Source organism: Nocardia sp. CNS-044, assembly GCF_059570515.1.
The window spans coordinates 1210077-1266067 of record NZ_JCANSX010000006.1 but is presented as its reverse complement, the minus strand read 5'-3'; the positions used below and the strand labels follow the sequence as shown (position 1 = coordinate 1266067).

Genomic DNA, 55991 nt, shown 5'->3' with positions numbered 1-55991 from the left:
GAGCAGCTGGAGCTGGTCACCGACGTGCTCGGCGCGGTCGGCAAGGTCGTGACCGTCGCCGAGTCGCAGATGGACGCGGTCACCGCCGTGTCCGGTTCCGGCCCCGCCTACTTCCTGCTGGTCGTCGAGGCCATGGTCGACGCAGGCGTCGGGCTCGGCCTGACCAGGGACGTCGCCACCCAGCTCGTGGTGCAGACGATGGTCGGTTCGGCCGCGCTGCTCGACGAGTCCGGCCAGAGCGCGGTGGACCTGCGCGCGGCCGTCACCTCGCCCGCTGGCACCACCGCGGCGGCGTTGCGCGAACTCGAGCGCGGCGGCGTTCGCTCGGCGTTTCTCGAGGCTTTGCACGCGGCCAAAGAGCGTTCCGCCGAGCAAGGCGCGTCGGCGGAATAACACACAACGCGTACATCTAGCGTTCGCATTGGGGCAAACCGGGCGTCAGAAGCTGATTTCTCACACACGTCGCAGTAATCCCACTAGCCCCGCTAAGCTTCAAGGAGCACGTGCGTGTCTGTTCCGCCGGTGGGGAAGCCGGCGGCGCGGACGTGCCGGAGGTCAATGGTGCAATGATGTCTTCCAACAAGATGTCTGCAAATAGCTCGGGGACGTCGCCAGGTTCGTCCGGCCCATCAGGTGGCCGTAGCGGTGGCCGAGCGCAAGGCAGTTCGGGATCGTCGGGCCAATCGATACTCGGCGGTGGTACTCAATTCCTCACCGTCGCCGAAGTGGCGAATCTGATGCGAGTGTCCAAGATGACGGTCTACCGGTTGGTGCATTCGGGCGAGCTGCCCGCGGTGCGAGTCGGCCGGTCGTTCCGGGTGCACGCGAAGGCCGTGCACGACTACCTGGAGACGTCTTACTTCGACGCCGGTTGAGGCGGTTTCGACCACCGACGGGCCCCGCGCGGCATGCGGGAGCCCGCGAATGACGGCGTGCGTGCCCGCGAGGGCCGTTGCTCGTGCCGCCATCGGATACCGGTAGGATGAACCCTCGGTTCGTGTTCGCCTGCCTGCGGCGCCAGTTCGTGGTGTCCGGTGGCCGCTGGCGGCGCGGATGCCGAAATCAGCTAGGCGTACGCGACGGCGTGCGCGCCGAGTAGAGAGAACGCGAGGACACCCTATGGGTTCTGTGATCAAGAAGCGCCGCAAGCGCATGTCGAAGAAGAAGCACCGCAAGCTGCTTCGCCGCACGCGTGTTCAGCGGCGCAAACTCGGCAAGTGAGCATGCGCGCCCTTGGCGCGAGATGAGGCCCGTCACCAGACCGGTGGCGGGCCTCTGTTTTTGAAACGGTTCAGTTTGAAATATTTTCATGTAACCGGTGACTGAAGTCATCGTTAGAACCTGATTAATACCCTCGGCGACCCAGACGGCAGCGGCTACTCTGGAACCGCCGAAAAAACGTAAATGGGGGCCTGGTAGGTGGGATCGGGTGCTGCGGTGGGATCTGACATAAGAGACGGGCACACGCCCAAAGTCGTGATGGTGACCGGCGCCAGCCGCTTCTTCGGCAGCGCCGTGGTAGCCAAGCTCGCCCAGGATCCGGCCGTCGAGCGTATCCTCGCCGTCGACACCATGACCCCGAGCCGGGAGCTACGGCGCCGCATGGGCCGCGCCGAGTTCGTCCGCGGCGACATTCGAAATCCCCTGATCCGCAAGGTGATCGGCGGCCACGAGGTCGACACCGTCGTACACACCGCGATATTGGCCAAGCCGCCCGCCGGCGGTGGCCGCGCGGTGATGAAAGACCTCAACGTGCTCGGCGCCATGCAGTTGTTCGCCGTCTGTCAGAAGTCGCCTTCGGTGCGGCGCGTCGTGGTCCGCTCGACCTCGGCGATCTACGGGTGCAGCGCCAAGGATCCGGCGAAATTCACCGAGGAAATGAGTGCCCGCACGCCGCCGCGCGGATGGTTCGCGCGCGACATGATCGAAATCGAGGGTTTCGTGCGCGGCCTCGCTCGCCGCCGTCCCGATATCGCGGCATCGATTCTGCGTTTCGCGCCCATTGTCGGCCCGCGACTGGCCGGCCGCGGCGTACAGTATCTCCGTTCACCGGTAACCCCGACCGTCTTCGGCCGGGACCCTCGAATGCAGCTGTTGCACGAAGAAGATGCGGTGGCCGCGCTCGCACACGGGGCGCAAGCGGCCCCCGGTGGTACCTACAACGTCGCGGGTGATGGTGCGTTGGCGCTGTCGCAGGCGGTGCGTCGAGCGGGGCGCATCGAACTGCCGGTGCCGTTCACGGTGTTCCGCACCGCGGGTCGCGCGTTGATGGGGCCGGTGATGCGGGAATTCACCGGCGAACAACTCGATTACTTCCATTTCGGCTGTGGCCTGGACACCACGCGGATGCGAAACGAACTCGGTTTCGAGCCGCGCTGGACAACGGTTCAGGCGTTCGACGACTTCATCGGGGGCGCAGCGTTGCGGCCCGTCTTCGATCCGGCGTGGATCGATGCCGCAGAAAAGAAACTGCTCGGCCTCATCGGGGCCGGTACGGGAGCACACCAATGAACGACGTGGCGAAAGTCATCCAACTTCATGATCTGAATATCGAAACCAGGCAGCGCACCAGCACTCGTCGCTGGCCCGAAGCGCCGAAGGGCGAGACGAAGCCGAGCCGCGTCACGTCACTGACCGATCGGCTCGCCTCGGCCGTGCCGCAGACGCCGCAGTCGCTGTCCGACCTGATCCGCAAGGAGGTCGGCAAGCAGATCGGCCGCACCGCCGACTTCGCGCGCCGCCGCGTCACCGGCGACTACCAGGTCGACGAGTTCGGCTTCGACGAGCACCTGCTCGAGTCGGTCATCCTGCCCGCGCTGCGCCCCCTGTCGGACCTGTGGTTCCGCGTCGAGGTCAGCGGCATGGAGAACATCCCCGAGGTGGGCGGCGCGCTGGTGGTGGCCAACCACGCGGGCACCGTTCCGCTCGACGGCCTGATGCTCCAGCTGGCCATTCACGACCACCACGCCAAGCAGCGCGCGCTGCGCCTGCTCGCCGCCGACCTCATCTTCGAGCTGCCGTTCCTCGGCGTGCTGGCCCGCAAGGCCGGGCACACGCTGGCCTGCCGCGAGGACGCCGAACGCCTGCTGCGCTCCGGCGAGCTGACGGGCGTCTTCCCCGAGGGGTTCAAGGGCGTCGGCAAGCAGTACTCCGACCGCTACAAGCTGCAGCGCTTCGGGCGCGGTGGTTTCGTCGCGGCCGCGGTGCGCACCGGCGTGCCGATCATCCCGTGCTCGATCGTCGGCTCCGAGGAGATCTACCCGAAGCTGGCCGACATCAAGCCGCTCGCCCGCCTGCTCGGACTCCCGTACTTCCCGGTGACGCCGATGTTCCCGCACCTCGGCCCGCTCGGCGCGCTGCCGCTGCCCTCGAAGTGGTACATCGAATTCGGCAAGCCCATCGCCACCACGTCCTACGAGCCGGAGGCCGCCGACGACCCGATGACCATGTTCGAGGTCACCGACCAGGTCCGCGAGACCATCCAGCAGACGCTCTACAAGCTGCTCACCAAGCGCCGCAACCCGTTCACGGGATAGTTGGCTGTGTTTTTGGCGCGCTGGCGCGCGCGTGTTCGCGGCCTTTATGTCTCGCTTCCCAGCGGTCGAGACTCGCGACTTCGTCGCATGCGCTTCGACCGCTGGGAAGCGAGACGGCCGCGAACGGTCGCTCGTCGGGCTCGCTCCGTGCGGGGTGATCGGGTGCCGACGTTGTGTGTGGTGGTCTGCTAAGCCGCGGTCAGTGTTCGCGTCGCCTGGTGACCGCTGCTGCGACCGCTCCGCCCGCCGCGCCCAGGGCGAGCGCCGTCGGCACGCCGATCTTGGCCGCCTTGCGTCCGGTGCGGAAGTCGCGAATCTCCCAGCCGCGGTTCTTGGCGACCTCGCGTAGGTCCGAGTCGGGATTGATCGCGACCGCCGTGCCGACCAGCGAGAGCATGGGCACGTCGTTGTGGCTGTCGGAGTACGCGGTACAGCGCTTGAGGTTCAGGCCCTCGCGGACGGCCAGCGTGCGCACCGCGTGCGCCTTCCCGAGCCCGTGCAGGATGTCGCCGACCAGGCGTCCGGTGAACTTGCCGTCGACGCTTTCCGCCACGGTGCCCAGTGCGCCGGTCAGGCCGAGCCGCTTGGCGATCACCTGGGCCAGCTCCACCGGCGTCGCGGTGACCAGCCAGACCTGCTGGCCCGCGTCCAGGTGCATCTGCGCGAGCGCCCTGGTGCCCGGCCAGATCTTGTCGGCGATGATCTCGTCGTAGATCTCCTCGCCGAGCGCCGCCAGCTCGGAGGTCGGGCGGCCCGCGATGAACGAGAGCGCCTTCTCCTTACCGGAGGCCATGTCGGTGCTGCTCTCCTTGCCGGTGACGCGGAACTTCACCTGCTTCCACGCCACGTCGACCAGGTCGGAGGTCTTGAAGTACTTGCGCGCCGCCAGACCGCGCGCGAAGTGCACGATCGAGGCGCCCTGCACCATCGTGTTGTCCACGTCGAAGAACGCCGCGGCGGTCAGGTCGCGCGGCACCTCCGGTCCTATCGGCTCGGCCGCCGCGAGCTCCGATTCGTGCAGCGAGAGCGCCGCGTCGGCACTGGCCTCACCGGCCAGATTCGCCCGGACCTCCTCCTCGGTAGGTCCGAACGGGCTGCGGGAGATGCGGGCGAGCTGATCCTGCAGGCCCTGGCCGAGCGGGCCCAGGTGCCACCGCACCGGGAACTCGCCGAACCGGCCCGCGATGAACCCGGCCCTCTCCACCTTCGATCGTTCCGGCACCAGTACCTCCGCCCGTTCGCGCGAACCACGTCCACAGTAACTGGCTTCGGCGACAGTCACCCGGAGACCACGCGCACCGCGGGTGCGGTGGCGAGAGGATTTAATATCCGCCATGACCAATCCCACAGATGGCGCCGCCGCGCCGTCCGAACACGAAGTGATTTTGCTGACCAGAGCCGGCTGCGGGTTGTGTGCCAAGGCACTGGAGCAGTTGCGCGCGATATGCGCGGATTTCGGCATCGAACCGGGCGCCCTCGACGTCGATATCGCCGCGGAAACCGACCCTGGCCTGCGCGCGGAGTACGGCGACCGGCTCCCTGTCGTACTGCTCGACGGCCGCGAACACAGCTACTTCGACGTCGACGAGGCGCGTTTGCGGGCGGATCTGGGTCGCTGATCGGTGTGATCCGTGTCCGATTTGGCCGCCGCGCTGGTCGCGGCGGAAAATGAGGCCAATTTCACCGACTTTGTGCAGGGCTTCACAAGCGGTTACGGTGGTGGCACGCGACCCGCATGCCGAGGCTGCGGACGCCTTGAAATCCGATACTTCGACCATGGCACCGGACCGCCGCCGGGCTCGAGGTCGAACGACGAACCGGACCTGTGCGCAGGCCGGAACGAGGAGCCGACGACGTGACAGAGCAGCATGAGGCGCCGGGCGGCGTCTCCAGGGCTCTGCAGAAAGACATCCCGCAGGCCACTGTGGCGCGGCTGGCTACCTATCTCCGGGTCCTCGCCATGTTGGCCGACGACGGTGTGCTCATCGTATCGAGTGAGGAACTCGCTGTCGCGGCGGGTGTCAATTCGGCCAAGTTGCGCAAGGACTTGTCCTTTCTCGGCCCCAACGGCGTCCGGGGCGTCGGCTATGACGTCGCGAAGTTGCGGACCAGGATCGAGGACGTGCTCGGTCTGTCCGGTGGACATCGCGTGGTGCTCGTCGGCGTCGGAAATCTGGGCCGGGCCCTGGTCGGCTACGGCGGCTTCCGTCGCCGCGGATTCAGCGTGGTCGGCCTCTTCGACGCCGATCCCGACGTGGTCGGCCGGTCGGTGGCCGGACTCACCGTGCGCGATGTGGCGGGCTTGGCCGCGGGCGTGGCCGAACTGGAACCCACCATCGCGGTCATCGCGGTGCCCGACGACGCGGCCCAGGACGTGTGCGACCAGCTGGTCGCCGCCGGGTTGCAGTCGATTCTGAGCTTCTCCGCGTGCGGGCTGATCGCGCCGCCCGCGGTGGAAGTCCGCCGGGTGGACCTGGCGGTCGAAATGCAGATGTTGTCGTTCGAACGGACCCGTAACGCCGAGCCGGAGCCGCTGCCCGAGGTGGCGCACGTGGGGTCCGGCCGGATCGCGCGCCGCGTGCCGACTCCGCACTCCCCGGCCGGGCACCCGGCCCTCACGCACTCGACGACCTCGCATTCGGCAACGGAGCCAAGCAGCAAGGGATCGGTGGTCACACCATGAGCGAACGCAGTGAGCGAATCATGTGCCAGCGTGCTATGCACATGCCGGAGCCGAGCGTTAGCGAGGCGCAGGCATGAGTATTCTGCTCGTCGGGATTTCGCATCGGAGCGCTCCCGTCGCAGTGCTGGAGAAGGTCGCCATCACCGATGCCGACCGTCCCAAGCTGATCGATCGAATGCTCGCCTCCAGCCACATCTCCGAGGCCATGATCGTCTCGACCTGCAACCGCGTCGAGGTGTACGCGGTGGTCGACGCCTTCCACGGCGGTCTGGCCGAGGTCGGCGATCTGCTCACCAAGCATTCCGGACTGCCGCTGCCCGATCTGACCAAGCACGCTTATGTGCGCTACAGCGAGGCGGCCGCCGAGCACCTGTTCGCGGTGGCCAGCGGGCTGGACTCGATGGTCGTCGGCGAGCAGCAGGTGCTCAGCCAGATCCGCGGCGCCTACGCCACCGCCGACGCTCAGCAGGCCGTCGGGCGCACCCTGCACGAGCTGGCCCAGCACGCGCTGCGCGTCGGCAAGCGAGTCCACTCCGAGACCGGCATCGACCGCGCGGGCGCGTCCGTGGTGTCGGTCGCGCTGGACCGGGCCAAGCAGGTGCTGGGCGATCTGGCCGGCCGCACGGCCGTGGTGGTCGGCGCGGGCGCGATGGGCGGGTTGGCCGTCGCACATCTGTCGCGCGCGGGTATCGGCCGCATCCTGGTGGTGAACCGGACCATCGCGCGGGCGCGCAGACTCGCCGAGACCGCGGGTTCCTACGGCGTCGAGTCCTCGGCGCTGGAGCTCTCCCGGCTCACCGAGGCGATGGCCGCCGCCGACGTGGTGGTCACCTGTACCGGAGCGGTCGGCGCCGTGGTGACGCTGGCCGACACGCACCGCGCGCTGGCCGATCGCGATCGCGCCGAATTCCCGGCGACCGAGCGTCCGCTGGTGTTCTGCGACCTCGGTCTGCCGCGCGACGTCGAGCACGCGGTGGCGGGTCTGCCGGGTGTCGCGGTGATCGACATCGAGACTTTGCAGCGCGATCCGGCCGCGGGCGCCGCGGCCGACGACACCGCCGCCGCGCGGTCGATCGTCGCCGACGAACTCGCCAAATACCTGGCGGGTCAGCGCATGGCCGAGGTGACCCCGACGGTCGCCGCCCTGCGCCAGCGGGCCGCCGAAGTGGTGGAAGCCGAACTGCTGCGGCTGGACTCGCGGCTGCCGAGCCTGGCCGATCCGGAGCGCGACGAGGTGGCGCGCACCGTGCGCCGGGTCGTCGACAAGCTGCTGCACGCGCCGACCGTGCGGGTGAAGCAACTCGCGTCGACGCCGGGCGGCGACAGCTACGCCGAAGCGCTACGCGAACTGTTCGAACTCAAACCAGGTGCGGCGCAAGCGGTTGCCGCTCCGATGGAAATCAGCACGCTCACCGGTGATCTCGGTCTCGGCCTCGCCGACGATTTCACCGCGGGACATCTCGGCGAGGAGGGCAAGTCGGCATGACCGTCGTTCAGGAAGAGGACAACATGACCGCCGACGGCACCCGCGCGCCGTGGCGCATCGGCACCCGGGGCAGCCTGCTCGCGCTGACCCAGGCGGGCACCGTGCGCGACGCGCTGATCGCGGCCGGGCATCCGGCCGAGCTGGTCGTGGTGAAGACGCCCGGCGATCTCTCCTCCGATCCGGTGCAGACGATCGGCGTCGGCGTGTTCACCTCGGCGCTGCGCGACGAGCTGGCCGCGGGCACGATCGACATCGCGGTGCACTCCTACAAGGACCTGCCGACCGCGCCGGACGCCCGCTTCACCATCGCCGCGATTCCGCCGCGCGAGGACCCGCGCGACGCTTTGGTCGCCCGCGACGGACTGGTGCTCGGCGAACTGCCCGCCGGTTCCCGCATCGGCACTTCGGCGCCGCGCCGCGCGGCTCAGCTGGCGGCGCTCGGCCTCGGCCTGGAGATCGTGCCGCTGCGGGGCAACCTGGACACCCGCCTGCGCAAGGTCACCGACGGTGAACTCGACGCGGTGGTGGTGGCGAGAGCCGGTCTGTCCCGGATCGGCAGGCTCGACGCGGTGACCGAGGCACTGGAGCCGGTGCAGATGCTGCCCGCTCCCGCGCAGGGCGCGCTCGCTGTCGAATGCCGCAGCGACGACGCCGAGACCATCGAGGCGCTTACCCGGCTCGACGACGCGGCCACCAGGGCCGCCGTCATCGCCGAACGGTCGCTGCTCGCCGAGCTGGAGGCCGGGTGCACCGCGCCGATCGGCGCGCTCGCCGAGGTCGTCGAGTCGCTCGACGACGACGGCCGCATCGTCGACGAGCTCTCGCTGCGCGCCTGCGCCGCCGCCGCCGACGGATCCGAGGTGCTACGCGCTTCGGTGGTCGGCGCACCCGCCGAGGCCGACCGGCTCGGCCGCACGCTCGCGCAAGAGCTCTTGGAGCTGGGGGCGCGCGAGCTGCTCGGTAACCCCGGACCAGACGACGCCACCGATGCGAGATCCGACGGTGACGTCCCGAACACGCAGCGGTCGCGACCGGGCGCGGCCGAAGGTCGTATCAGCAATCCCAGCCCAATGGAGAACAACCAATGAGCCGAGCCACCAAGAAGCACCCCGGTCGGATCTTGTTCGTCGGGTCGGGTCCCGGCGACCCGGCGCTGCTGACAGTGCGTGCGCGCGAGGTGCTCGGGCGGGCGACACTGGCTTTCACCGATCCCGATGTCGACAAGGGTGTGCTCGCGCTGATCGGCACCGCCGTCGAGGAGAACGAGGACGGCACCCGGCCGGTCGACGTGCGACCCGCGCTCGGTGAGCCCGCGGAGGTCGCCAAGACGCTCATCGCCGAGGCACGCAACGGCCACGACGTGGTCCGCGTCGTCGCGGGCGATCCGCTGACCGCCGATTCGGTGATCACCGAGGTCACCGCGGTGACCCGTTCGCACATGGTCTTCGAGGTGCTGCCCGGCCTGCCGAACGGTTCCGCGGTGCCGAGCTACGCGGGCATCGCGCTCGGCTCCGGCCACACCGAGGCCGACGTGCGCGGCGAGGTCGACTGGGCCGCGTTGGCCGCCGCGCCGGGCCCGCTGGTCCTGCACGCCACCTCCGGCCACCTGGCCGAGACCGCGAGCGCGCTGGTCGAGCACGGCATGGCGCCGCAGACCCCGGTCGCGGTGACCGTGCGCGGCACCACCCGCCAGCAGCGCACCATCGAAGCGACGCTGGCCACGTTGAACAGCGCCGCCTCCGAGCTGGTCGGTCCGCTGGTGGTGACCATCGGCAAGGCGGTCGCCACCCGGTCGAAGATGTCGTGGTGGGAGTCGCGCGCGCTGTACGGCTGGACCGTGCTCGTGCCGCGCACCAAGGATCAGGCCGCCGAGATGAGCGAGCGGCTGGTCACCCACGGCGCCATCCCGATGGAGGTGCCGACCATCGCGGTCGAGCCGCCGCGCAGCCCGGCGCAGATGGAGCGCGCGGTCAAGGGTCTGGTCGACGGCCGCTACCAGTGGGTGGTGTTCACCTCCACCAACGCGGTGCGCGCGGTGTGGGAGAAGTTCGCCGAATTCGGTTTGGACGCGCGGGCGTTCAGCGGCGTGAAGATCGCCTGCGTCGGCGAGGCCACCGCGGACAAGGTGCGCTCGTTCGGCATCAACCCGGAGCTGGTGCCCTCGGGTGAGCAGTCCTCCGAGGGCCTGCTCGCCGACTTCCCGCCCTACGACGACGTTTTCGATCCGGTGAACCGGGTGCTGCTGCCGCGCGCCGACATCGCCACCGAGACGCTGGCCGAGGGTCTGCGCGACCGCGGCTGGGAGATCGACGACGTGACCGCCTACCGCACGGTGCGCGCCTCGCCGCCGCCCGCGGAGACCCGCGAGATGATCAAGACCGGCGGTTTCGACGCGGTCCTGTTCACCTCGTCCTCCACGGTGCGCAACCTGGTCGGCATCGCGGGCAAGCCGCACGCGCGCACCATCGTGGCCTGCATCGGCCCGAAGACCGCCGAGACGGCCATCGAGTTCGGTCTGCGCGTGGATGTGCAGCCCGAGACCGCGCAGGTCGGCCCGCTGGTCGAGGCGCTCGCCGAGCACGCCGCCCGGCTGCGCGCCGAGGGTCTGCTGCCGCCGCCGCGAAAGAAGAGTCGCCGTAGCCGGTAAGTGCCGTCCGCTCCGCGCCCGGATAGGCGCCGTCCGCTCCGCGCCCGGGTGTGATCGGCGCAGCGAAACGCCCGCCCATGGTGGGCGTTTCGCGTTTCGGGGTCTCGCGCGCGGCGAAACGCCCACCGCGTTGTGGACGTTTCGCTTTCGCGCCCGGCCTGGGGCCGGACGTCGTCAGCGGCTGTAGCGCAGCAGAGTGCGCACCAGGCGGCACGTGGTGTCCGATGGCGGGCGGATGCCGACGACTTCGGCGGTGTGGCGGATCTTCTCGTTGCTCGCCTGGGTCGGCAGGTAGATCCCGGAGTCGAGCAGGGCGATGCTCAGCCGCATCGCCTTGAGCCTGCGGTTGTGCGTGACGTACCACTTGCGTGGACGTCCAGCAGGCAGCGGACGCTTTTCCAGCGGCCGGTAGGGCGTGATGATCGTGGACTTTCGGGCGGCTGCGGTCGCGGGCACTTGCGTCCTCCCCTCGCGATCGGGAACCCGGCGGATCCCCTCGAACACAGCTTCGATTCTACCCGCACCCACCGACAAAAACCGCTGGCCGCAACCCTTTTCGCACTCAGTCGGTGCACACCGATTGCTTGATCTGCGGGTTGCGTCCGGTCGCCGAGCCGATCGCGTTCGCGGTCGCGTCGGCCCTGGTCGGACCCCGGCCCCAGGACCAGCTGTTGTCTTTGGCTCGCGCGACGGCGCCGCACTTGTCGACGAAGTTCACCAGCACGCGGCAGTCGGACTTGCCGCACGTGTCGACAGCGACGCGTTCGGCCCTCGTCTTCGTGCTGTAGTTGCGCGCGCCGCCGGTGGCCCCGGTCGACGGCGAGTAGGCGATGGCGCCCCACTCGTCCGCACGCGCCACGGCCGGTCCCGCGGAGACGCCGAGCAGCGTTCCGGCGACGGCCGCGGTCAGCGTCACGCGCAATACGGTGGTGGTCAGCTTTTTCATCGGGATCCCCCAAAAGATCTGTCCGGCAGCTCGTTTGCCGCGTCGAATCGACCCTATCGAGCCTGCTTACCGTCCTCCGAACGATTCCTTAACACCTCGAACCCCTACGTCCCGAGGATGTGGTCGTCGTCAGGGCTCGAGGAGGAGGCGGAGGGCTTCGGGGTGGCCGAGGTCGGCGGCTCGTCGAAGCCAGGAGGTCGACTCGTCGGCGGTGGGGGAGTCCAGGGTGGCGGGAATTCCGCCGTCCCGCAGGGCGATTGCCAAGTGGAACATGGAGTCGGGGTCGCCGGACGCCGCCCCTCGGCGCAGCCAGTGCTCGCCTCGATCGGTGTCGCCGAGGTCGAGATACAGGGCGCCGAGCACCGCCATCGCGTCGCGGCGGCCGCGGCGCACGGCTTCGGTGAGCAATCCGACGGCGCGCTCGAATTCACCCGCGCGGGCCGAGTGCACGCCGAGACTGCGCATGGCCGTGGGGTTTCCGCCTTCGGCGGCGCGCTCGTACCAGCGCACGGCCGTTTCGTCGTCTCCGCGCCGGTGCGCGATGACGCCCATGTTGGCCATCGCCTCGGCGTCCCCGGCCGCGGCCCCGGGCTGTAACCAGCGCTCCGCCGCATCCAGTTCCCCGCGCTCCAGATACAGCGCACCGAGTTGCAGATCCGCTCCCGCGCAACCCGCGGCGGCCGCCTGCTCCCACCATCCGACGGCCTCCGCGACGCGTCCGTCCGCCTCGGCGAGCTCGCCGAGCGGGCCGAGCGCCGACACGCTCCCGAGTTCCGCGGCCCGCCGTAGGTAGTGCTCCGCACCGCCCGCGTCGTCGACCTCGCGCAGCGCCTCGGCCAGCCGCTCCATCGCCCACACGTCGCCGCCGTCGGCGAAGCGCCGCAGCGCCGCCACGCGCTGTCCGTACCGGTCGTAACCCGTCATCGCTCTGCCTCCGAATCCGGTTCGCCGAGAGGTGCCCCGTCGTCGAGAAACCTCATCTTCAGGATCGCGCAGAAATCTCGCTTTCGGTCGCCATGGCATCGATTCCGTCGACCGGTTCGGCGGCCACGCGTCGGTCGGGCGGTGGGCCGGATCACCACCGCCCCATGCGCTCGCGACACCTCCGCTCAGCAGGCGTATCGTGCGATTCATGACCGGAATGGACCGCCCGCGGCGGTTGCGCCGTACTCCCGCTCTGCGCCGTCTCGTGGCCGAAACCACATTGGAACCACGGCAATTGGTGCTGCCGATGTTCGTGGCCGACGGACTGGACGAGCCGCGCGAGATCGGCTCGATGCCGGGGGTCCACCAGCACTCGATGGACTCGCTGCGCAAGGCGGCGGTGGAGGCCGTTACGGCGGGCGTCGGTGGGCTCATGTTGTTCGGCGTGCCCAAGCCGGAGGACAAGGATGCCACCGGCAGTCAGGCCAGCGATCCGAAGGGCATTCTGAACCGGGGTCTGCGCGCGCTGTCCGAGGAGGTCGGCGACGCGACGGTGATCATGGCCGACACCTGCCTCGACGAGTTCACCGATCACGGCCACTGCGGCGTCCTCGCGACCAACGGCGCGGTGGACAACGACGCGACCCTGCACCGCTACGTCGACATGGCGATCTCCCAGGCCGAAGCGGGCGCCCACCTGCTCGGCACCAGCGGCATGATGGACGGTCAGGTCGGCGCGATCCGGCGCGGCCTGGACGCGGTCGGCCGCACCGACACCGGCATCCTCGCCTACGCCGCGAAGTATGCCTCGGCCTTCTACGGCCCGTTCCGCGAAGCAGTCGGCTCCTCGCTGGAGGGCGACCGCCGCACCTACCAGCAGGACCCGGCCAACCGCAGGGAGTCGCTGCGCGAGCTCGAACTGGATCTGGCCGAGGGCGCCGACATCGTGATGGTCAAGCCGGCCATGTCGTACCTGGACATCCTGCGCGACGTCGCCGACCGGTCGACGGTGCCGGTGGCGGCCTACCAGATCTCCGGCGAGTACGCGATGATCACCGCCGCCGCGCAGCGCGGCTGGATCGACCGCCGCGGCGCGATCCTGGAATCGCTGGTCGGCATTCGCCGGGCGGGTGCGGACATCGTGCTCACCTACTGGGCGACCGAGGCCGCACACTGGTTGTCGTGACGAACTACCCGAGACCGATGGGCGTCGCGCCGTTCCCGCAGCGGCCGCCGATGCCCGAAGACATCCGTACGGCCCGCCAAGTGTGGTGGGGAATCATCGGATTCGGCGTGGTGCAGCTGGTCGGCACGGTGCTCACCTCGTTGCAGCAGCGCGACGACCTCGACCAGCGGATGTTCGACCAGGGCAAGGCGGGCGACCCGAATTTCGCCATGGCCACCGCCGAACTGGTGGTGTCCCTGATGCTCGTCGGAATGGTGCTCGGTGGTCTCGCGCTGGCCGCGGGCGCGTTCGCCGTCGTGCACCAGTTCGGCCGGGGCAAACTCTGGGCGCGCACGGTCCTGACCGTCGTCGCGATCTGGCTGGTGCTCGGTGCCGTCGCGGCCCTGTTCGCCCTGGACGCGGTCACCGGTGTTGCCTCGCTGGTGGCGGGCGGCGCGGCTATCGTGCAGGGCGTGTTGGCCGGTGGCGCGCTGTATCTCAGCTACCGTCCGGAGTCCACGACTTGGTTCCAGCCGAACCGCCGCTGAACGGATGACCGCGGCGTCACCGAGTTTGTCGCCGTAGTGCAGACATGTATGGTGAGGGTTGTCACAGTAGACATGGGAACCGGTAGTTATTGGTCATGCGTTGTCTTGCGTTGCGTGAGGGCGTCATCCAGTGAGCTCCGGGAGATCGGAGGCATAGATGCGAGTGGTGATCCAACAGCCGCAGAGCATTCGGCGAGATTTGCTCGTCCTCAGCCTGCTGATCCTGTTCGGCGTGGTCACCGTCGCGGTCCTGCTGCTGCCGGGGCTGGTCGGCTGAATTCACCGGCGGTGCGAGCCGGAGCCCCGCGCGTTCGGATGCGCGATCTGATGGGTAGTGCGGCGTGAGCGACGGCGACGCGGTCTTGTTCGCGGAGCCGGGTGCGCGGTGGCGCGCGGTGGCCTACGGCCCGCTGCTCTGTCTTCTCGTCCTCGTGCTGGAACTGGTCACGTCCAGTCCGGCGCACTGGTTCGCGCTGATCTTCTGCGGCGCGCTGATCGCGGCTTTCGTTGCGCTGCAAGTTTTCGCGGGCCGCCGTCACGTCAGCGTCGAGTTGACCGAGTCGACCCTGCGCCAAGGCGCCGAGACCCTGCCGCTGACCGGCATCGCGAGAGTGCTGCCGGAGCGCGACGAGCACTCCTGGAATGATGAGGACTGGGAGTCCGCGCGTGCGCTCGGCGAGCTGAGCGGTGTGCCGCGCAGACGCAAGGGAATCGGGCTGCGGCTGCGCGACGGCGGACTCGTGCAAGCGTGGGCGCGCGATCACCGCGGCCTGCGGACCGCACTCACCGCGGTGCTGGATCGTGCGGGGGTCGCGGCGCCAGAGTCCGAGGGTGTTGCGGCGCAGCGGTCCGAGGACACCGTGGCGACGGAGATCGAGGGCGTCGCAGTGCGGGAGTCCGAGAGCAGCGAAGAACGGCACAGCGAGAACGGAGCGGACCGGTGAGACGTGACATGGAGGTGGCGGTCGGCGAGGCCCTCGCGGCCGTCGTCGCGCTGGTGCTCGCGGTGCTGAGCTGGAACCGCGGGACCGTCGTCACGGTGTTCGCGCCGCTCGGCGAGATGCCCGCATTCGAGGCGACCCGCTATGTCGGGCCGTGGCTGATGCTCGCGGCGTTCCTCGTCGCGGTGGCGGGCCTGCTCGGCATCGACGCCGTGACCCGCGTGCTGCGGTCCGCCGCGGAGAAATGACATCGGCCGGACAACCCGGTCGACACGGATAGCCGCCCCGTTTCACCTGCGCGGGGGCGGGAACATCCACCCCATGAAGCCGACAATCCACGCGAAGAAGATCGCCATCGGGGTTGTGGCCGGTTGCCTGATCGGTGCGGCCGGTGCGGTCCCGGCAGCCGCGGCGCCCGTCGAATACACACCGCCGCCGCCGGTGCCGGTGACACCCGCGTTCACCGCGACCGAGCCGCCCGGACTGATGAAGCTGCTGCCCCCGCCACTGGCCTGTCTGGCCACCACCGGGTTCGCGTTGTTCTGCGTGGGCATCACCTGAGCCCGGCATCTGAAACGTACTCGCTTCGAGAGCCGATACGCCTTGTGGCACACCGGTATTCGCCGGTGAGCCTATCGAATGGAAGGTGTTGCTCGTGAAGGTTCTCGGTGCGAGGTTCGGTGCGGCCCTTGTCGCGTTCGCGGCGATCGGTTTTGCGGCCGCGCCCGCCATGGCGGACGGCGCGGGGTTGCCCTTGGAGCCGACGGCTCCCGTCGCCGGTCTGGTGCCGGAGACCGGGTCGGCGGGCGCGCTGAACGGGCTCATGTGCTCGTTGCAGACGCTGTCCGCCTCGGCTCCCTGCATCAACACATAGGCGTAGCTCCGCCTCCGGTCATGCGCGGTCTGCGGGCGGACTTCGTCCGGCTGCGTCCCTTGGGACCCGAAACCGCTGTAGCCGAATGATTTACGCTCGCCCGCGGACTCCGGTCCGCGGGCGAGTTCCTTCGTTCAGTCCGTCCAGCTCTGGAAGACGTCGAGGATCCGGCCGTTGCGGGTGCCGGGGGCGTTCACGTACACGGTCACCGTGCCGTCGGAATGTCTGGCGGTCTCGGCGATCACCTGGCGCAGCGAGGCGTGCACTCCGCCGTGCTGATCGCGGTGGAGTTCGGTGTCTTTGTGTAGTCCCGCCCCCATGCGGTCCAACGGCACGAACATCGTGACCACCGCGGGCACCGGGCCGGCCGCTAGCGCGACCGTCTCCTCGTGGCTGAGCCGGACGCCGACGCGACCCTGCGCGGGATCGGCGACCGGTACGGCCGCCGCGGCGGTTCCCGCGCCGAATACCGCTGTCGCGGTGGTGAATACGGCCAAGGTAGCCGTGCTGACGAGTGCGAACCGCATGAAGAGCCTCCCGAGGGTAGCTGCTGCGACGACCAATCGAGATTACGGACGAGTCGCCCGATATCGCCGCAAACGCCCGCCCGGCGTGTTGTCCCGGATTGCGGCGCGCGTCACTCTCCTACACCCTGTCGTCGACCGGGTTCGCCGGGGCTGCGACACTGGAGGCCGTGAGTTCTTCTCCGCGCGTGACCAGGGCATCGGTGCCGGTTTCCGCTCAGCTCTTCGACCGGGCGAGTTCGGTGATCCCCGGCGGTGTCAACTCGCCGGTGCGGGCGTTCAAGTCGGTCGGCGGCACGCCGCGGTTCATCGCGTCCGCGAACGGATACACGCTCACCGACGCCGACGGCAACGACTACGTCGACCTGGTGTGCTCCTGGGGCCCGATGATTCTCGGGCACGCCCATCCCGCGGTGGTCGAGGCCGTGCAGCGGGCCGCGGTCGGCGGCTTGTCCTTCGGCGCGCCGACCGCCGCCGAGATCGAACTCGCCGAGTTGATCGTCGAGCGCGTCGCGCCGGTCGAACGGGTGCGGTTGGTGAACTCCGGTACCGAGGCCACCATGAGCGCGGTGCGCCTGGCGCGCGGTTACACGGGCCGCACGAAGATCATCAAGTTCAGCGGCTGCTACCACGGCCACGTCGACGCGCTGCTCGCCGACGCGGGCTCCGGCGTCGCGACACTCGGCCTGCCCACCTCGCCCGGCGTCACGGGCGCGCAGGCGAGCGACACCATCGTGCTTCCGTACAACGACCTCGAGGCGGTGGCGGCGGCCTTCGCGGCGCACCCCGGTCAGATCGCCTGCGTGATCACCGAGGCCGCCGCGGGCAACATGGGCGCGGTCGCGCCGCTGCCCGGTTTCAACGAAGGGCTGCGCACGCTGACCTCCGAGCACGGCGCGCTGCTGATCATGGACGAGGTCATGACCGGGTTCCGGGTCAGCCGCTCCGGCTGGTTCGGCCGCGACGGCGTCACCGGTGATCTCTACACCTTCGGCAAGGTGATGAGCGGTGGTCTGCCCGCCGCCGCGTTCGGCGGACGCGCCGAGGTGATGAACCAGCTCGCTCCGCTCGGCCCCGTCTACCAGGCGGGCACGCTCTCGGGTAACCCCGTCGCCGTCGCCGCGGGTCTCGCCACGCTGCGCGCCGCCGACGACGCGGTCTACGCCGCGCTCGATCGCAACGCCGAACGGCTCGGCGGCCTGCTCGCCGAGGCGCTCGGCGCGGCAGGGGTCGAGCACCAGGTCCAGTTCGCGGGCAATATGGTGAGCGTGTTCTTCTCCGACCGTCCGGTCACCGACTACGCCACCGCCAAGGCCAGCCAGACCTGGCGTTTCCCGGCCTTCTTCCATGCGCTGCTGGACGGCGGCGTGTACGCGCCGCCGAGCGCGTTCGAGGCGTGGTTCGTCTCCGCGGCGCTCGACGAGGACGCATTCGACCGAATCGCCGCAGCTCTGCCCGCCGCCGCGAACGCGGCCGCGGCCGCAACCCCCGAAGGATCCCGCGCGTGAGTTCCGACCACGACCAGCCCGGCGCCGCCCGCCGCGAACTACCGAACAACCCAGACGAAACGACCGACGTCCCCCCGAACGTCGACTCGCCCTTCAGTGAGGCCGAGGCCGTCGGCGCGCTCACCGAGGCCGACATCGCCGAGGAAGCCGCCGCCCGCGCCGCGGCATCGGCGGCCGCCGCGGCCGAGCCCGTCTCGCCGGTCGACGAGGTCGTCGCGGATGCGCCCGCTTCGACCGAAGGTGACGCCGCCGCTGAGACCGACGAGCCTTCCGGTGCCGAGTCTCGGACCGAGATCGACGAACTGGCCGCCGCCGACGCCGCCGCCGAGGCCGAGAGCGCTGCCGCTGACGTGAACGCCGCCACCGGAGTCGAGAACGCCGACGCCACCGACTCTGCATCCGAGCTGCCCACGACCGCAAACACCGCCGACGCGACCGCTACCCAAGCGGTCGCCGACGAGCCGCCCGCCGTCGCCAAGGACTCCGAAACCACCGCGCGCGTCACCACCAAGCCCCGCTCCGCCGAACCCGAGTTCGAGGCGGGTCCCGATGTCGAGACCATCGTGCACGTCCTGCGGCACGGCGAGGTGCACAACCCGAAGGGCATCCTCTACGGCCGCCTGCCCGGCTTCAGCCTGTCCGTCGCAGGTCGGGCGCAGGCGGGCGCGGTCGCGCGGGCGCTGTCCGATCACGACATCGCCGTGGTCATCGCCTCCCCGCTGCAGCGCGCGCAGGAGACCGCGGCGCCGATAGCCGAACAGCACGGCGTGCTCGTGCGTACCGACGAGAACCTCATCGAGGCGGGCAACACTTTCGAGGGCCTGCGCGTGTCCGTCGGCGACGGCGCGCTGCGCAAGCCGCGGCACTGGTGGAAGCTGCGCGACCCGTTCACCCCGTCCTGGGGCGAGCCGTACCTGCAGATCGCCCACCGGATGCTCGCGGCCGTGAACAAGGCTCGAGTCGAGGCGGCCGGGCGCGAGGCGGTGCTCGTCTCGCACCAGCTGCCGGTCTGGACGCTGCGCCGCTTCCTGCAGGGCCAGCGGCTCTGGCACGACCCGCGCACCAGGCAGTGCTCGCTCGCCTCGCTGACCTCGCTGGTCTACCAGGGCGACACGCTGGTCGACATCGTCTACTCCGAGCCCGCGGGCGGTTCGGATCCCACGGTGCACGGCGCATGATCCGCTCCACCGCGTCATTCGCGACAACCCGGCCCGCCTCCGCACGGAAGCTGGCCGGGCGGGTCGTGCCGGTGCTCCTCGCGTGCGTGGCCTTGGTCGCCGCGCTCGCCGGCTGCTCGACCGGATCGGACGCGGTGGCCACCGGCGGCACCTTCCAATTCGTCTCGCCCGGCGGCAAGACCGACATCTTCTACAACCCGCCCGCCGCGCGGGGCACCATCGGCGAGCTGTCCGGCCCGGATCTGATGACCGAGGGGAAGACGATCTCGGTCGCCGACTTCCCCGGCAAGGTGGTCGTGATCAACCTGTGGGGCCAGTGGTGTGGGCCGTGTCGCGCGGAGGCGCCCGCGCTGGAGCAGGTCTACGAGGCCACCAAGGACAAGGGCGTCGCCTTCCTCGGCATCAACGTCCGCGATCCGCAGCGAGACAAGGCGCAGGACTTCGTCACCGACAACAAGGTCGGCTACCCGTCCATCTACGACCCGTCCATGCGCACCCTGCTCGCGCTCGGCGGCAACTTCCCGACCAGCGTCATCCCGACCACTCTCGTCCTGGACCGGCAGCACCGCGTCGCGGCCGTCTACCTGCGGTCGCTGATCGCGGACGACCTGCGGCCGATCATCGAGACACTCGCCGGGGAGGCCCAGCAGTGACGCGTTGTGTGACCTCGCGGTGCGTGCGGTGACGGTGCTCGCGAGCGTGGGAGATTCGTTCCAGCAGACGGCGGCGACCGGGCCGCTGCTGCTGGCGCTCGGTGCGTGCCTGCTCGCCGGGCTGGTGTCGTTCGCTTCACCGTGCGTCGTTCCGCTGGTGCCCGGCTATCTGTCGTACCTGGCGGGTTTGGTCGGCGCCGAGGCTCCGCCCGCGACCGCCGAATCCGCGAAGAGCCAGTCGGCGGTCGCGCTGGCCCAGCGCGGCGCGAAGCTGCGTGTCGCCGGTGCGGCCGGACTGTTCGTCGCCGGGTTCACCGTGGTCTTCGTGCTCGCGACGGCCACCGTGTTCGGCGTGATCCAGACCCTCAACGTGAATCGCGAACTGCTGCAACGCGTCGGCGGCGTGGTCACGATTCTGATGGGTCTGGTGTTCGTCGGTCTGGTGCCCGCGCTGCAGCGCGATACCAGGATGGAGCCGCGCCGCCTGACCAGCCTCGTCGGCGCACCGCTGCTCGGCGGCGTCTTCGCGCTCGGCTGGACGCCGTGCCTCGGACCGACGCTGTCCGGCGTGATGGCGGTGGCCGCGGGCACCGAGGGCACCACCGCCGTGCGCGGCGTGGCGCTCATCGTCGCCTACTGCCTCGGGCTCGGTCTGCCGTTCGTGATCCTGGCCTTCGGCTCGGCAGGCGCGCTGCGCGGTGTCGGCTGGCTGCGCCGCAATTCGCGAACCATCCAGATCGTCGGCGGCATCCTGCTCATGGCCGTCGGCGTCGCGCTGGTCACGGGGGCGTGGGATCAGTTCGTGGCCTGGGTGCGCGACGCGTTCGTCTCCGAGGTGACCCTGCCGATATGACCGTGACCGACCACCCGGTGACCGAATCGCCCCGTCCGCCCCGCCAGTCGCTGTTGGGCCGCGCCTGGGCGCTCGTGCGCAACACCTGGCGCGGGCTCACCAGCATGCGCACCGCGCTGGTGCTGCTGTTCCTGCTGGCCTTGGCCGCGATCCCGGGCGCCCTGCTGCCGCAGCGGAACCTGAACGAGCAGAAGGTCAGGGAATACATCGCCGACCGTCCGACGCTCGGACCGTGGATGGACCGGTTCGAGCTGTTCGACGTGTTCTCCAGCTTCTGGTTCACGGCCGTCTACGTGCTGCTGTTCGTCTCGCTGGTCGGCTGCATCCTGCCGCGCACCTTCGATCACTACAAGGCGTTGCGGACTCCGCCGGTCCGCGCGCCGCGCAACCTCGCCCGGTTGCCGCACCACTATTCGGGCGAGTCGACGAGCAGCCCCGAGGCGTTGATCGAGCACGCGCGCGCCCAGCTGCGCGGCTGGCGCACCGAGGTGCGGCCGGGCAACCGCGAGGGCGAACTCACTCTCTCCGGTGAGAAGGGCTACACCCGCGAATTCGGCAACCTGGTGTTCCACCTGGCGCTGGTCTGCCTGCTGGTGGCCATCGCGGTCGGCAAGCTGTTCGGTTACGAGGGCACCGTCATCGTGATCGCCAACAACGGTCCCGGTTTCTGCACCACCTCGCCCGCGGTGTTCGACTCCTTCCGCGCGGGCAACGTCAACGACGGCACCGGCATGACGCCGATCTGCGTGCGCGTCAAGGATTTCCAGGCCGATTACCTGCGCACCGGTCAGGCCGAGATGTTCACCTCGAACATCAGCTACCAGGCCGGATCGGATCTGACGACCGACACCTGGCGCGACGCCACCCTCCAGGTCAACCATCCGCTGCGCGTCGAAGGTGACCGTCTCTACCTGCAAGGCCACGGTTACGCGCCGACCTTCACGGTCACCTTCCCGGACGGCCAGACCAGGACCGAGACCATCCAGTGGCGGCCCGACGACGCGCAGACCTTCCTGTCCAGCGGTGTGCTGCGCATCGACCCGCCCGGCGGCCTGTACGCCACCGACGAGGAGCGCCGCAAGAACCAGATCGCCATCGAGGGCCTGTTCGCGCCGACCGCCATGCTGCACGGCAACTTGCTCACCTCGGTGTTCCCGAGCATGGACGACCCGGCCGTCGCGGTGGACATCTACCGCGGCGACACCGGCCTCGACACCGGACGCTCGCAGGATCTGTTCTCGCTGGACCAGGAGATGGTGCGGCAGGGACGGCTGACCAAGGAAGCGCGAGTCAACCTGCGCCCCGGCGAGTCGGCGACGCTGCCCAACGGCACCAAGGTGACCTTCGACGGCGCGCACGAATTCGTGAACCTGCAGGTCTCGCACGACCCGGCGCAGCAGTGGGTGCTGGTGAGCGCGCTGGCCATGATGGCGGGCTTGCTGGTGTCGCTGCTGGTGAAGCGGCGGCGGATCTGGGTGCGGGTCTACCCGGCCGAGGAGTCTGCCGGTACCGTTGACCAACGACGCACTGTAGTAGAGATGGGCGGGCTCGCCAGAACCGATCAGGCGGGGTGGGGCGGCGAGTTCGACCGGCTCCGCGCGCGCCTGCTGGACGCTGGGGGCGACGTGAAGACCGACCGCGCAAGCACGGGAGAGTGACCATGCCGATCGACGAGACCCTCGCCGGGTACAGCAACCTCGCCTTCAAGTCGGCGTTCGTCATCTACGTGCTCGCGCTCGGCCTGCTGATCGCGCAGTACGCGTCGGTGCAGACGCGCAAGGCCGAGGCGCGCGAACTCGTCACCGTCGGCGGCGGAGCGGGCCCCGGCGTCCCCGGCAAGGTGGCGCCGCCGCCGCGCCGCTCGCGCGCCGAACAGTTCGGCAACATGGCGTTCGCCGTGCTGCTCGTCGGCATCTTCTCGCATTTGGCCTCGATCGTGTTGCGCGGCTTCGCGACCCACCGCTTCCCGCTCGGCAACATGTACGAGTTCATCACGATGGCGTGCGCGGCGGCGCTGATCGTCGGGCTCGGATTCCTGTACGAGCAGAAGTTCCGCGCCATGTGGGTGTTCCTGCTCGCGCCGGTGCTCGTCCTGATGTTCCTGGCCGGGCAGGTGCTCTACGCCGACGCCGCTCCGGTGGTGCCCGCCCTGAAGTCGTTCTGGCTGCCCATCCACGTCACCGTGGTGAGCGTCGGCAGCGGCATCTTCCTGCTCTCCGGCGTCGCGAGCCTGCTCTTCCTGTACCGGATCCGCCAGCCCGAGGGCCAGGAGTCCGACAACCTCCTCGGCAAGATCGCCCGCAGGCTGCCCGACGCCCGCGCCCTCGACCGCCTCGCCTACAAGACCACCATCATCGGCTTCCCGCTCTTCGGCGCGGGCGTCATCCTCGGCGCTGTCTGGGCCGAAGCCGCCTGGGGTCGCTTCTGGGGCTGGGACCCCAAGGAAACCTGCTCCTTCATCGCCTGGGTCCTCTACGCCGCCTACCTGCATGCCCGCGCCACCTCCGGCTGGCGCGACACCAAAGCGGCCTGGATCAACGTCGCCGGTTTCGTCGCGATGCTGTTCAACCTCTTCATCATCAACATCGTCATCTCGGGTCTGCACTCGTACGCCGGTTTGAACTGACCGGAATCGCCTAGCGCCCGTCGGAAGACGGGCACTATCGGCGTGCTCTCAGGCCGACCGAAATGACTGGAATCGGCGTGATCTGGGCAGTGGCTGATCCGGTTTCGCGCGGGCTGCTGGAAGCTGCCGAGATGTGCGGGTGGACGGTGAACGCACTGGGTGTCAGCGACCTGCTCACCCTTGCGGTGGTTCGTCTGGGCCAGCGGAAATGCGTGAGATGGCGGCGGTCGCCGTGTATCGCGGCAGCGGCGGTGACGGAATGCGCTCGGAAATTGCCGGGAATGCGCGCGACCCTCAAAAACCTTGCCCCCCAATCGGTTCCCTATTGTTCACAATCTCACAAGAGTTGCCTCGCCGATCTTGGAACGGCTACCAATAGGGCGTTCACATCGCACGACACGACGTTCGATTCGTCCACGTGGGGGGTGGGTCGGGGGTTGGGAGGGAGAAATGATTTCAATGTTGCACAACGCTGCACTGCGGGTCGGTCGGAAGGCGCTCATCGGTGCGCTGCCGCTGGTCGTGGCGACCACGTTCGCGGGCGCCGGAGCCGCGTCGGCCGACAATCACGCCGATCAGCAGGCGCGGTTGGCCGCGGCGATCTCGACGTCGGGCACGGCGGGGGAGCTGGGCTACCGCACCACCGTGGCGCCGGATCTGAGCACCGTCTCCGCCACGCTGGACGCGGGGACGTTCCAGCTCGGTGAGTCCTCGATCAAGGTCGTGGACAAGGCGGGCGCGGCGGTCAGCGAGCTTCCGCTCGAGCTGGCCACGCCGTCCGGCACCAAGATCGAGCTGGACGCCGCGGTTTCCGAAGACGGCCACACCCTGTCGGTGAAGACCCCCGAGGTCTCGGCCGCGACGGGCGCCGAGCTGAAGGACATCGCGACCAACCCGCACGCGCAGTACCCGGACCCGGTCCAGAACGGTGCGGCCGCGGGCGCGGGCGTCGGTGCGGTCCTCGCCCTGATCACCTGCGTCCCGACCCTGGCGATCTTCGTCGTCGGCTACGCGCTGTGCGCCGTGGTCGGCGTGGTGACCACCGGCGTCATGGGCGCCATCATCGGCGCGCTCGTCGGTACGGCCATGCCCGACGTCATCCCGCAGGTCCTGCCCTGACAACCAGCGACTGACCTGCTGAACTGAAATCCGAGAAAGGCACTGCGGCGGACCCGATCCGCCCCAGTGCCTTTCTTTTCGCGTCGAGAAGGCCGATACGCGGGACACCGGCTCGATATCGAGAAGCCGTTCCCCATCGCCTTCGATCCCGCCGAACTGCTGGACGTCGAGCAGGACCGGTAGCGGACCTGTGGCCAGGCGCTGCCGTGTGCGAGACTGCGGATATGGCGAGGGTTCGGGTTGCGGTGTTGGCGTCGGGCAGGGGATCGAATTTGCGGGCGCTGCACGAGGCTTCGCTCGAGGGGGACGCGCGGTTCGCGGTGAGTCTGGTGATCGGGAACAACGGTGGGTCCGGGGCGTTGGCGTATGCGCGGGAGGTCGGGATTCCGGCGGTGCACCTGTCCGGGCGCACGCATCCGGATCCGGACGAATTGGATGAGGCGATGCGGGCGGCGCTCGTCGCGCACGGTACCGGGCTGGTCGTGACGGCGGGCTATATGAAGAAGCTCGGGCCGCGGACGCGCCGGGAGTTCGACTCGCGCATCATCAACGTCCATCCGGCGCTGCTGCCGCGGCACGGCGGAAAAGGCATGTACGGCAACGCTGTACACGAGGCCGTGCTCGCCGCGGGCGACCAGGTGTCGGGCGCGACGGTGCACTTCGTGACCGAGGAGTACGACACGGGCGCGATCATCGCGCAGAGCGAAGTGCCGGTGCTGCCGGACGACACGGCCGAGTCGCTTGCCGAGCGAGTATTGGCCGCCGAACATCTGCTGCTTCCGACCGTTGTGCAGATCATCGCGACTCGTAACGCCGCACCCGCCGAACTCTGACGAGACCACGCGGCGCGGATCTGACCGCGAGCCTCGAATCACCCCGCGACACATGGCTTCTCGGGCAACGTGCCTGTCGAGACGACCGAAGAATCGGCTCCGCTGTGGCAGGATCGGCCGGGTGAGTGGGGAGAACGCCTTGGGGGCGGAACAGTCTTGGCCCGATCGGTGGCGATGGGACGAGAAGCGGGAGCGGGACTACCGACGACGCGGCTGGGCGGGCGTTCGGGTGGAGGACATCGAGCACGACGGCCTGCGGGAATCGGGGCTGCTTCTGGCATTCGGAAAGACGCACAAAATCGTCGGCGTGCTGGCGGCGATTCTGGGCATGGTTCTGCTCGCGGCCGCCGGAGGGAACGCGGTAGCCGCGGTCGTCGAGCGCACCTGGGTCGGCCTGGGTGCTTTGGTGGTCGTCGGCCCGCTGGGCGTGGTGGCGCTGCTGTCGGCGTACCTGATTCTGCGCGGACGCCGCGGGGTGGTCCCCGGAGTGCTCGTCACGCCGACCCGAATCCTGCACCGCGACAACGCGGGCGACGTCGTCGCGATCCCTTGGCACGACGTCTCCGCAATCGAGCCGCGAATCCTGAAGCAGGGCGGAAGCCGCTACGCGAACCTCATCGCGATCGAAGCGCACCCGACCGCACCGGTCTGGGAGTCCGTCAACCCGACCCTCCGGCGGCTGGCGCGCAGGCGCGACGATTCCGCCCTCTTGAAGGTGCAGGACAACGCTCTGCTGATGAACCCGCTGATCGCGTACCACCTGCTGCGGCACTATCTGGCGAACCCCGAGCAGCGTCGGGATATCTGCCACGCAGCACCGGTCGATCAGCCCTGACACCGCACATCCTGCGAACCCCGCGCGTTTCCGGATGGCGGCGACAGGGGAGCAGAACCATGCGCCGAAGCGCGACGGTGGGGGCCGTTGTCTCGGGGGGTGAACAAGCCAACCGGGCGCGCGACTACCGCCCCCTCGGCACCGACCAGGTCAGCGCTCGGTGGTGCCGTCGCTGTCGGGATGCTCCTGCCGCGAGATCCGCCAGAGGAACTCGGGATCGTCGTCGGGTCCGAGAATCCGCTTCCGCTGGGGTGAACGTGGATTCAGTCCACTCTCCCGCACGGGGCCGAACGCCTTCCAGCACAACACCGCGACAGCCACTATGGCGATGAGTGCCAACAGGTACGTCACGTTCGCTCACCTCCTGCTATCGAGGGTAGCCGCGCGCGACGTCGGAGCACACCGCGGAGACGAAATACCTCGACATGACCGGGCGCGGGCATCGACGCCCGCGCCTCGGTCGGTCGTTCAGCGGGTGGGGGTTGCTTCCGTGGTCAGCGACTTCAGCAGCTGGAGAACCTCGGATTCCCGGAATCGGCGGTGCCCGCCCGGAGTGCGCAGCGAGCCGAGGCGCCCGGCGTGGGCCCAGCGGGTGACGGTCTTCGGGTCGACGTGGAACAGGGCAGCCACTTGGCCGGGTGTCAGCAGAGTGTCCTGGCCGCCGACGGTGATCGCAGTCATAGCAAACCTCTCCGTTCTCGACAGTTCCCTCATCAGATGAGCGCCATCGTTGCACCCCGACCCCTAGGTACGCGAACCACCTACAGTTGGTAAAGGCGAAGTAATGGACAAAACGGATCGTCGTCCGGCCTCGGGAACGGGTGTGGGCCGAGGGCGGGCAACAGCTTCGCATACGCTGGTTCTCGTGAGCGACTCCCCTCGTCCGGACGGTGCATCGTCCCAGTCCACCGCGCGTCCCGGCCGCAGACTGGCCGTGAACCTGGCGCTGTACACCCTGGCCAGGCTGGCGCTGGTCGCGGCGATCACCGCGCTGATCTGGCTGGCCGCTGACCTGATCTCGGTGGAGATCCCGATCGTCGTCGCGGCGCTGTTCGCGCTGATCATCGCGATGCCGCTGTCGCTGACGCTGTTCAAGAAGCTGCGCGCCAAGGTCAACGAGGACATCGCGGTGGTCGACGAGAAGCGCCGCAGGGACAAGGCGCAGCTGCGGGCGCGCCTACGGGGTGAGGACGGGCCCGAGGCGGGCAAGTGAAGTACTGCGATCGCAGCACCCCGCGCGACTGGGTCGACAACGCGGTGCGGCTGATCGACGCCGACGCGCAACGCTCCGCCGACACGCATCTGCTTCGCTACCCGTTGCCGGTCGAGTGGAACATCCAGCTCTACCTCAAGGACGAGTCCACCCACATCACCGGCAGCCTCAAGCACCGCCTGGCCCGCTCGCTGTTCCTCTACGCGATCTGCAACGGCTGGGTTACCGAGGGAACCACGGTGGTAGAGGCGTCCTCCGGTTCGACCGCGGTGAGCGAGGCCTATTTCGCCAAGCTGCTCGGGCTGGATTTCGTCGCGGTGATGCCCGCGAGCACGTCGCCGCAGAAGATCGCGCTGATCGAAGCGCAGGGCGGCCGTTGCCATTTCGTGCAGCGCCCGCCGGACATGTACACCGAGGCGGCGCGCTTGGCCGCCGAATGCGGCGGCCACTACATGGACCAGTTCACCCACGCCGAGCGCGCCACCGACTGGCGCGGCAACAACAACATCGCCGAATCCATCTTCGAGCAGATGATCCTGGAGACGCACCCCGTGCCCGAGTGGATCGTGGCGGGCGCGGGCACCGGCGGCACCAGCGCCACCATCGGCCGCTACATCCGCTACCGCAGGCACGCCACCAAGCTCGCCGTGGTCGATCCGGAGAACTCCGCCTTCTACGGCGGCTACGAGACCGGCGACGCGGGATATCAGACGGGCATGCCCTCGCGGATCGAGGGCATCGGCCGCCCGCGGGTGGAGCCCTCCTTCGTCGGGCAGGTGGTGGACCGGATGATCGAGGTTCCCGACGTCGCCTCCATCGCCGCCATGCGGCATGGCAGCCGGGTGCTCGGCCGCCGCGTCGGTGGGTCGACCGGCACCAATCTGTGGGGCGTGTTCCATCTGATCGCGGAGATGCTCGCCTCGGGACGCAGCGGCAGCGTGGTCACTCTGCTGTGTGATGGTGGGGATCGTTACGCGGGAACGTATTTCGACGACGAGTGGGTCACCGCGCAGGGCATGAGCCTGGCCGAGCCGACCGCCGTCCTCGATGAGTTCCATGCCACCGGCATCTGGAACGGTTAGGCGCGGTGGGCGACCCGGCTTGTGCGCCGCGGATACCGGGTCGGGTCATCGATGACGTTGCTTGACGCAGCCGCACAGGCGGCCAACCACCCTCGCGATCAGTGCGCACGGGTCGCAGTCCGTAGTCGGCGGCGGCTGAGGTAGCGAATCACCTCGGTTCCACACGCCGAGCGTCCTCAACTCTTCCCGGGTGAACGGTTCTCCGCGCAGAGTGCTGCCTTTCGCGCGGACGAGGACTCGATACACGCCGACGTTCAGCGCCTCCGTGTCGCCGCCGTAGACGCCGTCGCCGTTCCCGCGCAAGCGGAGGGTGCTGTTCGATCCGTCGGGTCGGGTGAGGACTGCCTCGACCACCGCGGCGTGTCCGAGCGGGATGCCCGCATCGCTAAGGGTCGCGGTGATCGTCGCGTGGGATCCCGGTCGCCGTGATGTCCGAGCTACCGCGATGTCCAACCGGAGTGCGCTGCGGGCCTGCACGCTCAGCGTGAACGGCAGACCGTGCGCCAGCGCCGTCTCCAGCCATCGATCGAGATCGGTACTCCTGACCTTCAGATGCGCCCTCCAGCGGCCTGCGCCCGCCGTCGGCCTGCCTGGGACGGGAACGATTCCGCGCAGGACCGTGTGGCTGACATCGCGGACCTCGACCGCGCCGTTGGTGCCGTCCACGATCGATCCATCGGGAGCCTCCAAGCTCAGTTCGATGGCCCTGGCCGCAGGGCTCAGGAGAATGACATCGGTTCGGACGTCGGACGCGGTCACATCGTAGGGAACGACGGCTTCACCGTCGATCGGGACGAAGCCAGCCGGATCGACGATGATCGTTCCATTGGTCACGCCCGCGAGCACCTGGGCGAAGTACTTTTGCAGCAGAGTCTGATCGTCCGGCCCTGGATTACCGGTGAGTAGCAGATAACCCCCGGTTCCGCTGACCAGATCATCGAGCGCGCCGGGATTCAGCTCATCGGCGGTGCCGAGGCCGATCGCGAAGATGCGCTCGCCAAGCAGATCTCCGACCTCCGATATCCGCTTCGACGCGGTCTCGTGGCCGTCGGTGAACACGACCATGGCCTTGCGCGGTATCGATGCGGGCGTTCCCGAGAGCTGTGCGGACGCGGCCTCGACACCGTCACCGATCGCCGTCAGACCTGCGGGATCGGTAGAGTGGGCAGCGATCTTGTCGAGCGCCTCGTTGCGGCCTGCCCCGCCGATCTGTGGACCAGCGACCTGGATCGTTCCCTCGGCTATCGCGTCCGTGTCGAAGCGAACGATGCCGATCCCATCGTCGTCATCGAGCAAGTGCACGTACAACGGTGCCGCGGTCTTCAGGATTTCGAGCCGACTCTGCCCCGGTATCCCGGAGGGTTCGTCCATGCTCCCAGAGCGGTCCAGTACGAGCGATGTCGCGACGGTCGGCCGTGCGATGACCGTCGCTTGGATCGACACCGTGAAGCTGTCTCCCGACTCCGGCACCGTGACCTGTAGTGATCCGGTCGCGCTCGATCCAGCTGGTCCGGGCGCGAAGATGACCCACACCAACACGTCCTCGACTCCGAAGGCGTCGACGTCGGGTGAACGCACGACCGCCGAGGAAAGGGTGAACGCGGGATCCCCGCCGAGGATGGCATTGCATGTGACGGTTCGGCATCCGCGAACCCGCAACCGCAGCGCTCGTGCTGTCGGTAGCTCCTCGAACACGTCGACGAAACGTATCGGCTGGCCCGGAATCGGGGCCACCTGCTCCACGGTCAGCGGCAGGGTGTCGTAGCACGGTGGCGCTACGACCGACGGGTGCCTGCAGTTCTTGACCTCGATCTCGGAGGAATCACCCGTCCACGGCGGAATCGCGGCACCGAATTCCACCGTGCCGTCCCACGGCTGAAGACTGTGCAGAACCCCCGTGCTGTTACTGGTGTTCGACTGATCGCCGTACACCAGGTCGGGATCGAGGCGCCAGTCCTGACCGGAAGCGGTCTGCCACATAGCCCAGAGCCGGTCGACGTTCGAGTGGATGAGGAAGACGAACGGATCCTCGAACGCGGTGTGCGCAAAGCCGATGTTGCTGCCCGCGCCGAAGAAGGTGTGCGCGGTGTTGTGCGAACCCTCCAGCGTGACACGGAACTGTGCCCACTGTTGATCCTGCGGCGCTCCGTCGGCGCCCGTGATGATCGTGCTGTCCGCCGCGACTCCGGGCGCGCCCAGGGCGCAGTCGCGGCGGATCACCTGTGGTGGATCCGCCGGGTTCCCGGTGTCACCGCGGCTCCCCGCCTCCACATCGTTGTTGTGCAGCGAACCGAGCGTTCCGGCGACGATACCGCCGGCCGTTCCCATCTCGGCGTCCGTCATCAGATCTTGCGGCGCGCCCGCAGCGTTCGGTGTCGCCCGCGGGTCTGTCGTCCAGTCCCAGTAGTGCAGCGCGATGTCGGGATCGACCTGCTGAAGGAGCCGCTCGAATCGGTTGCACAGCTCGCGATGCCAGGGGATGAACGAGTTGCCGCCGTGGTTATGGGTGCTCTGGTGGATCTGATCCTGCTTGTCCCAGTAGGACACCCCGTCGCTGTAGGTGCGCAGATCGATCTGGCGCACTACGTCGGCGAAATGTTCGCGCTCCGCGGCGGTCAGATGCGCAAGGTTTCGGCGTACCGGTCGAGCCATTCCCGATCCTCCTCTCGCGGGCAAGGCGTGGAGTACGACCGCGACTCGCTCGACGGCGCGGGCACGGTCCTCGGCGCCCGAACCACATCGTGACACCGTGCATGTGCGAGGTCGTGAGTACCGCACTACTCGATTCCCCCGATTCGAGGGTCTCGGCGTCCGCACCGCGAGCGCGCGACCCGGACAAGGGCGACTGTGTCAATTTTTGTTGACACATGCCCCTCGCGTCAATCAAAATTGACGACATGACTGAGGCAACCACCCTGGCGGCCGCCGCGGGCAGTCCCGACCCCAAGGTCGGGCTGCGCGCCGTGCTCGCGCTGCGTCGGCTGCTCGAACGGCTGGAGGCGATCCAGGTGACCAACGCCCGCGCGCAGGGCTGGTCCTGGCAGGCGATCGCCGACGCGCTCGAGGTCAGCAAGCAGGCGGTCCACCAGAAGTACAACCGGAAAGGCAGGGGCTGATGTTCGAACGGTTCAGCAGGGCGGCGCGGACGGCCGTGGTGATCGCGCAGGAAGACGCCCGCGAGCTGCGGTCGCCGAACATCGAGGTCGAGCACGTGCTGCTCGGTTTGCTCGCGCAGGGCGAACCGGAGCTCAAGGCGCTGCTCGCCGAGGCCGGGCTCACCCACGAGAGTGCGTTGAACGCGTTGAACGCGAAGGGGCGCGGCGAGCCGCTCGGCCCCGAGGACGCGGAGGCGCTGCGCTCGATCGGCATCGACCTCGACGCGGTCCGCGAATCACTGGAGGCGGGCTTCGGCGCGGACGCGCTGGACCGGCCGATCCCGGAGGAGCGGCGCGGCTTCTTCGGGCGTTCCCTGTGGAGCGGCAACCACATCCCGTTCACCAAGGACGCCAAGAAGGTGCTCGAGCTCTCGTTGCGAGAAGCCTTGGCGCGCAAGGACAAGAGCATCGAGTCGGGGCACGTGCTGCTCGGCATCCTGCGCGCGCCGAATCAGACCACGGTCGGCCTGTTCGGCGGTTCCGGTCCGATCCAGGACCTGCGACCGAAGGTGCACGCGCTGCTCGACCGGGCCGCCTGAGGCATCGCGAAATCGGTTTCTCCCCAGCGGCGGCCGGTGCGCGCACTTAGCATGTGCGCATGCAGCTTGTGCTTCGGTTGATCATCAACGCGGTCGCCATCTGGTTGGCCGCCGCCTGGGTGAGCGGTATCGACATCCTCAGCCCCGAGGAGAACGGCACCGCGGGGAAGGTCGTCGTCGCGCTCGTCATCGCGGCCATCTTCACGGTGGTGAACGCGTTGGTGAAGCCGCTGGTGAAGTTGCTCGCGCTGCCGCTGATCATGCTGACCCTCGGCCTGTTCCTGCTGCTGATCAACGCCCTCATGCTCTGGCTCACCGCGGAGATCACCGAACTCGCCGAGAATGCCGATTTCGGCCTACAGGTCAACGGATTCTGGGCCGCGGTGCTCGGCGGCATCATCATCTCGCTGGTGAACTGGGTGCTCGGCGTCCTCGTCCCCGACAACGACTGATCCCGCGACCCGATGTTTCGGCACCAAGCGCACTACGCAAAGGCGCTGTGCTGGGCCGGATCTCAGGGCTCCAGGATCAGCTTGCCGGTCATCCGGCTGGTCCGGCTGAGCCGGTGCGCCTCCTCGGCGCTGGTGAGCGGCAGCTTCTGAGCGACGGCTACCCGCAATTCGCCTGCGGCGACCGCGGCCACCAGTGGTTCCAGTCGCTCGCCGGTGGGCTTGCCCAGGATGGTTTTGGACTTGAACGGCGACACCAGCATTTGCACAACGGCGGCGGGGCTGTCGCCGGCCACCATGATGTGGCGCCCGCGCGCGGACAGGAGGGCTCGGCAGTCGGCGCCGGAGTAGCTGCCCACGCAGTCGACGACTAGGTGGAAGGGTGCGTGCGCCCTGGCTTGGGCGAGCGCATCGCCCTGGGTGTAGTCGAGGACCACGTCGGCCCCGAGACCGGCGACCATCTCCACGTTCTTCGTCGAGCAGACACCGGCAACGAAGGCGCCCTCCGATTCGGCGAGCTGCACCGCCAGCTGACCTACGCCACCGGAGGCGCCCAGCACCAGCACTCGGCGGTCGGCGGGCCGCACCTCGCGAATGCGGCCCAGGTCGATCACCGCCATCCGGGCGGTGACGCCGCTGATGGGCAGGGCGGCGGCCTCGGCGATGTCCACCGAATCGGGGACACGGCAGAGCTGGTCCTCGCGGACCAGCACCGTGTCGGCGTAAGAGCCGCGCTGGCCGCGCGAGAAGTTGGTGCCGCCCACCACCCGATCGCCCGGGACGGCCCGCGTCACGCCCGGGCCGACGGCCTCGACGACCCCGGCGAAGTCCACCCCCACCACGACCGGTGGCTTCGGTCCCAGCAGGCGGGCCGCCAGCCACAGGGGACCGTAGCTACGCATCTTCCAGTCGACCGGATTGACCCCGATGGCTTGGACCCGCACCCGGACCTCGTGCTTACGCGGCTCGGGTGTGGGCAGTTCCAGGAGTTCCAGCGGCTCTCCGGCCTTCCAGGTTCGCTGCGCCATGGCTTTCACGCCACTGAGCGTAGGGAATCCCCCGTGAGAGTCACCTACTCGCCGAGGTGGACACGTCGATCGGCACTCCGGTCTCACGCTCGGAGACCTCCCACAGCTTGGCGATGGCGCCGCTCATGCCGATTTTGCGGAGGATCGGTTTGCGCACAGGCGGCCCGTTGTTGACGAACAGCGGACCGTAGAACTCACCGCCGTTCGCGGCCGGGTCCGTCGCGGCGCGCAGCTGCGGCAGCGCCCCGTCGGGCGCGGACATACCGGTGTGCACAGCGGCCCAGCGACTGAACCGCTGCGTCGCGCCGCCACCGGATTCCTGCACGCTGACTGCTTGGAGGTTGGTGTTCGACAGGCCCGGGTGCGCGATGAGGCTCGCCGCGCCCACGCCCGCCCGCTCGAACTCGCGCTGTAGTCCCAGGCCGAAATGAAAGTTCGCGAGCTTGGCCTGGCCATACGCGCGCCACGGCCCGTACCGACCTTCGAGGTGCGGATTGGCCGGATCTACGGCACGGCCCATGTGATGGGCCGTGCTCGTCACGGTCACGACCCGAGCGTGCGCGCCGCGCAGCAGCGCGGGCATCAGCAGCGCGGTCAGGGTCCAATGCCCCAGATGGTCCACACCGAACTGCATCTCGAAACCGTCGACGGTCTTCGCCTCGCCGGTCGCCATCACTCCCGCGTTGTTGATCAGCAGGTCGATGCGCGGATGTGCGCCGAGGATCTGTTCGCTCGCCGTGTGGACGGATGCCTGCGCGGAGAGATCGAGCGCCACCAGCTCGAGGGAGGCGTCCGGCGTCGTCGCGCGGATGCTTTCGATCGCGGTCGCGGCCTTGTTCTGATTGCGCACAGCCATCACGACATGCGCGCCCTTCGCCGCCAGTTGCCGCGCCGTCTCCAGCCCGAGCCCACTGTTGGCCCCGGTCACCACCGCTTTCCGGCCACGCTGATCAGGGATGTCGGTTGTATTCCAGAACATCGCGAACCTCCTGGCCGAAGGGTTCGTTCGGCAACGAAATCTACCAAAACGAGCTCGGGAGAAGTCGGCTTCGAGCGGAGAGGTCATCGATGCGCCGCGGGATCGGCCGCATCGTTCGTCTCGAGCCGCGGCCGGGCGAATCGTCACCAGCCCCGGCGGGCCATGGGCAATTGGCAGGTGCCGATGAGGCGCGGATGAAAGCCGTGGCGGCGTGCTGCAAGAATGCGCGCAATCGTGGTGCAAGGGTGGTGCAAGCGTGGGGCGACAGAGTTCGGGGTATGAAATCTTTCGCACCACATGCGGCGCTCGCTGTCGAGGCGGACGCTCTGGTCAAGGTGTTCGGGGAGCAGCGGGCCGTGGACGGGGTGAGCCTGGCGGTGCCGCAGGGCTCGGTGTACGGGGTCCTCGGGCCGAACGGCGCGGGCAAGACCACGACCATCCGGATGCTCTCGACGCTGCTGCGGCCCGACGGCGGACGGGCCAGGATCTTCGGCCACGACGTGGTCGCCGAGCCGACCGCGGTCCGGTCGCTGCTCGGGCTCACCGGCCAGTACGCCTCGGTCGACGAGGATCTGACCGCCACCGAGAACCTGTTCGTCTTCTCTCGCCTGCTCGGCCTGAGCCGGGCCGAATCCCGGCGTAGGGCAGGCGAACTGCTCGAGGAGTTCGACCTCACCGCGGCGGCGGACAAGCCGCTGAAGAACTTCTCCGGCGGTATGCGCCGCCGCCTCGACCTCGCGGCCAGCCTGATCGCCACCCCGCCGCTGCTGTTCCTCGACGAACCCACCACCGGCCTCGATCCGCGCACCCGCGCGCAGATGTGGGACACCATCCGCCGTCTGGTCCGCGAGGGCGCGACGGTCCTGCTGACCACCCAGTACCTGGACGAGGCCGATCAGCTGGCCGACCGGATCGCCGTGATCGACCGCGGCAAGGTGATCGCCGACGGCACCGCCGACGAACTCAAGGCCTCCGTCGGCGGCTCTTCGCTGCATCTGACGCTGGTCGATCGGGGCCAGCTCGCCGAAGCTCGCCGCATCGTCGGCGATTTCCTCGGCGTCGACGCCCAGATCACCCCGGAGGCAGGCCGTCTCACCGCGCCGCTCCCGGACGCGAGCGTCACCACCGACCTGCTGATCCGGCTGCGCGAATGGGAAGTCGCGATCGATGAGATCACGGTGAGCAAGCCGAGCCTGGACGAGGTCTTCCTGACCATCACCGGCCACCCGGCCGACGACGACGAACGGAGCGCGGCATGACGACACTGACCGCACCACCGACCGACCACACCGCAGCGCTGATCCGGATCCCCGAGGCGCACAACCGAATCGGCATCCGCCAGACGGTATCCACCTCGCTGACCATGGCCTACCGCGGCATCCTCAAGATCAAGCACAAGCCCGAGCAGCTGTTCGACGTGACCGTCCAGCCGATCCTGTTCACGGCGCTGTTCACCTACATCTTCGGCGGCGCCATCGCGGGCAACGTGCACGACTACCTGCCGATTCTGATCCCGGGCATCCTGGTGCAGACCGTGGTGCTCACCTCCGTGGTGACCGGCACTCAGTTGCGCGAGGACATGGACAAGGGCGTCTTCGACCGCTTCAAATCCCTTCCGATCGCGCGCATCTCGGCGCTGGCCGGTGCGCTGATCGCCGACATGGTGCGCTACGGCATCGCCACCGTGCTCACCGTGATCGTCGGCCTGTGCCTGGGTTACCGTCCCGGCGGCGGGGTGCTCGGCGTGCTGGTCGCCACGGTGGTCATCGTGCTGTGCTCGTTCGCGATCAGCTGGATCTGGGCGCTGGTCGGCGTCACCGGCAAGAGCGCTGCCTCGGTGCAGGGCATTTCGATGATGGTGATGTTCCCGCTGACCTTCATGTCCGGCGCGTTCGCCTTGGTGAGCACGATGCCGGGCTGGATGCAGGCGATCAATCACGCGAACCCGGTGTACTACATGGTGAACGCGGCCCGAGAGTTGATGAACGGCAATGTGTACAGCAGCAACCTGGCGTGGTCGTTGGTCGGCTCGGTGGTGGTGATCGCGATCTTCGCGCCGCTGACGGTCAAGGCGTACATGCGCAGGGCATGATCGACGCCCGCGGGCCGGAACTCCTCGAAAGGGGTTCCGGCCCTTGCACCTACCTCCGCCTTCGCTGCGATGCGCGGTTCGCGGACCGACTTGTGACTTCTAAGCGTCCAGCGTTCCGCTGAACTCTCGCAGCAGCGCGATAATCCGTGCGGCTCCGATCCTGCGGCGCATTCCGGCGGCCGAGCCGAGGGCGGCGCTCAATCGCTCCGCGCCGACCCGCGGCTTGTGCAGGTCCAGGTGTCGTTGCACCACCATCGACGGATAATCCTGCCGGGCAACGACCTTCGCGGAGAGCGCGAGCAGTTCGATGCCGAGGTCGGAGCCCGGATCGATGGCGAGTAGATACGAGCCGACCCCGCAGGCCACCGCGCCGATCTGCGGCAAGTCGTAGAGCTGGGCGAGGCGGCACGCCGCGCCCGCGGCCAATTCGGCGGTGAGCTCCGTCGCGGCGTCGACACGTCTGTGGAGCACGTGCGCGGCGACCATGGCGCCGGCCAACATCAGCCCGCCGGGTCCAGGCGTCAGCTCGTCCTCGGGCCAGCCCAACAATTCGAGCGACCGCCGGTAGTACCGCATGCCGGAATCGATATCGCCTTCGGCGAGCGCGAGTTCCGCGACTCCGGCCGACACCGTGGCCAGCCGGTGATTGCGCCGGACGTTCGGATCGTCGAGCGGCGCGAGATGGGCCGGATCGTCGGAAGATCCAAGCGCGAAGGACAATTCCACGCGCGCCTGATCCACCTGGCCGATGCCGATCAGCGCGACCGCGAGGTAGCTGCGAATCTCCACGATCTCCTCGTGCGCGCGCAGGGTGCGCAGCGCTTCGACGGCACGGCGGTAATAGTTCACCGACTCCGCGTAGCGTGCCCTCTGACCGCCGAGTTGACCGAGGTGCTGGCAGACCATCGCCGTGCCCCACAGATCGGCGGGCTCGACAAGCCGCAATGCGCCGAGCGCGTCGCGCGCCGACCCGTGCACGTCGCCCGCGTTCTCCCGGATGTTCGCCCGCGCGATGAGGGCGGCCGTCCGTACGTCGGGATCGGGCGAACGCGCGCCTTCGGCGAGCTTGCGTGCCACACCCTTTCCCGAGACGTCCGCGACGAGCAGGTCGCCGAGGAGGCGCAGCCCGGGATTCATGTCCACCGCGGTACCAAGCAGCGCGCGGGCCCGCGCGCGCACCGCCGCCAGCGGGCGCAGGCTGGAGTTCAGGTAGATCATGTGCAGCCCGATCACCACGCCCGCCAGCATCCGTAGATCCGCGACGACACCGCGCGCGGGGAGTGGTTCGGGCGTGAGGCGCAACACGCGCGGCGCCCACGACGTCAACTCCAGGTGCGCACCGCGAATCATCCACAGCATCGCGGCGACCGGAAACACCCGATACACCGTCGCGGAATCGCCCCGGTCCAGCGCGTACCGCAGCACGGCGGTGAGATTGTCCAGTTCGGCGGCGACCGACAGCACCGCGCTCACCTGCTCGTCGGTGCGGTAGCGCCGGGCGGCCGTCACCGCGTATTCGGACGCCCAGTGCGACATGCGCCGCATCACCAGCTCGCCCTCGTCCACGGCGGTCAGCTGTTCCTCGCCGAATTCCCGGACGGTCTCCAGCATGCGATAGCGCGTGCCGTCCTCGTCCTCGAGCACGGTGAGCAGCGACTGGCCGACCAGACCGTCCACCGCGGCCGCCACGTCGCCAACGTCCGGTCCGCCCGCTACCGACTCCGCCGCGGAGAGCGTGAAACCCGCTGGGAATCGGCACATTCGGCGCAGCGTCGCCTGCTGCGGCGGATCCAGCAGGTTCCAGCTCCACGCGATCACCGCGTGCAGCGTGCGGTGGCGTTCCGGTGAGGAGCGGTCACCACCGCGCAGCAGCGCGAACCGGTGCTCCAACCGGGATTCGATCTCTTCCACACTCATGGTTCGAGCGCGAGCCGCGGCCAATTCGATGGCCAGCGGCAGGCCGTCGAGCATCGCGCACAGCCTGGCGACGGCGTCCGGATCCAAGCGAACCGTCGGACGCACCGCGCGGGCCCGCGCGCTGAACAGATCGGTGGCGGGCGAGCCCGCGGCGTCGATGGCCAAGGGCGCCAGGGGATAGACGCTCTCGGCGCTGATGGCCAGCGGGGCGCGGCTGGTGGTCAGTACCGTCAGCTGCTCGCAGCCGCCGATCAAGTCGGCGACGACCTCGGCCACGGCATCGATGAGATGTTCGCAGTTGTCCAGGATCAGTAGCATCGGTCGGGCCGACAGCGCGTCGCGCAGTCGCTGACCGGCGTCGATTCGTCCTGGCCGCAACAGTCCCGGCTCGCGCACCACCTCGCCGATACCGAGCGTCGTACTGATCGCGGACTCGATGTCGGCGCGCGCGTCCGCGACGGAGGTCGACCGCACCGAGGCGAGTTCGACGAGCACCACGGATCCGTGCCGCGCCACCCTGGCCCCGATTTCATTGGCCACCCGCGTCTTTCCGGTGCCGCCCGTTCCGAGGACGGTGACCACGCGGGCGGCGCGCAGCAGTTCGACCAGTGCGTCGAGATCGGTGTCCCTGCCCAGCAGTGCGTTCGGCGCGGCGCGCAAGCCGATCGCCTCGCGCGGCGTGTCGGTGCGGAGCTGCGTATGGGTCGTGATCGTGTTCGGTGCCGGGAGCACGGCAGCGACGGAATCGCCCGCACCGTCCGACCCGATCGCGGCCGGACCGCCGAGGACCGCACCGCGCAGGATTGCGGTGTTCAACTCGACCAGCGCCCGGCCAGGATCGGCGCCGAGCTGATCGGCCAGGCGGGTGCGGAAAGCCGCGAAAGATTCCAGCGCCTCGTTCGACCGATCGGCCCTTGCCAGCAGACGCATGAGGTTCAGCTGGGCGGATTCGTCGAAAGGTTCGGCGGCGCAGCGGCGGCGCGCGAGGTCCAATGCGCCGCGAATGTCGCCGCCGGATTCGCGCGCGGTCAGTTCGATCGCGTCCAGTTCGGTAGCCAGCGAACCCGCGGTCCGGCGTAGTTCCTCCGCGAGTTCGCCTGGGGCCAGATCCGCCGCGGGCTCGCCGCGCCACAGCTCTCGTGCCGTGCGCACGGAATCGAGGCAGGCGGCGAAGTCCGCGGCCGCGAGCGCTCGACGGGCGCGGGTCAGCAATTCGCCGCCGAGCGTCAGGTCGACTTGTTCCGGCGCGAAGGTGAGGCGGTAGCCCGCGGGGCCGATCTCCAGCGCGCCGTCGGGCAGCGCCGAGCGCAGCCGGGAGACCTGGGTGTGCAGCGCGTTCATCGGCGAACGCGGCGGCTGCTCGGCCCACACGTCCTCGATCAGCGCCGGTGCGCTGCGGCTGCGGCCCGGTCGCAGCGCGAGCGCGGTGAGCAGCAGGCGGGAGCGGGTGCCGGGTACGGGTGTGAGCGCGTCGTCGCGGCGCAGGGCGACCTCGCCGAGGAGGGCCACCACGACCGATGCGCCGCTTGGCGTAGCGAGGGGATTCGGGCCGTCAGGGCCGCGCCGATCTGGAAACATGCCGTGGTCATCGTATGCGAGCGCCCCGTCGAGGCCGACATCGTTTTCCGGTACCCCATGCGCAGGAGTGTCGCTATCTGTACCTCGCGCACGTGCTCAGGCCCTGCGCGGTCTGTCGGCGGGCTACGTCCAGCAGCGCGCACTACTCTGTCCGCATGGCTGACTTCGAAGTGGTCCGGCGCATAGTCATCTCGGCCCCGCCCGCGCGCATCCACGCGCTCATCGACAACTTCCGGGAGTGGACCAAGTGGTCCCCGTGGGAGGACCTCGACCCGCAGCTACAGCGCACCTACTCCGGCGCGGAATCCGGCGTCGGCGCGCACTACGCCTGGAGCGGCAACCGCAAGGCGGGCGCGGGCAGCATGGAGCTGGTCGCCGACGACGAACGCGAGATCGGGGTCCGGCTCGAGTTCCTCAAGCCCTTCAAGGCGACCAACGACGTCGTCTTCGAGCTGAACCCGACCGAGACCGGCGCCACCGAGGTGGTGTGGCGGATGAGCGGTCAGCAGCAGGGCCTGATGGCGCTGCTCGGCAAGGTGATCTCGATGGACCGGCTGGTCGGCAAGGACTTCGACAAGGGACTCACCCGGTTGAAGGCCACGGCCGAAGCCTGAGCGGCCGGGCGCGGGCTGTCGACGGGCCACGCCCGACCCCGCCGACTAGGCTGCTTTCATGGCTACAGCAGCGCAATGGATCGAGGGCGCACGGCCCCGCACCCTGCCGAACGCTATCGCTCCGGTCATCGCGGGCACCGGGGCCGCGGCCTCGCTCGACGCCGCGGTGTGGTGGAAAGCCGTTCTGGCGCTGCTGGTCTCGCTGGCGCTGATCATCGGCGTCAACTACGCCAACGATTACTCCGACGGCATCAGGGGAACCGACGACGAGCGCGTCGGCCCGTTGCGGCTGGTCGGGTCGAAGCTCGCCTCGCCCGCCGCCGTCAAGAACGCCGCGATCCTGAGCCTGGCGATCGGCGCCGTCCTCGGCCTGGTCTTGGTGGCGACTACGGCCTGGTGGCTGCTGCTGGTCGGCTTGGCCTGCCTGGCGGGCGCCTGGTTCTACACCGGCGGCAGCAAGCCTTACGGCTACAGCGGTTTCGGCGAGCTCGCGGTGTTCGTGTTCTTCGGGTTGGTGGCCGTGCTCGGCACCGAGTTCGTGCAGGCCGAGCGGGTCGACTGGGTCGGTGCGGCGCTCGCGGTGGCGGTCGGCTCGTTCTCCAGCGCGGTGCTGGTGGCCAACAACTTGCGCGACATCCCCACCGACACCGAGTCCGGAAAGACCACGCTCGCGGTCAAACTCGGTGATCCGCGCACCCGCACCCTGCACCTCGCGCTGCTCGCGGTGCCGTTCGTGGTCACCCTGCTGCTGGTGATCCGCACTCCGTTCGCCCTGGTCGGCTTGTTGGCCGTCCCGCTCGCGGTGCGCGCCAACGCGCCCGTGCGCTCGGGCGGCAACGGCCTGGAACTCATTCCGGCACTGCGCGATTCCGGCCTCGCCCTGCTGGCCTGGTCGACGCTGACGGCGCTGGCTCTCGGCTTCGCCTGAACCGAGGGTGGGGCTGCGATATCGCCACCCCGGCCGAATACGGCAGCATCGTGCTCGCGGTACGCAACATTCGCGTCCAGACCGATGTGGGCAACCCATGCCACGTTGCGAACCGCGTCGCCACCGTGCTGTTCAAATCGCTGCCCTGACCTGCCCCTCTCCCACAGCGGCAGTCACTCCCTTGTCGCTGGGCAGAGAGGCCGACCTCCTCCACGTACGCCTCGCAGGTTTCCTCGCGCTGCGAGGCGTACGAAGAGGACCTCAGTTGGGGGACTGAGCGATCAACAGCTGACGAAGCTTCGCCCGATTGGGCTTCCCCGGTCCGTGCAGCGGCAGTTCGTCCAGCAGCGCCAACTCGCGGGGCGCGGCGATGGCGTCGAGTTCACGGACGACGTGGTCGCGCAACTCCTCGAGTGTCGGTGTCGCGCCTGCCGTGGGCACCACCGCGACCGCCACGCGCTGGCCGAGCCGCTCGTCGGGCAGGCCGAGCACCACGCACTCGCTGATGGACGGATGGGTGACCAGCACGGCCTCCACCACCTGCGGGATGACCAGCAACCCGCCCGTCATGATGGCCTCGTCCAGCCGTCCGGTGATGTGCAGGACGCCGTTCTCGAAAGTGCCCGCGTCCTCGGTGCGGAACCAACCGGGTTCGGCGAAGGCGGGATGGTCTGGCTGGCCGCGGTAGCCGCGGGCGATCATGGCGCCGCCGAGCAGGACGCGGCCGTCCTCGATGCGCACCTCGGCACCCTCCAGCGGCACGCCATCGTAGACGCAGCCGCCACAGGTCTCGCTCATGCCGTAGGTGCGAACGACGTTGATACCGGCCGCTTTCGCGCGCTCGTAGACCGGAACCGGGGTGGCCGCGCCGCCGACGAGCACCGCGTCGAGTTCGGCGAGCGCCTCGGCCGCGCCGGGCGCGTCGAGAGCCTTGATGAGCTGGGTCGGCACCAGGGCGGTGTAGCGGCGCGAGCCGCGCATGCCCGCCACCGCGCCGGCCAGCGCTTCGGGCAGGAAACCGCCGGAGACGTCGAGCACGGTGGGTTCGGTGCCCGCCAGGATGCTGCGCAAGAGCACCTGGATACCGGCGATGTGGTGGGTGGGCAGCGCGAGCAGCCAGGCTCCCGGGCCGCCGAGCCGGTCGTGGGTCGCGGTGCCGCTGGCGCGCAAGGCGGAGGCGCTGAGCATCGCGCCCTTGGGCACGCCGGTGGTGCCGGAGGTGGTGACCACCAGCGCCACGTCGTCGTCGATCGTCTCGCCGGGCGAGAGCGCGTCGCTGAGCCGACGGGCCTCCCTGCGGTCGCTGGTCGGAATGGGCAGCCACGCGGGGCCGTTGCCTTCCAGCGCTTCTCGCAGATGCGGCAGCACGTCGCCCAGGCCGGATCCGGTGGGCATCGGCAGCGTCCGCAGCGTATTGGTCACGACCGCACCTCGCCGTCGCTCGGTTCCATCACGACAGCGATCGTGTCATGCCCGCGCCGCCGCGCGCGGAACGGGTCGGTTTGCTGGGGCGGCGCGCGCGGAGTGCGGCCGCCCCGAAGGAATGGGGCTCGGATAGGCCAGACATCGAGACTGCGATTCACTCGTCGGACGGGACGCGGACGGCACTCGCCCGGACATCGGCGGCCGGGCGGCCGTCAGAGCGCTATCGTCCTCGCCGGGACAGCCCTTGGCAACTCGGCATTCGGACCCCGGTCCGCTCGCGACGCCGCGATCAGTCGTCCGACCAGCGGGAATCCCGGCGAATCGGATGTTCTGGCGGAATCTCCACGAGCACGATCGGCACGCCGTCCGGGTCCCGTATCCACATTTCGATCAGGCCCCACGGCTCCCGCTCGGGCGCCCGATCGATGGGAATTCCCTTCAGCGCGAGCTCGACCGCGGCATTGGAGACATCGCGCACCTGCAACCAGATCGCGCCGTTGAAAGCCGTCGAGGTACCGGCCCCGCCGTGCCCCGCGACCTCGACCAGCGACTGTCCAGCGAAGAAAACGGTTCCACCTGGATATTCCCTGGCGATCGCGAGACCGAGCCCGTCGCGATAGAACTCGAGCGTTTTCGCGTAGTTCCCGGGCCGCAGAATCACCCTGCTGCTGAGGATTTCCATGTGGGCCAGTCCCTTCGTCAGAAGTACCAGGGGTAGGGCGTCCAGTCCGGCTTGCGCTTCTCCAGGAACGCGTCGCGGCCTTCGACGGCTTCGTCGGTCATGTACGCCATGCGGGTGGCTTCGCCCGCGAACAGCTGCTGGCCGACCAGCCCGTCGTCGAGCAGGTTGAACGCGTACTTGAGCATGCGCTGGGCCTGCGGGGACTTGCCGTTGATGTCGGCGGTCCACTCCAGCGCGACGTCCTCGAGCTCGGCGTGGTCGACGACCTTGTTGACCGCGCCCATCTGGTGCATTTCCTCGGCGGTGTAGGGGCGGCCGAGGAAGAAGATCTCGCGGGCGAACTTCTGGCCCACCATCTTGGCCAGGTACGCGCTGCCGTAGCCGCCGTCGAAGCTGCCCACGTCGGCGTCGGTCTGCTTGAACCTGGCGTGCTCGCGGCTGGCCAGGGTCAGGTCGCAGACCACGTGCAGGCTGTGTCCTCCGCCCGCGGCCCAGCCGTTGACCAGGGCGATGACGACCTTGGGCATGAAGCGGATCAGGCGCTGCACCTCCAGGATGTGCAACCTGCCCGCGCGCGCCTGGTCGACGGTGTCGGCGGTATCGCCGCTGGCGTACTGGTAACCGCTGCGGCCGCGGATGCGCTGGTCGCCGCCGGAGCAGAAGGCCCAGCCGCCGTCCTTGGGGCTCGGGCCGTTGCCGGTGATCAGGACCGCGCCGACGTCGGAGGTCATCCGCGCGTGGTCGAGCACCCGGTAGAGCTCGTCGACGGTGTGCGGGCGAAATGCGTTGCGCACCTCGGGGCGATCGAACGCCACCCGCACCGTGCCCTGCTCGATATGGCGGTGGTAGGTGATGTCGGTCAGGTTCTCGAATCCGGGGACCGGTCGCCACAGCTTGGGATTGAACGTCACGCTTGTGATTATTGCCCGCGGCCGAAGATCCGGTGCCAGCGACTTCGGTGCGTTGCGGCGTCGAGGACTTGACGGTGTAAAACTACGCGTTACCGTGCAGGTATGAGCGAGCGTGTGAAACCTGTTCCAGATAGTGCCGCGGCCGCAGCCGAATCGGGTGCGCAGCGTTCCAACGGGACGGCGATCCGCCCGCGCATCGATCGCAGCGCGGTGGACGAGAACCGGTACGAGAAGCACGGCGGCTTCCCGAAGGTGTCCCGCGCGCAGATCGGTTCGAATTTCGGGCCTTTCGTCGACACCATGCGGACCTTGCAGGATCTGGCGGTTTCCGTCGACGCGCCGGACGAAGTGTTCGGCGAAGCGCTGGCCAAGGCCAAGGAACTCGCCGAGCTGCTCGAGCCGTATCGCGCACCGGAATTGCAGGGTCCGGCCGGACGCGCGGTGGAGCTGCCCGGACGCGGCAGCCTGTTGTTGCTGCCCTGGCAGGTGGTCTCGGCCGGGCCGGACGGCATCACCATGACGGGCGAGTTCCGCCGATTCCACCTCGGCGGCAACGGCGCCGCGCACGGCGGCGTGCTTCCGCTGCTGTTCGACGACCTGCTCGGCATGATCGTGCACTACGCGGGCAGGCCGATCAGCCGCACGGCCTACCTGCACGTCAACTACCGCAAGGTAACTCCGCTGGAGCGGACGCTGACGGTGTGCGGACGCGTCGACCGCATCGAGGGCCGCAAGACCTTCATCACCGCCGAATTACGCGATGAGCAGGGCGATTTGCTCGCTGATTGTGAAGGGCTGATGGTCCAGTTGCTGCCATGGCAGCCGTGAGCGAGCGTCGGCGAGCGAACCGGCGCCAGCGAGGAGGAGTCGTGAGCGGAAGTAGCTCGTGTGACCGCGCGCACCAGTGCGTATAGTGGCGTGCGCTCGTTCATCGACATCTATTTCGGAGGAACCTGAAAGTGGTTGCAGCACTGTCTGAATCCCTGCTCGACGACGCGAAGCGCTCGGCCTTCCTTGCCGATGCCAAGGAGGTTCTGGACGCCGAGGTGTCGGATAAGGGTGGCGCGTCCGGCCTTGCGGTCAAGGGCGGATACGCGGCGGTGAAGAAAATCAGCCCGTCCATCGTCCCGGACGCGCTGGAGTCGTTGGCCCCCAAGCTGGTCGAGCAGCTGGAGCCGTTCTGGCAGGAGTACAAGGCTTCGGGTTCGGGCCAGTTCGCCGACCTGCTCGTTTCCAAGTCCGACGAGGTCGCCGAGGCGTTGCTTCAGGTGACCGACGCCCGCGCCGAGTCCTCCTCGCGCCCCGCGCTGCAGAAGGTGTACTCCTCGATGCGCTCCTCGGCCAAGAAGAACGTCATCGAGGCCCTGCCGCGCCTCGGCGACCTGGTGCAGCGCCACGCGAACTGATCGCGCGCGACCCCGCACGCCGAGTTCCGGCTAGAACTCGGCGTGCGACCGCGTCCCTTGCACAGCCCGCCGCGCATCGATGCGCCGCGTCGAACGCCCGACCGGCGTGCACTCCAACCCGAACGCTCGATCCCGCCCTCCCAACCACCCCGAGGGCGAGTCTTACGAACACGCGCGCGCCAGCGCGCCAACCAACACTGTGACCAGGGTGACGGAGACGGCGGGGTTACTGTCTGAGAGGCTGGTGGCGTGAACCCGTCTACCGCTCAGGCTCGAGTAGTCGTCGACGAACTCGTGCGCGGAGGTGTCCGCGATGTGGTGCTGTGCCCCGGCTCGCGCAACGCTCCGCTGGCCTTCGCGCTGCAAGCCGCCGACGCGGCCGGGCGGTTGCGGCTGCACATGCGCATCGACGAGCGGACCGCGGGCTTTCTCGCCATCGGTTTGGCGATCGCGGGCGGCAATCCGGTCCCGGTGGTGATGACCTCCGGCACGGCCGTCGCGAACCTCGGTCCCGCGGTGCTGGAAGCCAACTACGCGCGGGTCCCGCTGATCGTGCTGAGCGCCAATCGGCCCTACGAGATGCTCGGAACCGGCGCCAATCAGACCGTCGAGCAGCTCGGCCTGTTCGGTAGCCAGGTGCGCGCCACCATCAGCCTCGGGCTGGCGGAGGGCGAGCCGAGCGGTAACGGAAGCGGCCCGTACGGCCAGCAGAACAGCGTGTGGCGCTCGGCGGTGTGCCGGGTGCTCGCCGCGGCCCGCGGCACGCGTTCGGGCAACGCGGGTCCGGTCCACTTCGACATTCCGCTGCGCGAGCCGCTGGTGCCGGATCCGGCCGCCGACGCCGGTCCGGAGGGACGCGCGGGTGATCGGCCCTGGACCGCGACGCAGTACGCGACACTGGACGTGCCGCTCGACATCGATCTGACCCCGGACACCGTGGTGATCTCCGGACACGGCGCCGGCCTGCGTCCCGAACTGGCCGAGCTGCCGACCGTCGCGGAGCCGACCGCCCCCATGCACGGCCCCGCGCTGCATCCGCTGGCCCTGCCGCTGCTGAAGCCGAAGCAGGCCATCATCACCGGGCGGCCGACCCTGCACCGGCAGGTGTCCAAGGTGCTCGCCGACCCGTCCGTCATCGTCTTCGCGCTGACCACCGGTCCGCGCTGGCCCGATGTGTCCGGCAATGTGGTCGGGACCGGAACCCGCGCGATCACGACGGGAACGCCGCGCGCGGAATGGCTCGCGCACTGCCGCGCGGTGAACGCCAACGCCGAGCAAGTGGTGCGTGAGGCGCTGGCCAAGCACCCGAAGCCGACCGGCCTGCATGTGGCGGCGGTCGTCATGGATTCGCTGCACGAGGGCGATCAGCTGCTGCTCGGCGCGTCCAATCCGGTGCGCGACGCGGCGCTCGTCTCGCATCCGCGCCCCGGTATCAAGGTGCTGTCGAACCGCGGTGTCGCGGGCATCGACGGAACGGTGTCGTCGGCGGTCGGCGCCGCCTTGGCGCACGACGGCCGCACCGTCGCGCTGATCGGCGACCTGACTTTCCTGCACGACGCGTCCGGGCTGCTGATCGGGCCGGGCGAGCCGCGGCCCGCCGACCTGACGATCGTGGTCGCCAACGACGACGGCGGCGGCATCTTCGAGCTGCTCGAACAGGGCGACCCGCAGTACGCGGGCGTGTTCGAGCGCGTCTTCGGCACACCGCACGGCATGGATCTGGCCGCGTTGTGCGCGGCCTACCGCATCCCGCACCGGCAAGTCGACACCGAGCAGCTGGCGGCCGAGTTGGCCGAGCGCGCGCACGGCCTGCGCGTGCTCGAGGTGGCCACCGAACGATCCAGCCTGCGCGAGCTGCACGCCACCGTGCGGGCCAAGATCGCGACCTGAGTCCGCCGCCGCGACCGGCTATTCGGTGTCGCGGTCCTCGTCGTCGAGCGGCACGGGAATGGCCTGCTCGATGAGGTCGGCCTCGTTCGCGGACCAGACGTCGCGATCGACCGCGGTGCTCGCCTCGCGTGCGACGGCGGTTTCCGCGACGGCCCGGTCGTCGGTGTCGGCGTCGTCCGTTTGGTAAGCGGGCGTGGACTGCTCGACGCGGTCGGCCTCCGGCGCGTCGTCCAACGTGCGCGGCGTGCTGCGATCGATCATCGTGTGCTCCTCTCCGCTGGTGCTCTCCCGCAGGGGGTATACCCAGTCGGCAGCGCGGTCAACAGTCCAGCGGTGTCGAGATTTGCGCCCGGCGATCGGTGCGGTCGATGCCCTCATTCCCCCTCGACGGCCGCGCCCCCGTCTGCCGGATGCTCCACGAGCGCGAGGGTTCGCCCGGCCATGAACCGCGCCGTGCGGACCGCGACGCCGGTCCGCGTCACCTCGCTGACCTCGACTACCCCGCGCGCGATGCGCACCTCGACCCGCCGCCCCGCGCGCGTCGCCGCGATTTCGTAACTTCGAGAGCCGTCACCGACGTCGACGACGATCTCCACCCGATCACCCTTCATCTACCAATTCTCCGCTTTTCCAGGGCTTTTCGCCGTTACGAGTTGGTCGCGGAGGGCATCGCGGGCACCGTCGCGCGGCACCGATGAATTCCGCGCGCCCGCCGGGTCTCAACTCACGCAGACCTCGCACATCCGGCTTATGGAGACCCGATGACCCCCACCTTCGATTTCGAGCCCGCCGCCACCGCACTGGAGACCGTGGTCGCCGGTATCACCGACGACCAACTCGCCGCGCCGACGCCCTGCGCCGACACGACCGTGGCCGCGCTGCTCGATCACGTCCTGGAACTGACCGAGGCGTTCCGGCAGGCCGCGACCAAGGAATCCGTCGGCAACAGCACCTCGCCCGCCCTCGAGCACGACTCGAAGCTGCCCGACGACTGGCGCACGCGTATCCCCGCCCAGCTGAAGGCACTGGTCGCGGCCTGGCGGGAGCCGGAGGCGTGGGAGGGCGAGACCGAGGCGGGCGGCGTACGCGAAGCCGCGATCGTGATGGCGGTGATCGCGCTGGACGAGGTTGTCGTGCACGGCTGGGACCTGGCCAAGGCCACCGGCCAACCGTTCGGCTGCGCCGAATCGCACGCGGCGATCCTGTTCGACTTCCTCCGCGAGACCCCGCTCTCCGGTACCCCGGGCCTTTTCGGGCCGGTGGTCGAGGTGCCCGCCGACGCAGAGCTTGTCGACCGGGTGATCGGCCTGACGGGTCGCGACCCGAACTGGTCGGCGTAGTCGCCGCCGCGTCTCTCGAAGGCCCGAGCACAGTCCGGTCGCCGTGCCCCCCGGCAGACGTGTTCGGCGGAGTCTCGGCCCGGTGGCTCGGCTACCTGGGATGTGACCGCACGAGCGGTCGGGTCAGTCGGCGGAACGGTCCGTGACGAAAGTGCCTGCCGCCACGGCGTCCAGTGCCGCCTGGGCCGCGGAATCTGCGACCGCCTCGTCGATCGGATCGCCGCTGGCCAGCAGCCGGTAGTAGAGCGGCGCGGAAACGGCGGACAGCACCGCGCGCGGATCGGTCCCCTTGGGCGCCTCGCCGCGCGCGATGGCGTCCTCGACGCACGGCGCCCACTCGGTGAGGCGGACGTCGTAGAAGCGGCGCAGCGCGGCGGCGGCGACGGGATCGCCGGTGGCGGCGGCGATCACGGCCTGAAACAGGCGGCCTTGGCGCGGATCGGTCAGCGTCTCGGCGACCAGGCGCGCGTTGGCCGTGAGATCGCCGCGCAGCGATCCGGTGTCGGCGCGCGGCACCGACTGCTCGGCCATGTCGGCCAGCAGGTCGGCGACGAGCCCGGCCGGGGTGCCCCAGCGCCGATAGACCGTGGTCTTGCCGACCCCGGACGCGGTGGCGATCTCCGCGAGATCCAGTGTGGCGAAACCGCGTTCGACGAGGAGATCACCCGCGGTGCGCAAAACGGCCGCACGGATGCGCGCGGTACGCCCACCTGGGCGGACCGAGCCGGGAGCGGGCTCTTCGAAGGACATAACGGGACTCCAGTTCCATTTGCGGCGGACAAGGTGTACTGTTCGAGGTGTTAACGGAACTATAGACCCCTTAGGAGGGCCGTCCTGTGAAGAATGGATGGGATACGCGCATGGACTCACCCATGGAGTACCGGCGGCTCGGCGCATCGGGTTTGCTCGTCCCGGCACTGAGCTTCGGCGCGGGCACCTTCGGCGGTCGCGGCGAATTGTTCGGCGCGTGGGGGGATACCGATGCCGAGCAAGCGCGGCGGCTGGTCGACATAAGCCTGGAAGCGGGCGTCACGATGTTCGACACCGCGGACGTCTACTCCGACGGCGCCTCGGAGGAAGTCCTCGGCGCGGCCATCAAAGGCAGGCGCGACCGGCTGCTGCTGTCCACCAAGGCGAGCCTGCCGACGGGACCCGGGCCCTACGACGCGGGCTCGGGCCGGGCCAGGCTGATCGGCGCGGTCGAGGGCTCGTTGCGCCGTCTCGGCGTCGATCACATCGACCTGTTCCAGCTGCACGCCTTCGACGCGCACACCCCCGTCGAGGAGGTCCTCGCCGCACTGGACGACCTGGTGCGTGCGGGCAAGATCCGCTACCTCGGCGCCTCCAACTTCGCGGGCTGGCAGCTGATGAAATCCCTTGCCGCCGCGGACCGTAACGGGCTCACCCGTTACGTCGCGCACCAGGTGTACTACTCGCTGGTCGGCCGCGACTACGAGTGGGAACTGATGCCGCTCGCGCAGGACCAGGGCGTCGGCGCCGTGGTGTGGAGCCCGCTCGGCTGGGGCAGGCTCACCGGCAAGATCCGGCGCGGACAGCCGCTGCCCGCGGGCAGCAGGCTGCACCAGACCGCCGAGGCGGGCCCGCCCGTCGACGACGAGCTGCTCTACGACGTGGTCGACGTGCTGGACGAGATCGCCGCCGAGACCGGCAAGACCGTCCCGCAGATCGCGCTCAACTGGCTGCTCGGCCGCCCCACCGTCGCGACGGTCATCGTCGGCGCGCGCAACGAGGAACAGCTGCGCCAGAACCTCGGCGCGGTCGGCTGGCGCCTCGACCAGGACCAGATCGCCCGCCTGGACAAGGCGAGCGCCACCACGCCGCCGTACCCGTACTACCCGTACTACCGCCTGCCGGACTTCACCCGCCTCAACCCGCCCGCGGTGTAACCAGCTCAGTAGACGTCGCGCACGTAACGCTTCTCGGCGACGAGCTGCTTGCGGAACGCGAGCGCGCCCTCCTCGTCCAGCTTTCCGTGGATGCGGGCGATGGCGAGCAGGGTGTCGTCGACGTCCTTGGCCATCCGCGCCGCGTCGCCGCACACGTAGAAGTGGGCGCCGTCGCGCAGCCACGACCACAGCTCGGCGCCGTGCTCGATCATCCGGTGCTGCACGTAGATTCGCTCCCGCTGGTCACGGGAGAACGCCAGGTCGAGGCGGGTGAGGAAACCGGTGCGGAACATGTCCTCCAGTTCCGCGCGGTAGTAGAAGTTCTGCGCCGCGTGCTGCTCGCCGAAGAACAGCCAGTTGCGGCCGGTCGCGCCGAGCGCCCGGCGTTCCTGGAGGAAGCCGCGGAACGGTGCGATGCCGGTGCCCGGTCCCACCATGATCATCGGCGCCGTCGGGTCCAGCGGCGGCCGGAAATGCGGTGCGCGCTGGAGGAAGATCGGCACCGCCGCATCGCCCACCCGGTCGGCGAGGTAGGTCGAACAGACTCCACCGCGCCGGGCGGGTTCGCCGTAGCGCACGACGCCGACCGTCAGCTGCACCTCGTCCGGGCTGACCAGCGGGCTCGACGAGATCGAATACTGGCGCGGCTGAAGCTTTTTCAGCGCGCCGAGCCATTCCACCAGGTCGGCGCGCACCGGGAAGTCGCGCAGCACGTCGACGGCCTGGCGGTCCCACAGGTAGCTGTCCAGCTCGTTGCGGTTGTCCCTGCGCAGCAGTTTGGCGAGCTGGTTGCTGGCATTGCGATCGCCGATGAAGCCCAACAGGTCGTGGCTGACCTTGGTGATGTCGTATCGGGTGCGCAGCGCCTCGGCCAACGGCATCTCCCGATCGTCGACCTCGACCACGCGCCGACCGTCCAGGCCGGTGGCGGCGAGCCACTCCTGGACAAGCGACGGACAGTTCGACGGCCACACACCAAGCGAATCGCCCACCTCGTAGCCCGCGTCCAAGCCACGCAGGTCGAAACCGAACTGGCGCACCTCTTTCGGCGATCCGGCGATCGAGAGCTGTTCGTTGCGGACGAGCGGCGCGGCTACCGGCGCGTTGCGCGTGAACGACGCGGGCGCGGCGCGCAGTGAGCGCGCGGGAGCCGCGGCCGCCGGTCTGGTCAGCACCATGGTGGCGCCGGAACTCGCGGCGCGGACGGCCGGGCGCGGACCAGAACCGCCCTCGGGAGCCGGACCGCCGTCGTTGTCGGGGCCGCCGTCGTTCCCGCCGCCACCGTTGTCGTTCCCGCCGCCGAACGCGCCGAGCACCGCGTCGAGCCAGCGCGCCGCGGGCTCCTCGTAGTCGGGTTCGCAGTCCACCCGCGGCAACAGCCGGGTGGCGCCGCGCTCGGCCAGCTTCTCGTCCAGCTTGCGGCCGTGCCCGCAGAAGTCGTCGTAGGAGGAGTCGCCGAGCGCGAGGACCGCGTAGCGCAGGCCGGTCAGCCGGGTCGCGCTGTCGCTCAGCCTGTCCCAGAAGTCCGCGCCGTTGTCAGGCGGGCCGCCGTCGCCGAAGGTGCTGCTGATGAAGAGCGCGTCTCCGGTCAGCGCGCCGAGATCGCAGGAATCCATGTCGAAAAGCCGCGGCGCGAAACCGGACTCGGCGAGCCGCTCGGCCGTCGCGGCGGCGAACTCCTCGGCGTTGCCGGTCTGCGAGGCCCACAGCACCGTGACCGGCCGCTCCTCGGCGGCGGGCGCCGGGGACTCGGCCGTCAGCGCGCCGCGCGAGTACATGCCAGCCAGCAGGCCATCGATCCAGAGCCTGCTGCGGGTGGACAGCGGCGCGGTCTCCGGCAGCACCGGCTGGCCGACCACCGGAAGCGACTGCAGCGCGGCCAGATACCCGCTGAGGTAGATCTGCTCGGTGTCGCTGAGCGTCGGCGCGACACCGTTGTCCAGCCCGAGCATCACCGCGAGCGGATGCGCGCCGGACGGTGCGGAAACAGGCTCGGGGACGGGCGTTTCGGCGTGTTTCATCGGCGCGACGCGGCGCAGCGAGACGGCGCACTGCTTGAACTCGGGCTGTAGCGACGCCGGATCGACGGCGTCGTTGGTGACGGCGTTGATGGTCAAATACTCACCCTGTTCGTCGTTCCAGTGGAACGGTGCGAAGCAGTCGCCGGGGCGGACGCGGTCGCTGATCTGCACCGGAAGCACGGCTCGGCCACGGCGGGAAGCGATTTCGAGCTGATCGCCGGGACGCACGCCGAGCCGTTCGGCGTCGCGCGGATGCACCTCGAGGAACGGCTGCCCGTTCAACTTCGTGAGCTTGGCGATCTTGCCGGTCTTGGTCATCGTGTGCCACTGGTGTTGCAGGCGACCGGTATTCAGCACGAACGGGTAGTCGTCGTCCGGCATCTCCTCCGGAAGCAGGTGCGGGCGCGGCCAGAACACCGCGCGCTTGCTCGCGGTGGCGAACGCGAGCCGCGGACGGTGACCCGTGTCGTCGACGAAGAGTTCCTGGCTGACGCCGTCGTTCAGGTAGCGAATCGGGTTGCGGCGCTGGCCCGGCTCGGCGCACGGCCACTGCATCGGGCCGTCGCGCAGCGCCTCGTAGCTCATGCCGCGTAGGTCGTACCCCGTCGCGGGATTGGCGAAGCCCTGGATCTCGGCGAAAACCTCGGCGCTCGAGGAGTATTCGAAGCCGGGAAAGCCCATGGCCGTGGCGACCTGCGCGATCAGCAGCCAATCCGGCCGCGCGTCGCCGACCGGGTCGACGGAGCGCTGCATCAGGGTGACGTTGCGTTCGGAGTTCACCGCCACGCCCTCGGCCTCGGCCCAGAGCGTGGCGGGCAGCAGCAGATCCGCGTAGGCGTTGGTTGCCGAGTCGGTGTAGGCGTCCTGCGCGATCACCAGTTCGGCGGCCTCCAGGCCCGCGATCACCGTCTTCCGATTGGACACGGACGCCACCGGATTGGTGCAGATGATCCACGCCGCCTTGATGTCGCCCTCGGCCATGCCGCGGAACATCTCGATGGTGCCCGGCCCGGCCTCGGTGCGAATCGTGCCGGGCGTCACGCCCCACGCCGTCTCCACGAAGGCGCGATCGGCGGCCGAGAGCAGCGAGCGCTGGCCGGGCAGGCCGGGGCCCATGTACCCCATCTCGCGCCCGCCCATGGCGTTCGGCTGACCGGTCAGCGAGAACGGGCCGCTGCCCGGACGGCAAATGGCGCCGGTGGCCAGGTGCAGGTTGCAGATCGCGTTGGTGTTCCAGGTGCCGTGGGTGGACTGGTTGAGTCCCATCGTCCACAGCGTCATCCACTCGCGCGCTTCGCCGATCCAGCGCGCCGCGGTGCGAATGTCCTGTTCGGCGAGGCCGGTGATCTCGGCGACCCGCTCGGGCGGATAGTCGGCGAGGAACTCGGGCATGGCGTCCCAGCCCTCGGTGTGCTCGGCGATGAACTCCTCGTCGATGTCGCCGTTGGCGACGAGCAGGTGCAGCAGGCCGTTGAGCAGCGCGAGGTCGGTGCCGGGGCGCAGCTGGAGGAACAGGTCGGCGCGCGCGGCGGTGTCGGTGCGGCGCGGATCGGCGACGATCAGCTTGGCGCCCGCCTTCAGCCGATCGGCCATCCGGAGGAACAGAATCGGATGGCAGTCGGCCATGTTCGCGCCGGTGACGAAGAACAGGTCGGCGTGCTCGAAGTCGTCGTAGGAGCCGGGCGGGCCGTCGGCGCCCAGCGACTGCTTGTAGCCGGTGCCCGCGCTGGCCATGCACAGCCGCGAGTTCGCCTCGATGTGCACGGTCCGCAGGTAGCCCTTGGCCAGCTTGGTGGCCAGGTACTGCGCCTCCAGCGTCATCTGGCCGGAGACATACAGCGCGATGGCGTCCGGCCCGTGCTCGTCCAGGATCGCGCGCAACCGGTCGGCGGCCTCGCGCACGGCGGCGTCGACGGCGATCGGCATCGGCTCCTGTCCGCGCTCGGGTCGCCGGTAGGCGGTGGTCATCCGGCCGGGCGTGCGCATCAACTCCGCGTGGGTGGCGCCCTTGGTGCAGAGCCTGCCCGCGTTCGCAGGGTGCAGCTTGTCGCCGCTGACCTTGGCGATCACCGGCGCGCCGTCGGCGCCCGGCGTGGTCTCGACCGTGATGCCGCAACCCACGCCGCAGTACGAGCACGCCGTTCTGGCGGTGCCCGGCGCGGGGCTGCTGGCTGCGTCCGACATGTCACCGATCATGCGGAACGTCGATTGCGCGGGATTTACCCAACGTTATCGCCAGGTGACAATTCTCCTCACCGCTCCCATTCTCGGCTGTGAGGTGTGTTGTTCGTCACCTTTGCGCAGGTCAGCGGGTCGCTAGTGCCCGCAGCCGGTGGAATTCAGCCGAGCTTGTATCCCCGGTGCAGGGCGACGACCCCGCCGCTGAGATTGCGCCACTTGACCGTCGACCACCCCGCCTTGGCGATCCGCATGGCCAGCTGCCGCTGATTCGGCCACGCCCGGATCGACTCCGCCAGGTACACGTAAGCGTCCGGATTGCTGCTGACCGCCCGCGCCACCTGCGGGAGCGTCTTCATCAGATACTCCATGTACAAGGTGCGGAACACCGGAACGATCGGCGTCGAGAACTCGGCGACCACCAGCCGTCCGCCCGGCTTGGTGACCCGCAGCATCTCGCGCAACGCCAGATCCGGATCCGAGACGTTGCGCAGACCGTAGGAGATGGTCACCGCGTCGAACGAGTCGTCGGCGAAAGGCAGGGCCGTGGCGTCACCCGCGACCATCGGCACATTGCGGAACCGGCCCGCGGCGAGCATGCCCTTGGAGAAGTCGGTCGCCACGCACCAGGCGCCGGACTTGCCGAACTCCAGTGTCGAGACGCCGGTGCCCGCCGCGAGGTCGAGCACCCGCTCGCCGGGCCGGAGCCCGAGCGCCTTGCGGGTCGCCCAGCGCCAGTAGCGGTCCTGACCCGCGGAAATCACGGTGTTGGTGAGGT

General features: G+C 69.2%; 58 protein-coding genes (2 of these 58 cut by a window edge). 39 read left to right on the top strand and 19 right to left on the bottom strand.

All coding sequences use genetic code 11. From position 1 onward, the window contains the following. From proC to T333_RS14310, 5 genes are all read left to right on the top strand, one after another. Nucleotides 1-393 carry the 3' portion of a pyrroline-5-carboxylate reductase gene (gene proC, locus T333_RS14330; protein WP_354998863.1) on the top strand. The gene continues 429 nt to the left of window position 1, outside the view, so the window shows 393 of its 822 coding nt (coding positions 430-822); the start codon falls outside the window, past its left edge; it ends in the stop codon at nucleotides 391-393. A 191-nt stretch (nucleotides 394-584) separates the two neighbouring features. Then, nucleotides 585-875, top strand: coding sequence for a helix-turn-helix domain-containing protein (locus tag T333_RS14325; RefSeq protein ID WP_354999038.1), 291 nt, complete (start codon nucleotides 585-587; stop codon nucleotides 873-875). Nucleotides 876-1119: 244 nt separating this feature from the next. Then, complete coding sequence (locus T333_RS14320; protein ID WP_003402602.1) at nucleotides 1120-1221, top strand: 30S ribosomal protein bS22; 102 nt, start codon at nucleotides 1120-1122, stop codon at nucleotides 1219-1221. 258 nt (nucleotides 1222-1479) lie between these two features. Beyond that, on the top strand, nucleotides 1480-2511 hold the full coding sequence (locus tag T333_RS14315; protein ID WP_354999039.1) for an NAD-dependent epimerase/dehydratase family protein: 1032 nt from the start codon (nucleotides 1480-1482) through the stop codon (nucleotides 2509-2511). Continuing rightward, the gene (locus T333_RS14310; protein WP_496424686.1) at nucleotides 2508-3536 is read left to right on the top strand and encodes a lysophospholipid acyltransferase family protein; all 1029 of its coding nucleotides are present in this window, start codon (nucleotides 2508-2510) and stop codon (nucleotides 3534-3536) included. The genes T333_RS14315 and T333_RS14310 overlap by 4 nt, the downstream gene beginning before the upstream one ends. A 199-nt stretch (nucleotides 3537-3735) precedes the next feature. On the opposite strand, the gene T333_RS14305 is transcribed toward T333_RS14310, so the two are convergent. Continuing rightward, the gene (locus tag T333_RS14305) at nucleotides 3736-4683 is read right to left on the bottom strand and encodes an HAD family hydrolase (RefSeq protein ID WP_354999040.1); all 948 of its coding nucleotides are present in this window, start codon (nucleotides 4681-4683) and stop codon (nucleotides 3736-3738) included. A gap of 187 nt (nucleotides 4684-4870) precedes the next feature. Between T333_RS14305 and T333_RS14300 the strand changes: the two genes are divergently transcribed. The 5 genes from T333_RS14300 (at nucleotide 4871) to T333_RS14280 (ending at nucleotide 10352) form a co-directional block, all read left to right on the top strand. Beyond that, nucleotides 4871-5155 (top strand): glutaredoxin family protein, encoded by a 285-nt coding sequence (locus T333_RS14300; RefSeq protein WP_354998865.1) that lies wholly within the window; start codon nucleotides 4871-4873, stop codon nucleotides 5153-5155. Nucleotides 5156-5391: 236 nt separating this feature from the next. Continuing rightward, the gene (locus tag T333_RS14295; protein ID WP_354998867.1) at nucleotides 5392-6219 is read left to right on the top strand and encodes a redox-sensing transcriptional repressor Rex; all 828 of its coding nucleotides are present in this window, start codon (nucleotides 5392-5394) and stop codon (nucleotides 6217-6219) included. Between the two features lie 73 nt (nucleotides 6220-6292). Further along, nucleotides 6293-7705: a glutamyl-tRNA reductase gene (locus T333_RS14290; RefSeq protein ID WP_357251324.1), complete on the top strand. Its 1413-nt coding sequence runs from the start codon at nucleotides 6293-6295 to the stop codon at nucleotides 7703-7705. Beyond that, complete coding sequence (hemC, locus tag T333_RS14285; protein WP_496424685.1) at nucleotides 7702-8793, top strand: hydroxymethylbilane synthase; 1092 nt, start codon at nucleotides 7702-7704, stop codon at nucleotides 8791-8793. Before T333_RS14290 ends, hemC begins: the two co-directional genes overlap by 4 nt. Further along, the gene (locus tag T333_RS14280) at nucleotides 8790-10352 is read left to right on the top strand and encodes a bifunctional uroporphyrinogen-III C-methyltransferase/uroporphyrinogen-III synthase (RefSeq protein ID WP_354998870.1); all 1563 of its coding nucleotides are present in this window, start codon (nucleotides 8790-8792) and stop codon (nucleotides 10350-10352) included. Before hemC ends, T333_RS14280 begins: the two co-directional genes overlap by 4 nt. Nucleotides 10353-10526: 174 nt before the next feature. Here the strand turns inward: T333_RS14280 and T333_RS14275 are convergent, their stop codons facing one another. The 3 genes from T333_RS14275 to T333_RS14265 form a co-directional block, all read right to left on the bottom strand. After that, nucleotides 10527-10808 (bottom strand): hypothetical protein, encoded by a 282-nt coding sequence (locus T333_RS14275; protein WP_354998871.1) that lies wholly within the window; start codon nucleotides 10806-10808, stop codon nucleotides 10527-10529. A 106-nt stretch (nucleotides 10809-10914) separates the two neighbouring features. Further along, nucleotides 10915-11298: a DUF4189 domain-containing protein gene (locus T333_RS14270; protein ID WP_496424684.1), complete on the bottom strand. Its 384-nt coding sequence runs from the start codon at nucleotides 11296-11298 to the stop codon at nucleotides 10915-10917. A gap of 129 nt (nucleotides 11299-11427) precedes the next feature. Continuing rightward, a complete protein-coding gene (locus T333_RS14265; RefSeq protein WP_496424683.1) occupies nucleotides 11428-12222 on the bottom strand; it encodes a tetratricopeptide repeat protein in 795 nt (264 codons plus the stop codon). Between the two features lie 208 nt (nucleotides 12223-12430). On the opposite strand from T333_RS14265, the gene hemB reads away from it, so the two are divergent. The 6 genes from hemB to T333_RS14235 all read left to right on the top strand — a co-directional run bounded on the left by hemB (nucleotide 12431) and on the right by T333_RS14235 (nucleotide 15750). Continuing rightward, complete coding sequence (gene hemB, locus T333_RS14260) at nucleotides 12431-13408, top strand: porphobilinogen synthase (protein WP_354998874.1); 978 nt, start codon at nucleotides 12431-12433, stop codon at nucleotides 13406-13408. Further along, complete coding sequence (locus T333_RS14255; RefSeq protein ID WP_354998875.1) at nucleotides 13405-13935, top strand: hypothetical protein; 531 nt, start codon at nucleotides 13405-13407, stop codon at nucleotides 13933-13935. Before hemB ends, T333_RS14255 begins: the two co-directional genes overlap by 4 nt. A gap of 341 nt (nucleotides 13936-14276) precedes the next feature. Continuing rightward, the gene (gene mce1N / locus T333_RS14250; protein WP_496424682.1) at nucleotides 14277-14879 is read left to right on the top strand and encodes a transport-regulating membrane protein Mce1N; all 603 of its coding nucleotides are present in this window, start codon (nucleotides 14277-14279) and stop codon (nucleotides 14877-14879) included. After that, complete coding sequence (locus T333_RS14245; RefSeq protein WP_496424681.1) at nucleotides 14876-15124, top strand: hypothetical protein; 249 nt, start codon at nucleotides 14876-14878, stop codon at nucleotides 15122-15124. Before mce1N ends, T333_RS14245 begins: the two co-directional genes overlap by 4 nt. Before the next feature lie 73 nt (nucleotides 15125-15197). Beyond that, nucleotides 15198-15437, top strand: coding sequence for a hypothetical protein (locus T333_RS14240; protein ID WP_496424680.1), 240 nt, complete (start codon nucleotides 15198-15200; stop codon nucleotides 15435-15437). A gap of 94 nt (nucleotides 15438-15531) precedes the next feature. After that, nucleotides 15532-15750: a hypothetical protein gene (locus T333_RS14235; protein WP_496424679.1), complete on the top strand. Its 219-nt coding sequence runs from the start codon at nucleotides 15532-15534 to the stop codon at nucleotides 15748-15750. Nucleotides 15751-15884: 134 nt separating this feature from the next. On the opposite strand, the gene T333_RS14230 is transcribed toward T333_RS14235, so the two are convergent. Further along, on the bottom strand, nucleotides 15885-16277 hold the full coding sequence (locus tag T333_RS14230; RefSeq protein WP_354998880.1) for a hypothetical protein: 393 nt from the start codon (nucleotides 16275-16277) through the stop codon (nucleotides 15885-15887). Nucleotides 16278-16444: 167 nt separating this feature from the next. Between T333_RS14230 and hemL the strand changes: the two genes are divergently transcribed. From hemL to T333_RS14185, 9 genes are all read left to right on the top strand, one after another. Then, entirely contained in the window at nucleotides 16445-17782 is a 1338-nt protein-coding gene (hemL, locus tag T333_RS14225; protein WP_496424678.1) for a glutamate-1-semialdehyde 2,1-aminomutase, read from the top strand. A gap of 560 nt (nucleotides 17783-18342) precedes the next feature. Continuing rightward, complete coding sequence (locus tag T333_RS14220; protein ID WP_067792212.1) at nucleotides 18343-18960, top strand: histidine phosphatase family protein; 618 nt, start codon at nucleotides 18343-18345, stop codon at nucleotides 18958-18960. Beyond that, nucleotides 18960-19613 (top strand): TlpA disulfide reductase family protein, encoded by a 654-nt coding sequence (locus tag T333_RS14215; RefSeq protein WP_496424800.1) that lies wholly within the window; start codon nucleotides 18960-18962, stop codon nucleotides 19611-19613. Before T333_RS14220 ends, T333_RS14215 begins: the two co-directional genes overlap by 1 nt. Before the next feature lie 19 nt (nucleotides 19614-19632). Then, the gene (locus tag T333_RS14210) at nucleotides 19633-20466 is read left to right on the top strand and encodes a cytochrome c biogenesis CcdA family protein (RefSeq protein ID WP_496424799.1); all 834 of its coding nucleotides are present in this window, start codon (nucleotides 19633-19635) and stop codon (nucleotides 20464-20466) included. Continuing rightward, complete coding sequence (gene resB, locus T333_RS14205; RefSeq protein WP_496424677.1) at nucleotides 20463-22124, top strand: cytochrome c biogenesis protein ResB; 1662 nt, start codon at nucleotides 20463-20465, stop codon at nucleotides 22122-22124. Before T333_RS14210 ends, resB begins: the two co-directional genes overlap by 4 nt. 2 nt (nucleotides 22125-22126) lie before the next feature. After that, nucleotides 22127-23092 (top strand): c-type cytochrome biogenesis protein CcsB, encoded by a 966-nt coding sequence (gene ccsB, locus T333_RS14200; RefSeq protein WP_354998885.1) that lies wholly within the window; start codon nucleotides 22127-22129, stop codon nucleotides 23090-23092. Between the two features lie 459 nt (nucleotides 23093-23551). After that, the gene (locus T333_RS14195) at nucleotides 23552-24211 is read left to right on the top strand and encodes a DUF8020 domain-containing protein (protein WP_354998888.1); all 660 of its coding nucleotides are present in this window, start codon (nucleotides 23552-23554) and stop codon (nucleotides 24209-24211) included. Nucleotides 24212-24435: 224 nt separating this feature from the next. Next, on the top strand, nucleotides 24436-25044 hold the full coding sequence (purN, locus tag T333_RS14190) for a phosphoribosylglycinamide formyltransferase (RefSeq protein WP_357251357.1): 609 nt from the start codon (nucleotides 24436-24438) through the stop codon (nucleotides 25042-25044). A 121-nt stretch (nucleotides 25045-25165) separates the two neighbouring features. Then, on the top strand, nucleotides 25166-25879 hold the full coding sequence (locus T333_RS14185) for a hypothetical protein (RefSeq protein ID WP_357251360.1): 714 nt from the start codon (nucleotides 25166-25168) through the stop codon (nucleotides 25877-25879). A 150-nt stretch (nucleotides 25880-26029) separates the two neighbouring features. Here the strand turns inward: T333_RS14185 and T333_RS14180 are convergent, their stop codons facing one another. Together T333_RS14180 and T333_RS14175 are read right to left on the bottom strand one after the other, a co-directional pair. After that, complete coding sequence (locus T333_RS14180; RefSeq protein WP_354998891.1) at nucleotides 26030-26230, bottom strand: hypothetical protein; 201 nt, start codon at nucleotides 26228-26230, stop codon at nucleotides 26030-26032. 117 nt (nucleotides 26231-26347) lie between these two features. Then, on the bottom strand, nucleotides 26348-26560 hold the full coding sequence (locus tag T333_RS14175; protein ID WP_067792165.1) for a BldC family transcriptional regulator: 213 nt from the start codon (nucleotides 26558-26560) through the stop codon (nucleotides 26348-26350). A gap of 184 nt (nucleotides 26561-26744) precedes the next feature. Here T333_RS14175 and T333_RS14170 point away from each other — a divergent pair, with 184 nt between their 5' ends. After that, a complete protein-coding gene (locus tag T333_RS14170; protein ID WP_354998892.1) occupies nucleotides 26745-27092 on the top strand; it encodes a DUF4229 domain-containing protein in 348 nt (115 codons plus the stop codon). Continuing rightward, on the top strand, nucleotides 27089-28174 hold the full coding sequence (gene cds1 / locus T333_RS14165; RefSeq protein ID WP_357251364.1) for an L-cysteine desulfhydrase Cds1: 1086 nt from the start codon (nucleotides 27089-27091) through the stop codon (nucleotides 28172-28174). The genes T333_RS14170 and cds1 overlap by 4 nt, the downstream gene beginning before the upstream one ends. A gap of 45 nt (nucleotides 28175-28219) precedes the next feature. On the opposite strand, the gene T333_RS14160 is transcribed toward cds1, so the two are convergent. Beyond that, nucleotides 28220-30826: a tyrosinase family protein gene (locus tag T333_RS14160; protein WP_357251367.1), complete on the bottom strand. Its 2607-nt coding sequence runs from the start codon at nucleotides 30824-30826 to the stop codon at nucleotides 28220-28222. 245 nt (nucleotides 30827-31071) lie between these two features. Between T333_RS14160 and T333_RS14155 the strand changes: the two genes are divergently transcribed. The 3 genes from T333_RS14155 to T333_RS14145 are packed head-to-tail and all read left to right on the top strand — an operon-like array spanning nucleotide 31072 to nucleotide 32320. After that, a complete protein-coding gene (locus T333_RS14155) occupies nucleotides 31072-31290 on the top strand; it encodes a hypothetical protein (protein ID WP_067792172.1) in 219 nt (72 codons plus the stop codon). Further along, nucleotides 31290-31868, top strand: a complete 579-nt coding sequence (locus tag T333_RS14150; protein ID WP_496424676.1) for a Clp protease N-terminal domain-containing protein — start codon at nucleotides 31290-31292, stop codon at nucleotides 31866-31868. The genes T333_RS14155 and T333_RS14150 overlap by 1 nt, the downstream gene beginning before the upstream one ends. A gap of 59 nt (nucleotides 31869-31927) precedes the next feature. Next, the gene (locus T333_RS14145) at nucleotides 31928-32320 is read left to right on the top strand and encodes a phage holin family protein (protein WP_496424675.1); all 393 of its coding nucleotides are present in this window, start codon (nucleotides 31928-31930) and stop codon (nucleotides 32318-32320) included. A 62-nt stretch (nucleotides 32321-32382) separates the two neighbouring features. Here T333_RS14145 and T333_RS14140 read toward each other — a convergent pair whose 3' ends face one another. Together T333_RS14140 and T333_RS14135 are read right to left on the bottom strand one after the other, a co-directional pair. After that, a complete protein-coding gene (locus T333_RS14140) occupies nucleotides 32383-33345 on the bottom strand; it encodes an NAD(P)-dependent alcohol dehydrogenase (RefSeq protein WP_496424798.1) in 963 nt (320 codons plus the stop codon). 40 nt (nucleotides 33346-33385) lie between these two features. Further along, a complete protein-coding gene (locus T333_RS14135) occupies nucleotides 33386-34324 on the bottom strand; it encodes an oxidoreductase (RefSeq protein WP_496424674.1) in 939 nt (312 codons plus the stop codon). Nucleotides 34325-34602: 278 nt separating this feature from the next. On the opposite strand from T333_RS14135, the gene T333_RS14130 reads away from it, so the two are divergent. Together T333_RS14130 and T333_RS14125 are read left to right on the top strand one after the other, a co-directional pair. Further along, the gene (locus T333_RS14130; protein WP_496424673.1) at nucleotides 34603-35583 is read left to right on the top strand and encodes an ATP-binding cassette domain-containing protein; all 981 of its coding nucleotides are present in this window, start codon (nucleotides 34603-34605) and stop codon (nucleotides 35581-35583) included. Continuing rightward, on the top strand, nucleotides 35580-36416 hold the full coding sequence (locus T333_RS14125; RefSeq protein WP_496424672.1) for an ABC transporter permease: 837 nt from the start codon (nucleotides 35580-35582) through the stop codon (nucleotides 36414-36416). The genes T333_RS14130 and T333_RS14125 overlap by 4 nt, the downstream gene beginning before the upstream one ends. Before the next feature lie 99 nt (nucleotides 36417-36515). On the opposite strand, the gene T333_RS14120 is transcribed toward T333_RS14125, so the two are convergent. Beyond that, nucleotides 36516-39845, bottom strand: coding sequence for an AfsR/SARP family transcriptional regulator (locus T333_RS14120; RefSeq protein ID WP_496424671.1), 3330 nt, complete (start codon nucleotides 39843-39845; stop codon nucleotides 36516-36518). A 221-nt stretch (nucleotides 39846-40066) separates the two neighbouring features. Between T333_RS14120 and T333_RS14115 the strand changes: the two genes are divergently transcribed. Then, nucleotides 40067-40525 carry an SRPBCC family protein gene (locus T333_RS14115; protein ID WP_354998900.1) on the top strand — a complete coding sequence of 153 codons (459 nt, stop codon included), beginning with the start codon at nucleotides 40067-40069 and terminating at the stop codon, nucleotides 40523-40525. A 58-nt stretch (nucleotides 40526-40583) separates the two neighbouring features. Then, nucleotides 40584-41453, top strand: coding sequence for a 1,4-dihydroxy-2-naphthoate polyprenyltransferase (locus T333_RS14110; RefSeq protein WP_357251387.1), 870 nt, complete (start codon nucleotides 40584-40586; stop codon nucleotides 41451-41453). A 261-nt stretch (nucleotides 41454-41714) separates the two neighbouring features. Here T333_RS14110 and menE read toward each other — a convergent pair whose 3' ends face one another. The 3 genes from menE to T333_RS14095 form a co-directional block, all read right to left on the bottom strand. Continuing rightward, nucleotides 41715-42848 carry an o-succinylbenzoate--CoA ligase gene (gene menE / locus T333_RS14105; RefSeq protein WP_496424797.1) on the bottom strand — a complete coding sequence of 378 codons (1134 nt, stop codon included), beginning with the start codon at nucleotides 42846-42848 and terminating at the stop codon, nucleotides 41715-41717. A 319-nt stretch (nucleotides 42849-43167) separates the two neighbouring features. After that, on the bottom strand, nucleotides 43168-43560 hold the full coding sequence (locus T333_RS14100) for a VOC family protein (RefSeq protein ID WP_354998902.1): 393 nt from the start codon (nucleotides 43558-43560) through the stop codon (nucleotides 43168-43170). A 17-nt stretch (nucleotides 43561-43577) separates the two neighbouring features. Continuing rightward, entirely contained in the window at nucleotides 43578-44471 is an 894-nt protein-coding gene (locus T333_RS14095) for a 1,4-dihydroxy-2-naphthoyl-CoA synthase (protein ID WP_354998903.1), read from the bottom strand. Nucleotides 44472-44573: 102 nt separating this feature from the next. On the opposite strand from T333_RS14095, the gene T333_RS14090 reads away from it, so the two are divergent. The 3 genes from T333_RS14090 (at nucleotide 44574) to menD (ending at nucleotide 47767) form a co-directional block, all read left to right on the top strand. Further along, nucleotides 44574-45299: a PaaI family thioesterase gene (locus T333_RS14090; RefSeq protein ID WP_357251394.1), complete on the top strand. Its 726-nt coding sequence runs from the start codon at nucleotides 44574-44576 to the stop codon at nucleotides 45297-45299. A gap of 131 nt (nucleotides 45300-45430) precedes the next feature. Further along, nucleotides 45431-45877 carry a DUF6918 family protein gene (locus T333_RS14085; protein ID WP_496424670.1) on the top strand — a complete coding sequence of 149 codons (447 nt, stop codon included), beginning with the start codon at nucleotides 45431-45433 and terminating at the stop codon, nucleotides 45875-45877. 249 nt (nucleotides 45878-46126) lie between these two features. Next, complete coding sequence (gene menD, locus T333_RS14080; protein WP_496424669.1) at nucleotides 46127-47767, top strand: 2-succinyl-5-enolpyruvyl-6-hydroxy-3-cyclohexene-1-carboxylic-acid synthase; 1641 nt, start codon at nucleotides 46127-46129, stop codon at nucleotides 47765-47767. An 18-nt stretch (nucleotides 47768-47785) separates the two neighbouring features. Here the strand turns inward: menD and T333_RS14075 are convergent, their stop codons facing one another. Both T333_RS14075 and T333_RS14070 read right to left on the bottom strand, forming a co-directional pair. Beyond that, nucleotides 47786-48028, bottom strand: coding sequence for an Rv3202a family protein (locus T333_RS14075; protein WP_354998906.1), 243 nt, complete (start codon nucleotides 48026-48028; stop codon nucleotides 47786-47788). Nucleotides 48029-48141: 113 nt separating this feature from the next. Next, nucleotides 48142-48378 carry a DUF8836 family protein gene (locus T333_RS14070; RefSeq protein ID WP_357251401.1) on the bottom strand — a complete coding sequence of 79 codons (237 nt, stop codon included), beginning with the start codon at nucleotides 48376-48378 and terminating at the stop codon, nucleotides 48142-48144. 150 nt (nucleotides 48379-48528) lie between these two features. On the opposite strand from T333_RS14070, the gene T333_RS14065 reads away from it, so the two are divergent. Continuing rightward, a complete protein-coding gene (locus T333_RS14065; RefSeq protein WP_354998908.1) occupies nucleotides 48529-49107 on the top strand; it encodes a TIGR03086 family metal-binding protein in 579 nt (192 codons plus the stop codon). A 123-nt stretch (nucleotides 49108-49230) separates the two neighbouring features. Here the strand turns inward: T333_RS14065 and T333_RS14060 are convergent, their stop codons facing one another. Next, on the bottom strand, nucleotides 49231-49857 hold the full coding sequence (locus T333_RS14060) for a TetR/AcrR family transcriptional regulator (protein ID WP_496424668.1): 627 nt from the start codon (nucleotides 49855-49857) through the stop codon (nucleotides 49231-49233). Between the two features lie 122 nt (nucleotides 49858-49979). On the opposite strand from T333_RS14060, the gene T333_RS14055 reads away from it, so the two are divergent. Then, nucleotides 49980-51014 (top strand): aldo/keto reductase, encoded by a 1035-nt coding sequence (locus tag T333_RS14055; RefSeq protein ID WP_496424796.1) that lies wholly within the window; start codon nucleotides 49980-49982, stop codon nucleotides 51012-51014. A 5-nt stretch (nucleotides 51015-51019) separates the two neighbouring features. Here T333_RS14055 and T333_RS14050 read toward each other — a convergent pair whose 3' ends face one another. Then, nucleotides 51020-55219, bottom strand: coding sequence for a bifunctional nitrate reductase/sulfite reductase flavoprotein subunit alpha (locus tag T333_RS14050; protein ID WP_496424667.1), 4200 nt, complete (start codon nucleotides 55217-55219; stop codon nucleotides 51020-51022). 155 nt (nucleotides 55220-55374) lie between these two features. Further along, nucleotides 55375-55991, bottom strand: the 3' portion of a protein-coding gene (locus T333_RS14045) for a demethylmenaquinone methyltransferase (RefSeq protein WP_354998911.1). The gene runs 88 nt beyond the window's last position; the window shows 617 of its 705 coding nt (coding positions 89-705); its start codon lies off the right edge, out of view; its stop codon occupies nucleotides 55375-55377.

Coding starts and splice junctions, on each gene's coding strand:
- T333_RS14325 (WP_354999038.1), top strand. CDS start 585: ATGTCTGCAAATAGCTCGGGGACGTCGCCAGGTTCGTCCGGCCCATCA.
- T333_RS14320 (WP_003402602.1), top strand. CDS start 1,120: ATGGGTTCTGTGATCAAGAAGCGCCGCAAGCGCATGTCGAAGAAGAAG.
- T333_RS14315 (WP_354999039.1), top strand. CDS start 1,480: ATGGTGACCGGCGCCAGCCGCTTCTTCGGCAGCGCCGTGGTAGCCAAG.
- T333_RS14310 (WP_496424686.1), top strand. CDS start 2,508: ATGAACGACGTGGCGAAAGTCATCCAACTTCATGATCTGAATATCGAA.
- T333_RS14300 (WP_354998865.1), top strand. CDS start 4,871: ATGACCAATCCCACAGATGGCGCCGCCGCGCCGTCCGAACACGAAGTG.
- T333_RS14290 (WP_357251324.1), top strand. CDS start 6,293: ATGAGTATTCTGCTCGTCGGGATTTCGCATCGGAGCGCTCCCGTCGCA.
- hemC (WP_496424685.1), top strand. CDS start 7,702: ATGACCGTCGTTCAGGAAGAGGACAACATGACCGCCGACGGCACCCGC.
- T333_RS14280 (WP_354998870.1), top strand. CDS start 8,790: ATGAGCCGAGCCACCAAGAAGCACCCCGGTCGGATCTTGTTCGTCGGG.
- T333_RS14270 (WP_496424684.1), bottom strand. CDS start 11,298: ATGAAAAAGCTGACCACCACCGTATTGCGCGTGACGCTGACCGCGGCC.
- T333_RS14265 (WP_496424683.1), bottom strand. CDS start 12,222: ATGACGGGTTACGACCGGTACGGACAGCGCGTGGCGGCGCTGCGGCGC.
- hemB (WP_354998874.1), top strand. CDS start 12,431: ATGACCGGAATGGACCGCCCGCGGCGGTTGCGCCGTACTCCCGCTCTG.
- T333_RS14240 (WP_496424680.1), top strand. CDS start 15,198: ATGAAGCCGACAATCCACGCGAAGAAGATCGCCATCGGGGTTGTGGCC.
- T333_RS14230 (WP_354998880.1), bottom strand. CDS start 16,277: ATGCGGTTCGCACTCGTCAGCACGGCTACCTTGGCCGTATTCACCACC.
- resB (WP_496424677.1), top strand. CDS start 20,463: ATGACCGTGACCGACCACCCGGTGACCGAATCGCCCCGTCCGCCCCGC.
- ccsB (WP_354998885.1), top strand. CDS start 22,127: ATGCCGATCGACGAGACCCTCGCCGGGTACAGCAACCTCGCCTTCAAG.
- T333_RS14195 (WP_354998888.1), top strand. CDS start 23,552: ATGTTGCACAACGCTGCACTGCGGGTCGGTCGGAAGGCGCTCATCGGT.
- purN (WP_357251357.1), top strand. CDS start 24,436: ATGGCGAGGGTTCGGGTTGCGGTGTTGGCGTCGGGCAGGGGATCGAAT.
- T333_RS14175 (WP_067792165.1), bottom strand. CDS start 26,560: ATGACTGCGATCACCGTCGGCGGCCAGGACACTCTGCTGACACCCGGC.
- T333_RS14160 (WP_357251367.1), bottom strand. CDS start 30,826: ATGGCTCGACCGGTACGCCGAAACCTTGCGCATCTGACCGCCGCGGAG.
- T333_RS14155 (WP_067792172.1), top strand. CDS start 31,072: ATGACTGAGGCAACCACCCTGGCGGCCGCCGCGGGCAGTCCCGACCCC.
- T333_RS14150 (WP_496424676.1), top strand. CDS start 31,290: ATGTTCGAACGGTTCAGCAGGGCGGCGCGGACGGCCGTGGTGATCGCG.
- T333_RS14145 (WP_496424675.1), top strand. CDS start 31,928: ATGCAGCTTGTGCTTCGGTTGATCATCAACGCGGTCGCCATCTGGTTG.
- T333_RS14140 (WP_496424798.1), bottom strand. CDS start 33,345: ATGGCGCAGCGAACCTGGAAGGCCGGAGAGCCGCTGGAACTCCTGGAA.
- T333_RS14135 (WP_496424674.1), bottom strand. CDS start 34,324: ATGTTCTGGAATACAACCGACATCCCTGATCAGCGTGGCCGGAAAGCG.
- T333_RS14130 (WP_496424673.1), top strand. CDS start 34,603: ATGAAATCTTTCGCACCACATGCGGCGCTCGCTGTCGAGGCGGACGCT.
- T333_RS14125 (WP_496424672.1), top strand. CDS start 35,580: ATGACGACACTGACCGCACCACCGACCGACCACACCGCAGCGCTGATC.
- T333_RS14115 (WP_354998900.1), top strand. CDS start 40,067: ATGGCTGACTTCGAAGTGGTCCGGCGCATAGTCATCTCGGCCCCGCCC.
- T333_RS14110 (WP_357251387.1), top strand. CDS start 40,584: ATGGCTACAGCAGCGCAATGGATCGAGGGCGCACGGCCCCGCACCCTG.
- menE (WP_496424797.1), bottom strand. CDS start 42,848: ATGCCCACCGGATCCGGCCTGGGCGACGTGCTGCCGCATCTGCGAGAA.
- T333_RS14100 (WP_354998902.1), bottom strand. CDS start 43,560: ATGGAAATCCTCAGCAGCAGGGTGATTCTGCGGCCCGGGAACTACGCG.
- T333_RS14090 (WP_357251394.1), top strand. CDS start 44,574: ATGAGCGAGCGTGTGAAACCTGTTCCAGATAGTGCCGCGGCCGCAGCC.
- T333_RS14075 (WP_354998906.1), bottom strand. CDS start 48,028: ATGATCGATCGCAGCACGCCGCGCACGTTGGACGACGCGCCGGAGGCC.
- T333_RS14070 (WP_357251401.1), bottom strand. CDS start 48,378: ATGAAGGGTGATCGGGTGGAGATCGTCGTCGACGTCGGTGACGGCTCT.
- T333_RS14065 (WP_354998908.1), top strand. CDS start 48,529: ATGACCCCCACCTTCGATTTCGAGCCCGCCGCCACCGCACTGGAGACC.
- T333_RS14060 (WP_496424668.1), bottom strand. CDS start 49,857: ATGTCCTTCGAAGAGCCCGCTCCCGGCTCGGTCCGCCCAGGTGGGCGT.
- T333_RS14055 (WP_496424796.1), top strand. CDS start 49,980: ATGGAGTACCGGCGGCTCGGCGCATCGGGTTTGCTCGTCCCGGCACTG.
- T333_RS14050 (WP_496424667.1), bottom strand. CDS start 55,219: ATGTCGGACGCAGCCAGCAGCCCCGCGCCGGGCACCGCCAGAACGGCG.